Source organism: Streptomyces sp. BV286, from assembly GCF_019090165.1.
Taxonomy (GTDB): Bacteria; Actinomycetota; Actinomycetes; order Streptomycetales; family Streptomycetaceae; genus Streptomyces.
Genome location: NZ_JAHRIB010000023.1, coordinates 113222 through 160746 on the forward strand (window position 1 = coordinate 113222; position 47525 = coordinate 160746).

Annotated in this window: 45 protein-coding genes and 1 pseudogene (1 of these 46 cut by a window edge); 23 read left to right on the forward strand and 23 right to left on the reverse strand. The window is 71.5% G+C overall.

The features are described from left to right. The 8 genes from KUF83_RS02505 to KUF83_RS02540 form a co-directional block, all read left to right on the forward strand. Window positions 1-996 carry the 3' portion of an amidohydrolase gene (locus KUF83_RS02505; RefSeq protein ID WP_217452877.1) on the forward strand. 225 nt of this gene lie to the left of the window's left edge, so the window shows 996 of its 1221 coding nt (coding positions 226-1221); its start codon lies off the left edge, out of view; it ends in the stop codon at window positions 994-996. Window positions 997-1233: 237 nt separating this feature from the next. Beyond that, the gene (locus KUF83_RS02510) at window positions 1234-2313 is read left to right on the forward strand and encodes a BMP family protein (RefSeq protein ID WP_217452830.1); all 1080 of its coding nucleotides are present in this window, start codon (window positions 1234-1236) and stop codon (window positions 2311-2313) included. A gap of 225 nt (window positions 2314-2538) precedes the next feature. Beyond that, a complete protein-coding gene (locus tag KUF83_RS02515) occupies window positions 2539-3588 on the forward strand; it encodes a BMP family protein (RefSeq protein ID WP_217452831.1) in 1050 nt (349 codons plus the stop codon). Between the two features lie 252 nt (window positions 3589-3840). Beyond that, on the forward strand, window positions 3841-5448 hold the full coding sequence (locus tag KUF83_RS02520) for an ABC transporter ATP-binding protein (protein WP_308402891.1): 1608 nt from the start codon (window positions 3841-3843) through the stop codon (window positions 5446-5448). Further along, a complete protein-coding gene (locus tag KUF83_RS02525) occupies window positions 5445-6566 on the forward strand; it encodes an ABC transporter permease (RefSeq protein ID WP_217452832.1) in 1122 nt (373 codons plus the stop codon). The genes KUF83_RS02520 and KUF83_RS02525 overlap by 4 nt, the downstream gene beginning before the upstream one ends. Beyond that, window positions 6563-7825 (forward strand): ABC transporter permease, encoded by a 1263-nt coding sequence (locus tag KUF83_RS02530; protein WP_217452833.1) that lies wholly within the window; start codon window positions 6563-6565, stop codon window positions 7823-7825. The genes KUF83_RS02525 and KUF83_RS02530 overlap by 4 nt, the downstream gene beginning before the upstream one ends. Continuing rightward, complete coding sequence (locus KUF83_RS02535) at window positions 7822-8235, forward strand: cytidine deaminase (protein ID WP_217452834.1); 414 nt, start codon at window positions 7822-7824, stop codon at window positions 8233-8235. The genes KUF83_RS02530 and KUF83_RS02535 overlap by 4 nt, the downstream gene beginning before the upstream one ends. Window positions 8236-8316: 81 nt before the next feature. Further along, complete coding sequence (locus KUF83_RS02540; RefSeq protein ID WP_217452879.1) at window positions 8317-9600, forward strand: thymidine phosphorylase; 1284 nt, start codon at window positions 8317-8319, stop codon at window positions 9598-9600. A gap of 90 nt (window positions 9601-9690) precedes the next feature. Here the strand turns inward: KUF83_RS02540 and KUF83_RS02545 are convergent, their stop codons facing one another. Then, window positions 9691-10611, reverse strand: a complete 921-nt coding sequence (locus KUF83_RS02545; protein WP_217452835.1) for an AEC family transporter — start codon at window positions 10609-10611, stop codon at window positions 9691-9693. A 171-nt stretch (window positions 10612-10782) separates the two neighbouring features. On the opposite strand from KUF83_RS02545, the gene KUF83_RS02550 reads away from it, so the two are divergent. Beyond that, the gene (locus KUF83_RS02550; RefSeq protein WP_217452836.1) at window positions 10783-11169 is read left to right on the forward strand and encodes an STAS domain-containing protein; all 387 of its coding nucleotides are present in this window, start codon (window positions 10783-10785) and stop codon (window positions 11167-11169) included. Here KUF83_RS02550 and KUF83_RS02555 read toward each other — a convergent pair. Both KUF83_RS02555 and KUF83_RS02560 read right to left on the reverse strand, forming a co-directional pair. Continuing rightward, entirely contained in the window at window positions 11062-12069 is a 1008-nt protein-coding gene (locus tag KUF83_RS02555; RefSeq protein ID WP_217452837.1) for a sigma-70 family RNA polymerase sigma factor, read from the reverse strand. The genes KUF83_RS02550 and KUF83_RS02555 overlap by 108 nt on opposite strands. A gap of 174 nt (window positions 12070-12243) precedes the next feature. Beyond that, window positions 12244-13533 (reverse strand): MFS transporter, encoded by a 1290-nt coding sequence (locus tag KUF83_RS02560; RefSeq protein WP_217452838.1) that lies wholly within the window; start codon window positions 13531-13533, stop codon window positions 12244-12246. Window positions 13534-13595: 62 nt separating this feature from the next. Here KUF83_RS02560 and KUF83_RS02565 point away from each other — a divergent pair, with 62 nt between their 5' ends. Further along, entirely contained in the window at window positions 13596-14558 is a 963-nt protein-coding gene (locus tag KUF83_RS02565; protein WP_217452839.1) for a LysR family transcriptional regulator, read from the forward strand. 94 nt (window positions 14559-14652) lie between these two features. On the opposite strand, the gene KUF83_RS02570 is transcribed toward KUF83_RS02565, so the two are convergent. Then, entirely contained in the window at window positions 14653-15414 is a 762-nt protein-coding gene (locus tag KUF83_RS02570) for an alpha/beta hydrolase (protein WP_217452840.1), read from the reverse strand. 113 nt (window positions 15415-15527) lie between these two features. On the opposite strand from KUF83_RS02570, the gene KUF83_RS02575 reads away from it, so the two are divergent. Together KUF83_RS02575 and KUF83_RS02580 are read left to right on the forward strand one after the other, a co-directional pair. After that, entirely contained in the window at window positions 15528-16694 is a 1167-nt protein-coding gene (locus KUF83_RS02575; RefSeq protein WP_217452841.1) for an adenosine deaminase, read from the forward strand. 125 nt (window positions 16695-16819) lie between these two features. Beyond that, window positions 16820-17173: an ATP-binding protein gene (locus KUF83_RS02580; protein ID WP_217452842.1), complete on the forward strand. Its 354-nt coding sequence runs from the start codon at window positions 16820-16822 to the stop codon at window positions 17171-17173. 81 nt (window positions 17174-17254) lie between these two features. On the opposite strand, the gene KUF83_RS02585 is transcribed toward KUF83_RS02580, so the two are convergent. From KUF83_RS02585 to afsQ1, 5 genes are all read right to left on the reverse strand, one after another. Beyond that, window positions 17255-17458: a PspC domain-containing protein gene (locus KUF83_RS02585; RefSeq protein ID WP_217452843.1), complete on the reverse strand. Its 204-nt coding sequence runs from the start codon at window positions 17456-17458 to the stop codon at window positions 17255-17257. Between the two features lie 100 nt (window positions 17459-17558). Next, the gene (locus KUF83_RS02590; protein WP_217452844.1) at window positions 17559-18125 is read right to left on the reverse strand and encodes a VanZ family protein; all 567 of its coding nucleotides are present in this window, start codon (window positions 18123-18125) and stop codon (window positions 17559-17561) included. Window positions 18126-18239: 114 nt separating this feature from the next. After that, window positions 18240-18932 carry a hypothetical protein gene (locus tag KUF83_RS02595; protein ID WP_254643257.1) on the reverse strand — a complete coding sequence of 231 codons (693 nt, stop codon included), beginning with the start codon at window positions 18930-18932 and terminating at the stop codon, window positions 18240-18242. Further along, on the reverse strand, window positions 18932-20524 hold the full coding sequence (locus tag KUF83_RS02600) for a HAMP domain-containing sensor histidine kinase (RefSeq protein WP_308402892.1): 1593 nt from the start codon (window positions 20522-20524) through the stop codon (window positions 18932-18934). The genes KUF83_RS02595 and KUF83_RS02600 overlap by 1 nt, the downstream gene beginning before the upstream one ends. Beyond that, window positions 20521-21198 carry a two-component system response regulator AfsQ1 gene (gene afsQ1, locus KUF83_RS02605; protein ID WP_217452845.1) on the reverse strand — a complete coding sequence of 226 codons (678 nt, stop codon included), beginning with the start codon at window positions 21196-21198 and terminating at the stop codon, window positions 20521-20523. The genes KUF83_RS02600 and afsQ1 overlap by 4 nt, the downstream gene beginning before the upstream one ends. Window positions 21199-21471: 273 nt before the next feature. Here afsQ1 and KUF83_RS02610 point away from each other — a divergent pair, with 273 nt between their 5' ends. After that, entirely contained in the window at window positions 21472-22233 is a 762-nt protein-coding gene (locus KUF83_RS02610) for a SigE family RNA polymerase sigma factor (protein ID WP_217452846.1), read from the forward strand. Between the two features lie 299 nt (window positions 22234-22532). Here KUF83_RS02610 and KUF83_RS02615 read toward each other — a convergent pair whose 3' ends face one another. Then, window positions 22533-23228, reverse strand: coding sequence for a uridine kinase (locus tag KUF83_RS02615; RefSeq protein ID WP_308402893.1), 696 nt, complete (start codon window positions 23226-23228; stop codon window positions 22533-22535). Between the two features lie 127 nt (window positions 23229-23355). Here KUF83_RS02615 and KUF83_RS02620 point away from each other — a divergent pair, with 127 nt between their 5' ends. Continuing rightward, complete coding sequence (locus KUF83_RS02620) at window positions 23356-23757, forward strand: hypothetical protein (RefSeq protein ID WP_217452847.1); 402 nt, start codon at window positions 23356-23358, stop codon at window positions 23755-23757. A gap of 209 nt (window positions 23758-23966) precedes the next feature. On the opposite strand, the gene KUF83_RS02625 is transcribed toward KUF83_RS02620, so the two are convergent. The 3 genes from KUF83_RS02625 to deoC are packed head-to-tail and all read right to left on the reverse strand — an operon-like array spanning window position 23967 to window position 27308. Continuing rightward, window positions 23967-24884 carry an aldehyde dehydrogenase family protein gene (locus KUF83_RS02625; RefSeq protein WP_217452848.1) on the reverse strand — a complete coding sequence of 306 codons (918 nt, stop codon included), beginning with the start codon at window positions 24882-24884 and terminating at the stop codon, window positions 23967-23969. Next, window positions 24877-26313 carry an aldehyde dehydrogenase family protein gene (locus tag KUF83_RS02630; protein WP_217452849.1) on the reverse strand — a complete coding sequence of 479 codons (1437 nt, stop codon included), beginning with the start codon at window positions 26311-26313 and terminating at the stop codon, window positions 24877-24879. The genes KUF83_RS02625 and KUF83_RS02630 overlap by 8 nt, the downstream gene beginning before the upstream one ends. Window positions 26314-26318: 5 nt before the next feature. After that, on the reverse strand, window positions 26319-27308 hold the full coding sequence (gene deoC, locus KUF83_RS02635) for a deoxyribose-phosphate aldolase (protein ID WP_217452850.1): 990 nt from the start codon (window positions 27306-27308) through the stop codon (window positions 26319-26321). A 186-nt stretch (window positions 27309-27494) separates the two neighbouring features. On the opposite strand from deoC, the gene KUF83_RS02640 reads away from it, so the two are divergent. The 3 genes from KUF83_RS02640 to KUF83_RS02650 all read left to right on the forward strand — a co-directional run bounded on the left by KUF83_RS02640 (window position 27495) and on the right by KUF83_RS02650 (window position 31054). Further along, a complete protein-coding gene (locus KUF83_RS02640) occupies window positions 27495-28148 on the forward strand; it encodes a PH domain-containing protein (protein ID WP_217452851.1) in 654 nt (217 codons plus the stop codon). 225 nt (window positions 28149-28373) lie between these two features. After that, the gene (locus KUF83_RS02645; RefSeq protein ID WP_217452852.1) at window positions 28374-30047 is read left to right on the forward strand and encodes a hypothetical protein; all 1674 of its coding nucleotides are present in this window, start codon (window positions 28374-28376) and stop codon (window positions 30045-30047) included. A gap of 155 nt (window positions 30048-30202) precedes the next feature. Next, entirely contained in the window at window positions 30203-31054 is an 852-nt protein-coding gene (locus KUF83_RS02650) for a hypothetical protein (RefSeq protein ID WP_217452853.1), read from the forward strand. 103 nt (window positions 31055-31157) lie between these two features. Here KUF83_RS02650 and KUF83_RS02655 read toward each other — a convergent pair whose 3' ends face one another. The 3 genes from KUF83_RS02655 to KUF83_RS02665 form a co-directional block, all read right to left on the reverse strand. Then, on the reverse strand, window positions 31158-32792 hold the full coding sequence (locus tag KUF83_RS02655; RefSeq protein WP_217452854.1) for a phospho-sugar mutase: 1635 nt from the start codon (window positions 32790-32792) through the stop codon (window positions 31158-31160). A gap of 150 nt (window positions 32793-32942) precedes the next feature. Next, a complete protein-coding gene (locus KUF83_RS02660) occupies window positions 32943-33767 on the reverse strand; it encodes a purine-nucleoside phosphorylase (protein WP_217452855.1) in 825 nt (274 codons plus the stop codon). Window positions 33768-33910: 143 nt separating this feature from the next. Next, complete coding sequence (locus KUF83_RS02665; RefSeq protein ID WP_217452856.1) at window positions 33911-34348, reverse strand: gamma-glutamylcyclotransferase; 438 nt, start codon at window positions 34346-34348, stop codon at window positions 33911-33913. A 118-nt stretch (window positions 34349-34466) separates the two neighbouring features. Here KUF83_RS02665 and KUF83_RS02670 point away from each other — a divergent pair, with 118 nt between their 5' ends. Beyond that, window positions 34467-35927 carry an NAD(P)H-quinone dehydrogenase gene (locus KUF83_RS02670; RefSeq protein ID WP_217452857.1) on the forward strand — a complete coding sequence of 487 codons (1461 nt, stop codon included), beginning with the start codon at window positions 34467-34469 and terminating at the stop codon, window positions 35925-35927. Window positions 35928-36114: 187 nt separating this feature from the next. Then, window positions 36115-37077: a DeoR/GlpR family DNA-binding transcription regulator gene (locus KUF83_RS02675; RefSeq protein ID WP_217452858.1), complete on the forward strand. Its 963-nt coding sequence runs from the start codon at window positions 36115-36117 to the stop codon at window positions 37075-37077. An 86-nt stretch (window positions 37078-37163) separates the two neighbouring features. Here KUF83_RS02675 and KUF83_RS02680 read toward each other — a convergent pair whose 3' ends face one another. Both KUF83_RS02680 and KUF83_RS02685 read right to left on the reverse strand, forming a co-directional pair. Then, on the reverse strand, window positions 37164-37736 hold the full coding sequence (locus tag KUF83_RS02680) for a TetR/AcrR family transcriptional regulator (RefSeq protein WP_254643262.1): 573 nt from the start codon (window positions 37734-37736) through the stop codon (window positions 37164-37166). A 224-nt stretch (window positions 37737-37960) separates the two neighbouring features. After that, window positions 37961-39733, reverse strand: coding sequence for a biotin carboxylase N-terminal domain-containing protein (locus tag KUF83_RS02685; RefSeq protein ID WP_217452859.1), 1773 nt, complete (start codon window positions 39731-39733; stop codon window positions 37961-37963). Window positions 39734-40101: 368 nt separating this feature from the next. Between KUF83_RS02685 and KUF83_RS02690 the strand changes: the two genes are divergently transcribed. Further along, window positions 40102-40593, forward strand: coding sequence for a hypothetical protein (locus KUF83_RS02690; protein ID WP_217452860.1), 492 nt, complete (start codon window positions 40102-40104; stop codon window positions 40591-40593). A 13-nt stretch (window positions 40594-40606) separates the two neighbouring features. On the opposite strand, the gene KUF83_RS02695 is transcribed toward KUF83_RS02690, so the two are convergent. Together KUF83_RS02695 and mmpB are read right to left on the reverse strand one after the other, a co-directional pair. Next, window positions 40607-41227 carry a nucleoside triphosphate pyrophosphatase gene (locus KUF83_RS02695; RefSeq protein WP_217452861.1) on the reverse strand — a complete coding sequence of 207 codons (621 nt, stop codon included), beginning with the start codon at window positions 41225-41227 and terminating at the stop codon, window positions 40607-40609. A gap of 95 nt (window positions 41228-41322) precedes the next feature. Beyond that, window positions 41323-41451 carry a morphogenic membrane protein MmpB gene (gene mmpB, locus KUF83_RS42515; RefSeq protein ID WP_269252688.1) on the reverse strand — a complete coding sequence of 43 codons (129 nt, stop codon included), beginning with the start codon at window positions 41449-41451 and terminating at the stop codon, window positions 41323-41325. 151 nt (window positions 41452-41602) lie between these two features. On the opposite strand from mmpB, the gene KUF83_RS02700 reads away from it, so the two are divergent. Beyond that, a complete protein-coding gene (locus KUF83_RS02700; protein WP_217452862.1) occupies window positions 41603-42754 on the forward strand; it encodes an SGNH/GDSL hydrolase family protein in 1152 nt (383 codons plus the stop codon). On the opposite strand, the gene KUF83_RS02705 is transcribed toward KUF83_RS02700, so the two are convergent. Further along, entirely contained in the window at window positions 42751-42957 is a 207-nt protein-coding gene (locus KUF83_RS02705; protein WP_217452863.1) for an acyl-CoA carboxylase epsilon subunit, read from the reverse strand. The two genes, KUF83_RS02700 and KUF83_RS02705, sit on opposite strands and share 4 nt — an antisense overlap. A 26-nt stretch (window positions 42958-42983) precedes the next feature. Continuing rightward, window positions 42984-44582 (reverse strand): acyl-CoA carboxylase subunit beta, encoded by a 1599-nt coding sequence (locus KUF83_RS02710; RefSeq protein WP_217452864.1) that lies wholly within the window; start codon window positions 44580-44582, stop codon window positions 42984-42986. A 165-nt stretch (window positions 44583-44747) separates the two neighbouring features. Between KUF83_RS02710 and KUF83_RS02715 the strand changes: the two genes are divergently transcribed. Both KUF83_RS02715 and KUF83_RS02720 read left to right on the forward strand, forming a co-directional pair. Continuing rightward, a complete protein-coding gene (locus KUF83_RS02715) occupies window positions 44748-45641 on the forward strand; it encodes a biotin--[acetyl-CoA-carboxylase] ligase (RefSeq protein ID WP_217452865.1) in 894 nt (297 codons plus the stop codon). Window positions 45642-46172: 531 nt separating this feature from the next. After that, a complete protein-coding gene (locus KUF83_RS02720) occupies window positions 46173-47285 on the forward strand; it encodes an adenylate/guanylate cyclase domain-containing protein (protein ID WP_217452884.1) in 1113 nt (370 codons plus the stop codon). Window positions 47286-47311: 26 nt separating this feature from the next. Here the strand turns inward: KUF83_RS02720 and KUF83_RS02725 are convergent. Continuing rightward, window positions 47312-47525 (reverse strand): annotated as a pseudogene (locus KUF83_RS02725) (hypothetical protein); the annotation flags it as partial.

Below are 47525 nucleotides of genomic sequence, written 5' to 3' on the forward strand. Positions count from 1 at the left end.
GGCGTGCCGGACCCCGCGCTCCCGATGCTCGCGCTGCGTGCCGACATCGACGGGCTGCCCATCCCGGACATGAAGACCGAGTGCGCGTACCGGTCGACCGTGCCCGACCGGGCCCACGCCTGCGGACACGACGTGCACACGACCGTCGTACTGGGCGCCGGCCTCGTCCTCGCGGACCTCCATGCGAAGGGCCTGCTCCCGAGGGCCGTACGGCTGATCTTCCAGCCCGCGGAGGAAGTGCTTCCCGGCGGCGCCCCCGACGTCATCAAGTGCGGCGGACTGGACGGCGTCGAGCGGATCGTCGGCGTCCACTGCGACCCGAGGGTCGACGCCGGTCGCGTCGGCCTCCGCCACGGGGCCATCACGTCCGCCTGCGACCGGCTGGAGGTCTCGCTGGACGGCCCCGGCGGGCACACCGCGCGGCCGCACCTCACCACCGACCTGGTCACCGCGGTCGCCCGGGTCGCCACCGACGTGCCGGCGGTCGTCGCCCGGCGGGTCGACGCGCGGGCAGGGCTCTCCGTGACCTGGGGACGCATCGAGTCGGGCCACGCCTGCAACGTGATCCCGCAGCACGCCGAGCTCTCCGGCACCGTGCGGTGCCTGGACCTCGCGTCCTGGCACGCCGCCCCCGACCTGGTGCACGCGGCCATCGACGAGATCGCCACCCTCCACCGGGCCAAGTCCGTGATCAACTACGTGCGCGGGGTGCCGCCGGTCGTCAACGACCCGGACACGACCGACCTCCTGCGCGACGCGATGACCGCCCGGCGCGGCGACCGGTCCGTGGAGGGCACCGAGCAGAGCCTCGGCGGCGAGGACTTCTCCTGGTACCTGGAGCACGTGCCCGGCGCCATGGCCCGTCTCGGGGTGCGCGCGCCGGGCGAGCGGACCGTCAGGGACCTGCACCAGGGCGATTTCGACGTCGACGAGTCGGCCATCGCGGTCGGCGTCGAGATGTTCACCGCCGCCGCCCTCCTGCAGGCGCGGAGCTGACGCGCGGCCACGGACGGTGACGAGAGGCCGATCGACGAGGGGTGCCCCGATGGGTACCCCTTCGTCCTCCTGTGTCACTCGTACGTAACGCACGACGGGCGTTCGTAACGGGCCGTCGGCACGAATCGATAACGGCAGTGAGGAATGGCGTTCCCCTGGACGTCTACGCGCGTTACTGTGCGCCGCAGTCAGCGTCGGCAACGGCGCCGTTGGGGAATGTGTAAGGGGTGCTCTCTCATGCGTCGGATTTCTCGGAGAAACAGGCTTTCACAAGCCGCTGTCGCCGTCGCGGTCGTCGTCGTCGCGGCCGCCGGTTGCGGCGAGACCAGCAACGAATCGTCGGGCAGTGACACCGAATCCGGCTCAGGCTCGGGCTACAAGGGCAAGGGCATCGGTCTGGCCTACGACATCGGAGGCCGCGGCGACCAGTCGTTCAACGACGCCGCCTACTCCGGGTTCGAGAAGGCCCAGAAGGAATTCAAGATCGGCGGCAACGACATCGAGCCGAGCGACGGCGAGTCGGACGCCGACAAGGTGCAGCGCCTGACCCAGATGGCGAAGACCGGCTACAACCCCATCATCGGCGTCGGCTACATCTACGCCCCCGCGGTCAAGGAAGTCTCCGCCAAGTACCCGGACATCACCTTCGCCGTCATCGACGACGCCCAGGTGCAGGCGAAGAACGTCGCCGACATGGTGTTCGCCGAGGAGCAGGCCTCCTACCTCGCCGGTGTCGCCGCGGCCAAGACCAGCAAGAAGAACCACGTCGGCTTCATCGGCGGCGTGGACATCCCGCTGATCCACAAGTTCGAGGCGGGCTTCGTCCAGGGCGCCCAGTCGGTCGACCCGAAGATCAAGATCGAGAAGCGGTACCTCACCGAGAAGCCCGAGGACGGCGGATTCGCCAACCCGAGCATGGGCAAGGAGGCCGCCAGCGGCCAGATCGAGTCCGGCGCCGACGTGATCTACCACGCCGCCGGTCTGTCGGGCCAGGGCGTCATCCAGGAGGCCGCGGCCGAGAAGGTCTGGGCGATCGGCGTCGACTCCGACCAGTACAAGCAGAAGCCCCTCGCCGCCTCCAAGGAATGGATCCTGGGCTCCGCCCTCAAGGACGTCGGTGGCGCCGTCTACGAGGTCACCAAGTCGGTCGTCGACGGGAAGCCGCTCTCGGGCGAGCACCGCGGTGACCTGAAGTCCGGCGGTGTGGGCTTCGCCGACTCCAACCCGAAGTACAAGGCCATGACCGAGGTCGTCGCGGCCGTCGACAAGGCCAAGGAAGACATCATCAGCGGCAAGGTCACCGTCAAGACCGAGTGACCGCCCGACACCTACTGGCCGGTTGACCCGTCGGTAGGCACCTTCGCAGGTCGTACGCCCCTTGCCTCCAGCAAGGGGCGTTCGACGTTCCGTAGTCTGTGCGGCATCTGCGGCCACAGCTCGATAACGGACCGGACAGAAGGGGTTTTCCGTCAGGTCTACGCGCGTTACGCTGCGGCGGAACCAGCGCCTGGTATGGGCGCTTGCACAAAGGAGTCACGTTCCATGCGCCGGGTGTCCCGAATCGCTGTCGCGGGCGTTGCGACCGCTACCCTCACCGCCGCCCTCGCTGCTTGCGGCGGCACGTCCAACGACGCCGCGGACAGCGGCGACGGCAAGAGCAAGGGCATCGCCCTCGCGTACGACGTCGGCGGCAAGGGCGACCAGTCCTTCAACGACGCCGCGACCGCCGGCATGGACAAGGCCGCCGCGGAGTTCAAGTACGGCTCCAAGGCCGTCGAGCCGACCGACGGCGAGTCGGACGCCGACAAGGTGCAGCGCCTGGAGACGCTCGCCAAGGCCGGCTACAACCCGGTGATCGGCGTCGGCTACGCCTACGCGCCGGCCGTCGCCGAGGTCGCCGACAAGTTCCCGAAGACGACCTTCGGCATCGTCGACGACGAGACGATCAACAAGAAGAACGTGGCGGACATGGTCTTCCACGAGGAGCAGGCCTCCTACCTCGCGGGTGTCACCGCGGCCCTCACGACCAAGTCGAAGACCGTCGGCTTCGTCGGCGGCGTGGACATCCCGCTGATCCACAAGTTCGAGGCGGGCTTCAAGCAGGGCGTCGCGGACACGAACCCGAAGGTCAAGGTCGTCTCGCAGTTCCTGACCGAGAAGGCCGAGGACGGCGGCTTCGCCAGCCCCGACAAGGGCAAGACCGCCGCCGAGGGCCAGATCGAGGACGGCGCCGACGTGGTTTACCACGCCGCGGGCCTGTCCGGTCAGGGCGTCATCGAGGCCGCCTCCGCCGCGAAGGTGTGGGCGATCGGCGTCGACTCCGACCAGTACAGCCAGGACGCCCTGAAGGCGTACAAGCAGTACATCCTCACCTCGGCCACCAAGGACGTCGCGGGCGCGGTCTACAACCTCGCCAAGTCGGTCCAGGACGGCAAGCCCGAGACCGGTGTCGTGCGTGCCTCCCTCAAGACCGGCGGCGTGGGCCTGGCGGACTCGAACCCCGAGTTCAAGGACAACGCGAAGCTGCAGGAGGCCCTGAAGAAGGCCACCGAAGGCATCAACGACGGCACGATCAAGGTCAAGACCTCGTAGTGACCGTGGTCAATCAGGCGCTGTAATGGCACCGTTACGGTCGCGGAAACGGGGTGCGGGAAGGATGGCCTTCCCGCGCCCCGTTCGCGCGGCGGATGATCCGGGTGTACCCGAAAATCGGGGACATGCCTGGAACACTCGACTCCGCAGTAGTTGTTGAAGCAGGGGCGCTACGCGCGTAGATGGCCCCTTTTCCAAGGAGAGTGCGCCATCGACGCGTCCAGCAGCCCTCCGCTCGCCGCCAGTTCGACCGTGTCGGTCGAGCTGGCGGGGATCACGAAGCGATTTCCCGGTGTCGTCGCCAACCACGACATCCACCTGTCCGTCCGCAAGGGCACCGTGCACGCCCTCGTCGGGGAGAACGGCGCCGGCAAGTCGACCCTGATGAAGATCCTCTACGGCATGCAGAAGCCGGACGAGGGCACCATCGCGGTCGACGGCGAGCAGGTGAGCTTCTCCAGCCCCGCCGACGCCATCGTGCGCGGCATCGGCATGGTCCACCAGCACTTCATGCTGGCCGACTACCTCACCGTCCTGGAGAACGTCGTCCTGGGCAGCGAGAAGCTCTACGGCATCGGCGGCGGCGCCCGCGACAAGATCAAGGAGATCTCCGAGCGGTACGGCCTCGGGGTGCGCCCGGACGCCCTCGTCGAGGACCTCGGGGTCGCCGACCGCCAGCGCGTGGAGATCCTCAAGGTCCTCTACCGCGGCGCCCGCATCCTGATCCTGGACGAGCCGACCGCCGTCCTCGTGCCGCAGGAGGTCGACGCGCTCTTCGACAACCTCCGCGAGCTCAAGGCCGAGGGCCTGTCCGTCATCTTCATCTCCCACAAGCTGGGCGAGGTCCTGTCGGTCGCCGACGAGATCACCGTCATCCGGCGGGGCACGACGGTCGGCACGGCGATTCCCGCCGAGACCACCTCGCGCCAGCTCGCCGAGATGATGGTCGGCAGCGAACTGCCCACGCCGGAGACCGCCGAGTCGACGGTCACCGACAAGCCGGTGATCGAGGTCGAGAGCCTCACCGTCCACGCCGGCGGCGGCGCCTCACTCGGCGACCTCGGCGAGCCGGCCGGCCCCGGGCTCACCGACGCGGCCGCCGGCGGCGACGTGAAGCGCGTCCTCGACGACGTCACCTTCACCATCCACGCCGGTGAGGTCATGGGCATCGCCGGTGTCGAGGGCAACGGCCAGACCGAACTGGTCGACGCGCTGATCGGCCTCAAGGACGCCGACTCCGGCACCATCCGCTTCATCGGCGAGGAGATCACCTCCTGGCCCACCCGCAAGCGCCGCGAGCAGGGCGTCGGCTACATCCCCGAGGACCGCCACCGCCACGGCCTGCTCCTCGAGGCCCCGCTGTGGGAGAACCGCATCCTGGGCCACGTCACCGAGAAGCCCAACAGCAAGGGCTTCTGGCTGGACATCAAGGGCGCCCAGGACGACACCCGCCGCATCGTCGAGGAGTACGACGTCCGTACGCCCGGCATCGACGTCACCGCCGCCTCCCTGTCCGGCGGCAACCAGCAGAAGCTGATCGTCGGCCGCGAGATGAGCCACAAGCCGCGCTTCCTGATCGCCGCCCACCCCACCCGCGGTGTGGACGTCGGCGCGCAGGCCGCGATCTGGGACCAGATCCGCGAAGCCCGCCGCGAGGGCCTGGCCGTGCTGCTGATCTCCGCCGACCTGGACGAGCTGATCGGCCTCTCCGACACCCTCCGGGTGATCTACAACGGCAGGCTGGTCGCGGACGCCGACCCGGCGACCATCACTCCGGAGGAGCTGGGTTCGGCCATGACCGGCGCCGCCTCCGGCCACCTGGAGCACGTAGAGGAAGTCCCGGAGGACGACGCCCGATGAAGAAGTTCGACAAGGAGCGGGTGCTCCTCGCGGTGGCCGGACCGGTCATCGCGCTCGTCGCAGCCGTGGTGCTGACGTCGTTCGTGCTGCTCGCCTCGGGCAAGAGCCCGATCGAGCCGTACACGCTGATGTTCGAGCAGGCCGGATTCGCCGACGTCCAGGTCCTGATCATCAACCAGGCGGGGGTCTACTACCTCGCCGCGCTCGCGGTCGCCGTCGGCTTCCGCATGAACCTCTTCAACATCGGCGTCGACGGCCAGTACCGCCTCGCCGCCATGATGACCGCCGTCGTCGGCGCGCACGTCTCGCTGCCCGCCGCCCTGCAGATCCCGTTCCTGATGCTGGTGGCCATGCTCACCGGCGCCTTCTGGGCGGGCATCGCGGGCGTCCTCAAGGTGACCCGCGGAGTGAGCGAGGTCGTCGCGACGATCATGCTCAACGCGATCGCCACCAGCCTCATCGGCTACCTCACCCTCACCTCGGTCTGGGGCGTGCCGCTCGGCAACAACCAGACCACCGGTGTGATGAAGGAGTCCGGCTGGTTCCCCGGCTTCGACATGGGCGACGCGGGCGAGATCTACGGCTTCACCCTGATCGCCGTGCTCGCCGGCATTCTGTACTGGCTGGTCCTCAACCGCACCCGGTTCGGCTTCGACCTGCGCGCCACCGGCGCCTCCGAGACCGCGGCCGCCGCCTCCGGTGTGGACGCCAAGCGCATGGTCCTCACCGCGATGCTGATCTCCGGCGGCATGGCCGGCCTCGCGGGCCTGCCGATCCTCCTCGGCGACGCCCACACGTACAGCCTGTCCTTCCCGACGGGCCTCGGCTTCACCGGCATCACCATCGCGCTCCTCGGCCGCAACAACCCGGTCGGCATCGCCTTCGCCGCCCTGCTGGTCGCCTTCCTCGACAAGGCCTCGCCCGCTCTCGACTACGCGACCCCGGTGGCGTACGACAAGGAGATCGCGGTGATCATGCAGGGTCTCATCGTGATCGCGGTCGTCGTCTCCTACGAGGCCGTACGCGTCTGGGGCCTGCGCCGCCAGCAGCGGCGGGTCGGTGCGGAACTGGCCGCCGCCTCCAACGACAACTCCAAGAAGGAGGTGGCTGCCCGATGAGCACCTCGACCGTCGCCAAGGCGCAGGCGCCGAAGCCCGCCCGGGGCCGCCGCCGTATCTCGTTCCCGGTCCTGCTCCTGCTCATCGCGGGGCTGCTGGTCCTGGTCTCCGCCGTCCGGCTCATCACCGACGCGAACGGCATCACCTCGACCGGCCAGATGTCCACCGCCCTGCGCCTGGCCGTGCCGATCGGCCTCGCCGGTCTCGGCGGTCTGTGGGCCGAGCGTGCGGGCGTCGTCAACATCGGCCTCGAAGGCATGATGATCCTCGGCACCTGGTTCGGTGCCTGGGCCGGCTTCCAGTGGGGCCCGTGGACCGGTGTCGCCTTCGGCATCATCGGCGGCGCGCTCGGCGGCCTGCTGCACGCGGTCGTCACCGTCACCTTCAACGTCAACCACATCGTCTCCGGTGTGGCCATCAACATCCTGGCCCTCGGCGTCACCCGCTACCTGTCGACCTTCGCCTTCGAGGGCGAGGAGGGCGGCACGTCGAAGCAGTCACCGCCGGTCGACTCGCTCGGCACCTTCGACATCCCGGGCGTCTCGGACTGGCTCCAGACCCTCAACGGCAAGCACTGGTTCCTGGTCTCCGACCTCGCCGGTCTCGTCGGCGGTGTCTTCACCGGCCTGTCGCCGCTCACCGTGGTCGCCGTCGCGCTCGTCCCCGTCACCTGGTGGGTGCTGTGGCGCACCTCCTTCGGTCTTCGCCTGCGCTCCTGCGGCGAGAACCCGGTGGCGGCCGAGTCGCTCGGCGTCAATGTCTACAAGTACAAGTACCTGGCCGTGATCATCTCCGGCGGCTTCGCCGGTCTCGGCGGTGCCTTCCTGTCGCTGGTCGCCTCCAACATCTACCTGGAGGGCCAGACCGGCGGCCGCGGCTACATCGGTCTCGCCGCGATGATCTTCGGCAACTGGATGCCCGGCGGACTCGCCCTCGGTGCCGGCCTGTTCGGCTACACCGACAGCCTCAAGCTGCGCGGCGGCGGCACCAACGTCCACGCGCTGCTCCTCCTCCTGGCGCTGCTGCTGATCATCGGCGCGGCCTACTTCGTATGGAAGAAGCGGTACGTCCAGGCGGCGATCACCACGCTCGTCGGCGTGCTGGTCTTCCTCTGGTACACCAGCACCAACGAGGTCCCGAACCAGGTCGTCACCGCCACGCCGTACGTCGTCACGCTGCTCGTCCTCGCGCTCTCCGCGCAGCGCCTGCGGATGCCGAAGGCGGACGGCATGCCGTACCGGCGGGGGCAAGGAAAGTGACGTCGGGCGGGGCCGGGCCCGCGGCCGTCGACTGGGAGGCCCTGCGGGAGGTGGCCCGCGAGGCCATGTCCCGCGCGTACGCCCCCTACTCGGGCTACCCGGTCGGTGTCGCGGCCCTGGCCGACGACGGCCGGGTGCTCTCCGGATGCAACGTGGAGAACGCCTCGTACGGGCTCGGGCTGTGCGCCGAGTGCGGTCTGGTCTCGCAGCTGCAGAACACCGGGGGCGGCCGGCTCACGCACTTCACGTGCGTGGACGGCCGCGGCGAGATCCTGGTGCCCTGCGGCCGCTGCCGCCAGCTGCTGTACGAGTTCGGGGGACCCGAACTGCTCCTGGAGACCCCGGCCGGGATCGTGCCGCTCTCCGAGATGCTCCCGCAGGCCTTCGGGCCGGAGCACCTCACCCAGTAATTCATGTGCGGCCCACCGGCGTCCCGGAGCCCCTGTGGCTCCGGAACGCCGGGAGGGCCGCTGCACTTCGGAAGGGAAGCCATAGTCATGGACGCCATCTCCGTCATCCGCACCAAGCGGGACCGCGGCGAGTTCAGCGACGAGCAGATCGACTGGGTCATCGACGCGTACACGCGCGGTGAGGTCGCCGACTACCAGATGGCCGCCCTCAACATGGCGATCCTGCTCAACGGCATGAACCGCCGTGAGATCTCCACCTGGACGGCCGCGATGATCGCCTCCGGCGAGCGCATGGACTTCTCGTCCCTGTCCCGCCCGACGGCCGACAAGCACTCGACGGGCGGCGTCGGCGACAAGATCACGCTCCCGCTGGCACCGCTCGTGGCGGCCTGCGGCGCGGCCGTCCCGCAGCTCTCCGGCCGGGGCCTCGGCCACACCGGCGGCACCCTCGACAAGCTGGAGTCGATCCCCGGCTGGCGCGCGCTCCTGTCGAACGAGGAGATGCTCTCCGTACTGGACGGGGTCGGCGCGGTGATCTGCGCGGCGGGCGACGGTCTGGCCCCGGCGGACAAGAAGCTGTACGCGCTGCGGGACGTGACCGGCACGGTGGAGGCGATCCCGCTGATCGCCTCGTCCATCATGTCGAAGAAGATCGCGGAGGGCACGGGCTCGCTCGTCCTGGACGTGAAGGTGGGCACCGGCGCCTTCATGAAGACGATCGAGGACGCGCGCGAACTGGCCTCCACGATGGTCGGGCTCGGCACGGACCACGGCGTGCGGACGGTGGCCCTGCTCACGGACATGTCGACCCCGCTCGGCCTGACCGCCGGCAACGCCCTCGAAGTCCGCGAGTCGGTCGAGGTCCTGGCGGGCGGCGGCCCGGCCGACGTCGTCGAGCTGACCCTCGCGCTGGCCCGCGAGATGCTCGACGCGGCGGGCGTCAAGGACGCCGACCCGGCGAAGGCGCTGGCCGACGGCTCGGCGATGGACGCCTGGCGCCGCATGATCTCCGCCCAGGGCGGCGACCCGGACGCGCCGCTCCCCACCTCCCGCGAACAGCACGTGGTCAGGGCCTCCGCCACGGGCGTCCTGACCCGCCTCGACGCGTACGACATCGGTGTCGCCGCCTGGCGCCTCGGCGCCGGCCGCGCCCGCAAGGAGGACCCGGTCCAGGCCGCCGCGGGCGTCGAACTCCACGCCAAGCCGGGCGACACGGTGACCGAGGGCCAGCCCCTGCTCACCCTCCACACGGACACCCCGGAGCGCTTCGAGTACGCCCTTGAGGCCGTCGAGGGCTCGTACGACGTGGCGGCGCCCGGCACGGCCTTCACGGCCGCACCGGTCGTGCTGGAACGAATCGCCTGACCTGCGGTCTTCTCCTGCGCGTGAACGGGATCGGTGGACGGCCACCGGTCCCGTTCGGCGTGCTGCGACTGAGGTGCGCGGGCGGTCCGCTCACCCCAGCAACGCCGCGACCACCACCAGGACCGGCACCGCCAGCATCGTCGACAGCAGGATCGACTCGCGGGCCAGTACCTCCCCGACCCGGTAGCGCGAGGCGTACGTGTAGAGGTTCTGCGCGGCCGGCAGGGCCGACGTGACGACCACGTCCAGCAGGGGCGCGCCCCGCAGGCCGAAGACACCCGCCGCCAGGGACCACGCGGCCAGCGGCTGGCCGACCGACTTCAGGGCGACGGAGAGCAGCACCGGGGCCCGGTCGGCGCCGCGGCCCGGCATCGTGCTGCCGCACAGCGAGATGCCGAAGGCGAGGAGCACCGCGGGCACCGACATGTTCCCGATCAGGGTCAGCGGGTCCATGACCGGCCCCGGCACGGTCAGACCGGTCGCCGAGACGGCCACCCCGGAGAGGGAGCCGATGCCGACCGGGTTGCGGACGGGAGTGGTCACCCGCCGCCAGAGGGAGGCCTTCTCGCCCGAGCCCGACAGGTCGAGGACCGTCAGGGCGACCGGCGTCATCACGATCTGCTGGAACAGCAGGACCGGTGCCACGAGCGAGGCGTCACCGAGGACGTACACGGCGATGGGGATACCGAGATTGCCGGCGTTGACATAGCTGGAGCACAGGGCGCCGATCGTCGTGCGGCCCACTCCCCAGCGGCGCACCGCACCGACCGCGACGAAGACGCCGGCCACCGCGAACGTGCTGATCGCCGTCACCAGCAGCCGGTTCGACAGGATCACCGACAGATCGGCCTGCGCGAGGGTGGTGAAGAGCAGCGCGGGCGTGGCGACATGGAACGCGAGCTTGGTCAGTACCTCCCTGCCGTTGTCGCCCAGATAGCCCCTGCGTCCGATCAGGTACCCGACGCCGATGACGACGGCGATGACCGCGAAGCCGTTCAGCACCCCCTGCACGGCACCTCCCGCGGTCCCCTGGGGTGCCCGGCGAGGAGCAGGCGGCGGTCCGGTATTCGACGTGCGGCGGGCGCTGGTTCGTGGGGCATACACCTAACCCTCCGGGGTAGGACATGCCCTGGTCAATGTGACCTTCCGCGACGGGGCTTCGCGCTCAGCCACGGATCGGCGATGAGTTCCGCGCCGCCGCCCGGTCTACCGCACGTGGACGCCATGACACCCGCCGTACTCGTACTGCCCGGCCCCGTCACCCGAGACGAGGTGCCGAGGCTGTGCGAGGACGTGCGCGCACGCCTGCGGGGCAGCGGAGCCGACGTCGTGGTCTGCGATGTCGCCGGTCTCGGACCACCGGGTCTGACCACCGTCGACGCGCTGGCCAGGATGCAGCTCGCCGCCCGTCGAGCCGGGGGGCGGATCAGACTGCGCGATCCGGACCCCGCCCTGCGTGCGCTACTCGGCCTGGTGGGGATTCCCTTCGAGGTCGAGGGGCAGCCCGAACAGCGGGAACCACCGCTTCGTGTCGAGGAAGCAGTGGAACCCGGTGATCCGCCCCTCTGACGTCTCCAGGACCTGCACGGCCCACGCCGTGTAGCCGCCCGTGTCCGGGTCCGGCTTGTACTGGGCGAAGCCCGGCAGGCCGTTCACCGCGACCGGGACCAGGTGGGAGTTCGCGCAGGGCGCGCCGAGCGTCGTCATGAAGCCCGTGATGTCCTCGGGGCCGGTCAGCCACAGGTCGAACGGCGGCATCGTCATCACGGCGTCCTCGTGCAGCAGGGCCGTCAGCGCCGTCATGTCGTACCCCTCGAAGGCCGCCACATAGCGCTCCAGGAGCTTCTGCTGCGCCTCGTCGAGCGGGTCGGAGGTGGCGGCCCGGGCCGCGGCGCCGTCGCTCTCGGCGAGCGTCGCACGGGCCCGCTGGAGCGCGCTGTTCACCGAGGCGACCGTGGTGCCGAGCAGCTCGGCCACCTCGCTCGCCTTCCACGCGAGGACCTCGCGCAGGATGAGCACGGCCCGCTGCTTGGGCGGCAGCTGCTGCAGGGCGGCCATGAAGGCCAGACGCACCGACTCCTTGGCCACGGCGGCCTCGGCCGGGTCGCCGACCGTCGGCAGTACGCGGGCGTCCGGCATCGGCTCCAGCCAGGTGTTGTCCGGGCGCGGGGTCAGGGCCGCCTGCGCGAGAGGGGTCGAGTCCGTCAGGTCCACGGGCCGTGCCCGCTTGTTCCCCGCCGTCAGCATGTCCAGGCAGACGTTCGTCGCGATCCGGTACAGCCACGAACGCATCGAGGAGCGGCCCTCGAACTTGTCGTAGCTGCGCCAGGCGCGCACCAGCGTGTCCTGGACCGCGTCCTCGGCCTCGAAGGACGAGCCGAGCATCCGGTAGCAGTACCCCGTCAGCTCGACCCGGTGCTTCTCCAGCCGGACGTCGAGGTCTTCCACCGTCGCCGTGCCGTCACTCATAGCCAACCCACCCCTGCGGCCTGTCCGTCAGTCGGCACCGCCCCATTGCGACGCCGGCACTTCGGAAGCTACCGCAGCCCACTGACAATGGCCCCCCGAGCCGCAAAAGGTGCAGGTCAGGACAGTAACTGTCCTGACCTGCACCCGTATGTTCGCGAACCGGTCCCCGGTTCGTCAGTGGTGGACGGCCACCAGGCGCCGCTGCGCCCGGGCCGCGTGCGACCCGACCACCGTGATCGCCACGACCCCGATCACGGCGAGCAGGCCGAGTGCCACCGTCCCCGCCCAGCCACCGGAGTGGAAGGCGACCGCGCCGAGCGTGCCGCCCGCACTGGAGCCCAGGTAGTAGGCGGACTGGTACAGCGCCGAGGCCTGCGCGCGCCCCTCCTTGGCGGTGTGGCTGACCGAGGAGGACGCGACCGCGTGGCCCGCGAAGAAGCCCGCGGTGATCAGGACCAGGCCGAGCAGCACCATCGGCAGGGAGTCCGCCAGCGAGAGCAGCAGGCCCGAGGTCGTCGTGCCGCCCGCCAGGTACAGCGCACCGCGCCGGCCGAGACGGCCCACCAGCTTCCCGGCCGTCGACGCCGAGACCGTACCGACCAGGTAGACGAGGAAGATCGAGCCGATGAGGCCCTGCGGCAGCGAGAACGGCGCTTCGGTGAGGCGGTAGCCGATCACCGTGTAGACGGCGCCGAACACCGTCATGAACAGCGCGCCGATCGCGTACAGCCTGCGCAGCAGCGGGTTCGCGAGGTGGCCGCGGACGGTGCGGGCGAGCACCGCCGGCCGCAGCGAGCCGGCCGTGAAGTGCTTCGGCGCCGGGAGCAGCAGCCGGAAGGCCACCGCGCAGCCCACCGCGATCAGGCCGATGGTCCCGACGGCGACCCGCCAGCCCCATTCCTGCGCGACCCAGCCGGTGATGACGCGGCCGCTCATCCCGCCGACGCTGTTGCCCGCGACGAACAGGCCGATGGCGGTGATCAGTGCCTTCGGACGGACCTCCTCCGCCAGGTAGGCCGTCGCCGAGGCCGGCAGCCCGGCCAGCGCCGCGCCCTGGACGGCCCGCAGCGCGATCAGCCAGCCGACCGAGGGGGCGAAGGGCACCAGCAGCCCCACGGTCACGGCGATCGCCAGGGACGCCGTCATCAACGTACGCCGCCCGAACCGCTCGGAGAGCGCGCTCAGCGGCAGGACGAACAGGGCCAGTGCGCCGGTCGCCGCCGACACCGTCCAGCTCGCCGTGCTCGCCGTCACCCCGAAGTCGCCGGAGATCAGAGGGAGAAGGGCCTGCGTGGAGTAGAGGAGCGCGAAGGTCGCGACACCGGCGAGGAAGAGCGCGAAGCTCATCCGGCGGTAGCCGGGTCCGCCCGGGGTCAGCCGGGTGTCGACGGGAACGACTTCGGTGGGAAGGGCGGCGGAGGAGGCGGCCACGGTGGTGGACGCCCCGGTACTGGCGGAAGGCATGCCTCGAACCTAGGAGTCTCTCCTTCATCCGTCCAATGCATGGAATTGCCATAATCGTTCCTGTGATGCATCAGCAGAGGTCAGAGGGTCGCCTGTCATCGTCCGGTGACACAGAAGACAGTGCGGGCATGTCGAAGCTGCTCGCCCCGCGTCTGGCGTACTTCGCCGGGGTCGCCCGCATGGAGCACGTCACGCGGGCCGCGCAGGAGATGGGGGTACCGCAGTCGACGCTGTCCCGGGCGATGGTCCGTCTCGAACAGGACCTGGGCGTGGACCTCTTCGCCCGCCGTGGCCGCACGGTGTCGCTGACCCCCGCCGGCCGTACCTTCCTCGCTTCCGTCGAGCGGGCCCTCGCGGAGATCGAGCGGGCCGCCGACGAGGTGCGGGCCGACGCGGACCCGGCCACCGGCAAGGTCGCGTTCGGCTTCCTGCACACCATGGGCTCCGAGACGGTCCCCGCCCTGATCCGCGCCTTCCGTGCCGATCACCCGCGGGTCCGCTTCAGTCTCGTCCAGAACTACGGCGAGGCGATGATCGAGCGCCTGCGTTCCGGCGAACTCGACCTCTGCCTCACGTCCCCGGTCCCGGACGCGCCCGACCTGGTGGGCCGCCGCCTGGACGAGCAGAAGCTGCGCCTGGTGGTCCCCGCCGACCATCGCCTCGCCTCCCGCCGCCGGGTCCGCCTCGCGGAGGCCGCCGACGAGACGTTCGTGACGCTGGAACCCGGCTACGGCATGCGCCGCATCACGGACGACCTCTGTCAGGAGGCGGGCTTCAAGCCGAGGATCGCCTTCGAGGGCGAGGAGGCGGAGACCCTGCGCGGCCTGGTGGCGGCGGGCCTGGGAGTCGCCCTCCTGCCACCACCGGCGGTGGCCCGCCCGGGAGTTGTGGAACTGACGGTGACGGCACCCCGGGCGGCCAGGGAGATCGGCGTGGCCTGGCTGGACGGCCACCCGGACACACCCCCGGTGGCAGCCTTCAAAAAGTTCCTCCTCTCCAAGAGAGGCAATCTGCTCCCCGACTGAATACCGCGCCCCCACCAGGGGCGCGGGGAACGGCGCGCCAAGCCCCCACCGGGCCGGCAGACAACGACAATCCCCGCCCCGTCAGGGGCACGCCTCAGTGGCGAAGGGACCGCCCGAAGCCGGAGGCGAGCGGCATCCGCAACCCCAACGGCGGCGGAGCCGCGAGCGCGTCCTCGACGGGCCGGGCGAAGGCCCGCCCGAACAGCGTCCCCATCACGAAGTCCTCAGCGAGCGCGTGCACCTCGTCCCGGAACGCGTGCAGCGCGTGCCCGTCCGAGTGCACCTCGAACCGGCAGATGTCCCGGTTCGCCTTCTTCGCCCGGGCGGCGAGCCGGAACGACAACTCGGGATCGGTCCGCGCGTCATTGGTGCCGTGCACGATCAGCACCCGCCGCCCCGCCAGCTGCTTCACCGGTTCGGGAGGCGCCGCCACGTCCTCCTCGGGCAGCCAAGGGGCCATCGCCAGCACCGAGTTGACGGCCGTGTGGCCTCCCGCGTGCACGGCGGCCCGCCCGCCCATGCCCACCCCGGCGAGACACACCGGCACGTCCCCGTACCGCCGCACGACCTCGTCCGCGGCCCACGTGGCGTCCCGCGCCAGATGGGCCTCCGTGCCGTTCCAGCCCCGAAACCGGTAGTGCACCACGTGCACCACCAGCCCCTCGTCCCGCCCCACCCGGCTGAGCCGGCGCCCCAACGCCCGTACGGACGCGGCCGCCAGCATCGGTGAGGGCCTGCGGGCCGAGGTCTCCTCGCCGCCCGGCAGCAGCAGCACCACGCCGCTCACCGCCGTCGGCTCCGTACCGAGTGCCCGCCCCAGCCGTGCCGCGCGAACCGGCGTCGCTTGCTGTGCCATGACAGAACAGTGTCAGAAGCGATGGTGTACGCCATCCGTCCACACGGTCACCGTTACATATCGACGGATCCGCACAAGGCGAGATCTACGCGCGTAGGCGTTAGAGTGCGGAAATGACGAGCCAGACCAAGAACACCCCGAGCTCGGAGCAGATCCGCCGGGCGCCGAAGGTCCTGCTGCACGATCACCTCGACGGCGGTCTGCGCCCCGGGACGATCGTCGACCTCGCCCGTGCCGTGGGCTACTCCGGCCTCCCGGAGACGGATCCCGACAAGCTCGGCATCTGGTTCCGCGAGGCCGCCGACTCCGGTTCCCTGGAGCGGTACTTGGAGACCTTCGCGCACACCTGCGCCGTCATGCAGACCCGTGAGGCACTGGTCCGCGTCGCCGCCGAGTGCGCCGAGGACCTCGCCGAGGACGGCGTCGTCTACGCCGAGGTGCGGTACGCGCCCGAGCAGCACCTCGAAGCCGGGCTGACCCTCGAAGAGGTCGTCGAGGCCGTCAACGAGGGCTTCCGGGAGGGCGAGCGGCGGGCCCGCGAGAACGGGCACCGGATCCGTGTCGGCGCCCTCCTGACGGCCATGCGGCACGCGGCCCGCGCCCTGGAGATCGCCGAACTCGCCAACCGCTACCGCGGCCCCGGCTCCCGCAGCGGAGTCGTCGGCTTCGACATCGCGGGCGCCGAGGCGGGCTTCCCGCCCACCCGTCACCTGGACGCCTTCGAGTATCTGAAGCGGGAGAACAACCACTTCACGATCCACGCGGGCGAGGCCTTCGGGCTCCCGTCCATCTGGCAGGCCCTCCAGTGGTGCGGTGCCGACCGGCTGGGCCACGGCGTCCGCATCATCGACGACATCCAGGTCCGCGACGACGGCTCCGTGGAACTGGGCCGCCTCGCCTCGTACGTGCGCGACAAGCGGATCCCCCTGGAGCTGTGCCCCAGTTCCAACCTCCAGACGGGCGCCGCCGACTCGTACGCCGAGCACCCCATCGGGCTGCTGCGACGGCTGCACTTCCGGGCCACCGTGAACACCGACAACCGCCTGATGTCCGGCACCAGCATGAGCCGGGAATTCGAGCACCTTGTCGACGCTTTCGGTTATTCGCTCGACGACATGCAGTGGTTCACAGTCAATGCGATGAAATCAGCATTCATTCCTTTCGATGAACGACTGGCCATGATCAGTGACGTCATCAAGCCCGGCTATGCCGAGCTGAAGTCCGAATGGTTGTTCCAGCAGACCGTCTCCACCAGCGGTTCTGTGGGCGGAGAGGGCTGAATTCGAAGCGCGGGAAGCGGCCGGGTGATGACGACCCGGCCGCTTTTCGATGTTTGCGGGGCGAGCTCGCACGTGATTACCGTTTCGGACCGCTCGAATCCCCGTCACAGCATGCAAGGACGAAGATGAAGCAGTCTGCTGCCAAGACCCTCGGTGTCGCCGCTCTCGGTGCCGCCTTCGCCGCCGCCGGCGCCGGCGCCGCCAACGCGGCCCCGGCGGTCCCGGACGCCGTCCCGGCGCTCGGCACCGTCACCAGCGCGCTGCCGGTGGACGGGGTCACCAAGACCCTGCCCGGCGCGGGCGAGTCGCTCGCCCAGGGGCAGAACGCGCTCGGCAGTGGCGTCGCCGCCGCCCAGCCGGCCGTCGCGAACCTCCTCGCCGAGGGTCCCGCCGCGCCGGTCGCCGGTCTGCTCGGCGGTCTGCCGGTCCAGGGTCTGCCCACGCACGGTCTGCCGGTGAACGGGATTCCGCTGGGCTGAGCGGGCTCCCGCACCGTCCTCGTACGCGCCGATGGGGCGCACCCCCGGTCGGGTGCGCCCCATCGGCGTCCGTGCGTGTGGTCACCAGGCCGGACGGGCCGCCTTGCCCTCGGAGGGGAAGAGGATCCACAGCGCTATGTAGAGCAGGAACTGCGGGCCCGGCAGCAGGCAGGACACCAGGAAGACGACCCGCATCGTGGTCGCGGAGGTGCCGAAGCGCCGAGCCAGCGCGGCGCACACTCCGCCGATCATGCGGCCGTCGGTGGGGCGGGCAAGGCGGTTCATTGCGGCTCCTTCGTGAGCGTCGTCGGGTGGGCCGGGGCTTCCTGTGCGGTCGCCTCGTCTGACATCCAACGTACTGACACGAAGGGGGCAAAGCGTCGCTCTACGGGGCGATACCGACCCTGGGAATCGTCGGGGTCAGACCCTGAGCCGCCTCCTCCGCCGCGGCCCTCAGACGCAGCGCGGCGGCCCGGTTGCGTGTCGCGGCCCGGCGGCGCAGCACGGCCCGGGCGGCGGGCACCACGGCGAGGTGGGCCAGCGCCACACCCACGGTGTTCAGCAGCAGCGAGTCGACGTCCACGACCTGGCCCGGCACCCCGGTCTGCAGGAGTTCGATGGCCATCGACAGCAGTGCTCCGGCGGCGACCGTGCGCAGCAGGGACAGCAGCGGGGAGACGACGAGTCTGCCGCCCGCCATGGGCAGCAGCACCCCGAGCGGGGCGAGCAGCAGCAGGCCCTTGCCGATGGCGCGGGCGGCCGCCTCGGGGCCCATGGTCAGATCGGCCCTGATGCTGGCGAAAGGACGCAGGTTCGCCGCGCTCACCCAGGGCACGTCCAGGGGCCGCAGCGTGAACCAGGCAACAAGCGCGAGGTGTGCGACGAGGAGGAGACCTCCCGTCACACGGACGCGGTTCACGGCGGTGCCGCCGTTCGAGCCTTGACGCTGCACGAACCCCAAGACGCGACCACCGGCAGGATCGGTTCCGTGTGACGGCGGCGCTTGGTCCGCACGTGTGAGGCGTGCGCCACAGACGGGACCCCCGCCGGGGCCCCGCCGGGGCCCTCAGGCCCCGTCGGCCTCCGTCGACGGCGGGGTCTGTGAGCCCGGGCGGTCGCGCACGTCCTGCGTGCACTCGTAGCGGCGCGGGGCGTCCGTGCCGGGGCCGCCCAGGGTCACCGCGCTGTCGTCGGAGGCGGCCTCCGAGTCGCTGAAGGTGCAGATGATCTGCGCCAGGGCGTACGACGTCAGGTCCGCGGGCGCCGTGCTCAGACGCAGGGCGTCCGCCGGGTCGGCACGCTCCGGGCCACCCACCGACAGGCCCTTCGGCACGCCCGTCGAGTAGTTCGCCTGCCGTTCGGCGTCCGACGGACGGGCGGACAGCTCGTCGAGCAGGGCCTGCGCGGCGCGCACCCGGTCCGTCTCGGCGGGCCCGGCCTCGATGCGTACGGTCCGGTCGACCGGCGCGAGCTGGGAGGAGCAGAGGAGGAAGACCTGGACGAGGATGCCGCGCGAGGACTGCGTGCCGTCGTCGGGGCCGGTCAGCGCGCACGGCACCCGGGAGGGCGCGGGCCCGAAGTCGGTCGGCACCTCCGTGGCGCGTATCCCGCACCCGGCCAAGGCCACGGCGAGCAGCGGCACGGCGAGCGCCAGCCGGGCCCCGCGCGGCGTCCGGCGCACGGCCCGCGCCGGACGGGCCGCCCCCGTCGTGCGGACGGCACGCGCCGCGCGTATGCCCCATGCGTCGCGTACGGACATCACACGCCCCCCTCGGTGCGGCCGGCGTCGATGCCGGCCCGGTCCTCGTCGTCCGCCCCCGGGTTCTCCGGGTCCTTCGGCTCGGACGAGTCGAGCGGCAGGCGCAGGGTGAAGACGGCGCCGCCCTTCGGCGAGTTCGCGGCGGTGATCTCACCCCCGTGGATGTGGGCGTTCTCCAGCGCGATGGACAGGCCGAGGCCGCTGCCCTCGGAGCGGGGCCGGGATGCGCTCGCCTTGTAGAAGCGGTCGAAGACGTGCGGCAGGACGTCCTCCGGGATGCCGGGGCCGTGGTCCTGGACCTCGATGACCAGGTCGGCGCCCTCCTCCCGTACGCACACGCGCACCGGGGAACCGCCGTGCTTGAGGGCGTTGCCGATGAGGTTCGCCAGGATGACGTCCAGGCGGCGCGGGTCGATGTGCGCCATGATGCCGCGCGGGGCGTCCAGTTCCACCGCGTCCAGCCAGGCGCGCGCGTCGATGCACGCGGTGATCTGGTCGGCGATGTCGACGGTGTCGGAGACGAGCCGGGCGGTGCCCGCGTCGAAGCGGGTGACCTCCATCAGGTTCTCCACCAGGTTGTTCAGCCGCCGGGTCTCGCTGACGACGAGCCGCACCGCGGGCTCGATCATGGGGTCGACACTGCCGGTCTCGGCGTCGAGCTCCTCCTCCAGCACCTCGGTCACGGCGGTGATCGCGGTCAGCGGGGTCCGCAGCTCGTGCGACATGTCCGCCACGAACCGCCGGGACGCCTCGTCGCGGGAGCTCATGTCCGCGACCCGTTTCTCCAGTGCCTCCGCCGTACGGTTGAACGTCCGTGCCAGGTCGGCCAGTTCGTCCGTGCCCGACACCCGCAGCCGGGTGTCGAGTTTGCCCTCGCCGAGCCGCCGGGCGGCGGTGCCGAGGCGGTGCACCGGCTTCAGGACGGTCGTCGCCGCGGCCTGCGCCAGCAGCGCCGAGCCGATCAGCGCGAGCCCGGTCGCGATCCCCAGCGACCAGGCGAGCGAGTTGAGGTCCTTGGCCTCCGGCTCCAGCGACTTGAGCATGTACCCGGTCGGCCCGCCGCCGATCACCTTCGCGCCGCCCACCAGATACGGCTTGTCGCCCTGCACGGTCCGCTGCCAGTACAGGTGGTACGCGTACTTGTTGTTCGAGGAGAGCTCCTGCTCCTTGTTCACCGCCTTCTGCAGGGACTCTGGTACGTCCTCCAGCGTGAAGGTGTCCAGGTCGGAGTTCCCGCGCACGGTCTCGCCGTTCTCGTCCTCGGCGATCAGCAGGACACTGAAACGCTGGCTGCTGTTCGCCATCTGCCCGGCGGCGCGCTGCAGTTCCTCCTGCGTGGGATGCGGCCGCAGCGTGCTGGCGCGGGTCTGCATCGCCTGCTGGAAGTCACCGAGCACCGCGTCCTGCGTACGGGTGAGGACGGCCTCGCGGTTGAGCCAGTACGCGATCCCGGACGCCGACACGGCGGCGGTCAGCGCGACGAGCCCGAACACCACGACCAGGCGCAGCCGAAGACTGGTGAAGCGCAGCCCCGCCATGACCGTCCGGCGGGCCGCCGCCCAGCCGCGGAGCTTGTCCTGCGGTTTGGTCACTGAGGATTGTCCAGCCGGTAGCCGACGCCGCGCACGGTACGGATCAGCGTCGGCGAGGACGGCACGTCCTCCACCTTCGCGCGCAGCCGCTGCACACACGCGTCGACGAGCCGCGAGTCGCCGAGGTAGTCGTGCTCCCACACCAGCCGCAGCAGCTGCTGGCGGGACAGTGCCTGCCCCGGCCGGCGGCTCAGCTCCAGCAGCAGCCGCAGCTCGGTGGGCGTCAGCTGCAGGTCCTCGCCGTTCTTCGTCACGGTCATCGCGGCACGGTCGATGACCAGCGAACCGAACGTCGCCGCGTCGTTCGCCTCGCGCTCGCCGCGCCGCAGCACGGCCCGGATGCGGGCGTCGAGCACCCGCCCCTGCACGGGTTTCACGACATAGTCGTCGGCGCCGGACTCCAGTCCGACCACGACGTCGATGTCGTCGCTGCGCGCGGTCAGCAGGATGATGGGCAGTTGGTCCGTCCGGCGGATGCGCCGGCACACCTCGAATCCGTCGATGCCCGGCAGCATCACGTCGAGGACGATCAGATCGGGCCGTTGCTCGCGCAGCAGCTTCAGACCGTCCTCGCCGGTGGCAGCGGTGGCCACCCGGTGTCCCTGGCGCGTCAGCGAGAGCTCCAGGGCCGTCCGGATGGCGTCGTCGTCCTCGATCAGCAACAGGGAAGGCACGGACGTCATTCTGTCCCATGACATGGGCGGGAATCGACTGTTGGAGCGCTCCCACACATGTCCCGCGTACGAGTGCGTGGCGCGTGTGCCGTGAGTAGCCGTACGACGCTTCTCTGTGATCGGTCTGTGAGGTGCCTGGGACGAGCCCCTGTGACAGGCCTGTGACAGTCGGCGGACACGGTCATGAAGTGGCCCCGGCAAGCTTCTCGTCACAAGCAAGGAAGCACCACAGCGAAGTACCGAACACCGGAACTCCACGACGGGGGGCGCGAGATGAACACGCTGCACAGCACCAGTACTGGCGCAGTTGTCACGCGGCTCCACGACGTCACGAGGAGCACGGAGAAGTCCGGTGCCGTGAGCGGGCGGGGGTGCGCTCGCGGCACCGGGCGTCAGCACACCGGGTCGTACATGACGGTGGTTGACGCACATGCGGGGGGAAGCGGTACGGGGGTTGCCCACGGGGGAACGGGGGCAGCGTACGGGGAGGTCACGGGGGAGCGTCGCTCGGTGTCGGAGGCGGAGTTCACCGCCTACGTCCAGGAGCGCCGCGCCTCCCTGTACGCAACCGCCTACCACCTGACCGGCGACCGCTTCGAGGCCGAGGACCTGCTGCAGAGCGCACTGTTCTCGACGTACCGGGCGTGGGACCGGATCAGCGACAAGGCCGCGGTCGGGGGCTACCTCCGCCGCACGATGACCAATCTGCACATCAGCGCGTGGCGCCGCCGCAAGCTGAACGAGTACCCGACCGAGGAGCTGCCGGAGACGGCCGGCGACACGGACGCGATGCGCGGCACGGAGCTGCGCGCGGTCCTGTGGCAGGCGCTCGCCCGGCTGCCGGAACTCCAGCGCACCATGCTGGTCCTCCGTTACTACGAGGGCCGCACGGACCCGGAGATCGCGGCGATCCTCGACATCAGTGTCGGCACGGTGAAGTCCAGCATCTGGCGGTCGCTCCGCCGGCTGCGCGAGGACGACGTCCTCAGCTTCGGCCGTGACGAGGAGGAGTCCTTCGGCGAGCTAGTCGCCTGAAGGCTGGGGGGATGTCCGTCACTCCGGGGGGAGGCGGCGGACAGCACGGGGGAAGTCCGTCACTTCGGGGGAGGTGCCGGACAGCACGGGGGAGGCCCGCCACTTCGGGGGAGGCGGCGGGCAGTACGGGGGGGAGCACCACCGGGGGGAACCACCGGGGCCGGGGGGCCGCGGGGGAAGCACACGGGGGAGCACCAGGAGAAGCGGGACCGCAGGGGCCGGGGGGCCCGTACGGTCCCGCTTCTCTGTGCGTCCGGGGGCGGTTCGGCTTCGCGGGCCCGGCCGCGCGGCGTTTCCGGCTAGGAGTGCGGGGCGGTGACGTCGTGCGGCTTTGCGGCGGGGCGCGGCGGACTCCCGGGCACCCGGACGTCACCGATGACCTCCCGCGTGGAGCGCGACGCGTCGGCGAGCCGCTCCAGCGCCTCGTCCCGATCGCAGGCGTGGGCGCCGAGTGCGGTCTGCCGGGCCACGATCGACCGCTCGTCCCGCATCAGCCGCCAGCCCCGCCGCAGCAGGAACGGCACGGACTTGCGGCCCTCGCGCAGATCCCGCAGGAACCGGCGGCGGAACGTGGTCACCGCTCCCCGGCTGAGGCACAGCGCGTCGGCGAGGACCCCGGCCTCCCGGCACCGCTCCACGATCTCCGCCGCGAAGATGCCCTCGGCGATGAAGACCGGCGCCCCCGTGAAGTCGACGTCCTCCGAGCCGGTCCGCGCGCTCAGGGAGATGTCGTACACCGGAACGCTCGTACGCCCTGTCGCGCACAGCTGCGAGAGCGCGGCGAGGGCCCCGTCCGCGTCCCACGACAGCGGGTGGTCCCAGTCGATGTCCGAACTGCCCGCCACCTGCGGCAGTGTGGGGTCGTCGCCCTCTTTGTAGAAGTCGTCGAGCCGCAGCACCGGAAGGCCGGAGCGGGCCGCGAGGAGGGACTTGCCGGAGCCGGAGGGGCCGCACAGCAGCACGACGCGGGCGCGTATCGGGAGAGGGGAACTCACGAGACACCAGTGTGCGGCATCCGAGGCTCCGGGCCGACCCCGCGGGTCGCCTTTGGAGTGCGCGTCACACCTCAACTACCCTTCGTGTCGTCCTGATTACTTTGCGCATCAGAAGGTGGCAGCAGCGATGGCACGACACTCGGCCTCCCAGAACCCGACCGCCCGGCGCGCGTTGCTGGCCCTCACGACCGCGGGCATCGCGGTGGGCGCGGGTGCGGCCTCGGCGGTCGCGGACACCGACCCGGTCCTGGACGTGGTCCGCACCCGGCCCACCTCCATGGGCAACATCGACCCGCAGGCCGGTCTCCAGGCGCTGACCGGGACCGTCGGATACGTGACCGGGCCGGTCGCGGGGCTGAAGCCCAACCCGCTGGCGGGCACGGGCGTCGATCCGCTCGACAACGGACTCGCCACCCAGGTGGCCGACTTCCCGCCGCTGGCGACGACCATGCTGACGGCGCCGGTCGCGCAGGCGCAGTCGCTTGGCAGTGTTCCCGTGCTGGGACCGGCGACGGGACTGCTGCGCTGAACCGCGGTCCTCACGCGACACGCAAGAGAGAGCCGCGCTTCCCCCGGACGGAGGGGAAGCGCGGCTCTCCCGTCGGACGGGACCCCTGGAACACAGGTCGGGATCCCTGGCCTCGGCCGCGGCCCGACAGGGCGCCTACGGCCCGGTGAGCCCGGCGGGTCACGTACGACGCCGTGACCCGGCCGGTCTCCTGCTGCGGGCCGGCGGGCTCAGTACGAGGAGCCGGACGCGCCCAGCGCACCCGTCGGGTGCCAGACCGTCTTCGTCTCCAGGAAGGCCGTGAGGCGCTCGATGCCCGGCGCGCCGAAGTAATCCACAGGCTGTGGACGGACGACCCGCTTGAGGTTGTCCGCGGCCGCGATCTCCAGTTCCTTCGCGAGTGCCTCGTCGGCGCCGGCCAGGTCGATCGCGTTGACGTCCTGGTGCGCGGCCAGCGGGGCCGCGATCTCCGCCGTACCGCCGGACAGGATGTTGACCACGCCACCGGGGAGGTCCGAGGTCGCCAGCACCTCGCCCAGCGACAGGGCGGGGAGCGGGGACCTCTCGCTCGCGATCACGACCGCCGTGTTACCGGTCGCGATCACCGGGGCGATCACCGAGACCAGCCCCAGGAAGGACGACTCCTGGGGAGCCAGGACCGTCACCACGCCCGTCGGCTCGGGGGTCGAGAGGTTGAAGAACGGGCCCGCCACCGGGTTCCCGCCGCCGACCACCTGGCCGATCTTGTCGGTCCAGCCCGCGTACCAGACCCAGCGGTCGATCGCCGCCTCGACCTGCTCGGCGGCCTTCGCCTTCGACAGGCCCTCGGCGCCCGCGACCTCGTGGACGAACTGGCTCCTGCGGCCCTCCAGCATCTCCGCGACGCGGTAGAGGATCTGACCGCGGTTGTACGCGGTCGCGCCGGACCAGCCGCCGAACGCCTTGCGGGCGGCGACGACCGCGTCACGGGCGTCCTTGCGGCTCGCGCGCGGCGCGTTGGCCAGCCACGTGCCCTTCGAGTCGGTCACCTCGTACACCCGGCCGCTCTCGGAACGCGGGAACTTCCCGCCGACGTACAGCTTGTAGGTCTTGAAGACACTCAGGCGCTGCCGCTCTGCCTTCTCGGTGTTCTTCGGCTTCTCAGACATCGAGGTACGCCTCCAGGCCGTGACGGCCGCCCTCGCGGCCGTAGCCCGACTCCTTGTAGCCGCCGAACGGCGAGGTCGGGTCGAACTTGTTGAACGTGTTGGACCAGACGACACCCGCGCGCAGCTTGTTCGCGACCGCCAGGATCCGGGAACCCTTCTCGGTCCAGATGCCCGCCGACAGGCCGTACTGGCTGTTGTTGGCCTTCGCGACCGCCTCGTCCGGCGTCCGGAAGGTCAGGACGGACAGCACCGGGCCGAAGATCTCGTCGCGGGCGACGGTGTGCGCCTGGGTGACGTTCGTGAAGAGCGTCGGGGCGAACCAGTATCCGGAGGACGGCAGTTCGCAGGACGGGGACCAGCGCTCGGCGCCCTCGGCCTCGCCGCGCTCGACGAGTGTGGTGATGCGTGAGAGCTGCTCGGCCGAGTTGATCGCGCCGATGTCGGTGTTCTTGTCGAGCGGGTCGCCCAGGCGCAGGGTCGAGAGCCTGCGCTTGAGGGAGTCCAGCAGCTCGTCCTGGATCGACTCCTGGACCAGGAGGCGGGAGCCTGCGCAGCAGACCTGGCCCTGGTTGAAGAAGATGCCCGTGACGATGCCCTCGACGGCCTGGTCGATGGGCGCGTCGTCGAAGACGATGTTCGCGCCCTTGCCGCCGAGTTCGAGCGTGACCTTCTTCCGCGTGCCGGCCACCTGGCGTGCGATGGCCTTGCCGACCGCGGTCGAACCGGTGAAGGCCACCTTGTTCACGTCGGGGTGCTCGACGAGGGCCGCGCCCGCGTCCCCGTATCCGGGAAGGATGTTGACGACGCCCCTGGGCAGGCCCGCCTGGCGGCAGATGTCCGCGAAGAACAGCGCCGACAGGGGAGTGGTCTCCGCGGGCTTCAGGACGACCGTGTTGCCCGTCGCGAGCGCCGGGGCGATCTTCCACGCCAGCATCAGGAGCGGGAAGTTCCAGGGGATGACCTGGCCCGCGACGCCGAGGGGCGCGGGGTTCGTGCCGAAGCCCGCGTGGTCGAGCTTGTCGGCCCAGCCCGCGTAGTAGAAGAAGTGCGCGGCCACCAGGGGGAGGTCCGCGTCGCGCGTCTCCTTGATGGGCTTCCCGTTGTCCAGGGTCTCCAGGACGGCCAGTTCGCGGCTGCGCTCCTGGATGATCCGGGCGATGCGGAAGAGGTACTTGGCGCGCTCGGAGCCGGGCAGCGCGGACCACTTCCCGAAGGCCGTGCGGGCGGCCTTCACCGCACGGTCGACGTCCTCGGCGCCCGCCTGGGCGACCTCGGAGAGGACCTCCTCGGTGGACGGCGAGACGGTCTTGAAGACCCTGCCGTCCGCCGCCTCCACGAACTCGCCGTCGATGAACAGGCCGTAGGAAGGGGCGATGTCGACGACCGACCGCGACTCGGGAGCCGGTGCGTACTCAAATACGGAAGCCATGGTGATCAGTCCACCGTCACGTAGTCGGGGCCGGAGTAGCGGCCGGTGGCCAGCTTCTGACGCTGCATCAGCAGGTCGTTCAGGAGCGAGGACGCGCCGAAGCGGAACCAGTGGTTGTCCAGCCAGTCCTCGCCCGCGGTCTCCTTGACCAGGACCAGGAACTTGACGGCGTCCTTCGTGGTGCGGATGCCGCCGGCCGGCTTCACGCCGACCTGGACGCCGGTCTGCGCGCGGAAGTCGCGGACGGCCTCCAGCATGAGCAGGGTGTTCGCGGGCGTGGCGTTGACCGCGACCTTGCCCGTCGACGTCTTGATGAAGTCCGCGCCCGCCAGCATGCCGAGCCAGCTCGCACGCCGGATGTTGTCGTACGTCGACAGCTCGCCGGTCTCGAAGATGACCTTCAGGCGGGCGGCGCCCGAGGCCTCCTTCACGGCGACGATCTCGTCGTACACCTTCGCGTAGTGGCCCGCGAGGAACGCCCCGCGGTCGATGACCATGTCGATCTCGTCGGCGCCCGCGGCGACCGCGTCCCGCACGTCGGCGAGCTTCACGTCGAGCGCGGCGCGGCCGGCCGGGAAGGCGGTCGCGACGGAGGCGACCTTCACGCCGGAACCGGCGACGGCCTCCTTCGCGGTGGTCACCATGTCGGGGTAGACGCAGACGGCGGCGGTGGTCGGGGCCGTGCGGTCCGTGGGGTCCGGGTGGACGGCCTTGACGCCGAGCGCCCGGACCTTGCCCGGGGTGTCCGCGCCTTCCAGCGTCGTCAGGTCGACCATCGAGATGGCGAGGTCGATGGCGTACGCCTTGGCGGTCGTCTTGATCGAACGGGTGCCGAGCGAGGCGGCGCGCGCCTCCAGGCCGACCGTGTCGACGCCGGGCAGCCCGTGGAGGAAGCGGCGCAGCGTGCTGTCCGACGCGGCCACGTCCGTGAGTGCGTGAGCGCTGGGTGTACCTCCCGCGCGTTCAGCGGCGGCGGAGGTTGCAGTGGTGGGCATGGTCACCAGACGAGCATATCTACGCGCGTAGCGGCTGTACAGCCCCGGTGCTCGTCCCGCTGTCCCGCCTTTCCGCCCCGCCTTTCCGCCCCTCCTTCCTCCCGGCGGCGGCCCGCAGCCCGGCGTACGACCCCTGCGGGGCACCGCCCACGAGCGCGTCCGACGGCGTCGGGCAGAATCGGCACCATGACGACCCCGGACCACCAGCCACCCGCACCGGAAACACCGGAACCCCAGTTCAAGGACCGGGTCTACCGGTCGCCCTCCGGCGTCGCGGGCGGTGTGCTGCTGCTCGCGATCGCGGGCTGGCTCGGCATCGACGCGCTGGTCACGGGCGAGGGCCGGGCGCCGTGGCTGGCGCTGGCCACGCTGCTCCTGCTCGTCCCGCTGGTCGCCGCCTTCACGCTGCGCCCGGCCGTGTACGCGAACGAACAGCGGCTGCGCATCCGTAACCCCTTCCGGGTGATCGTCATGCCCTGGGGGACGGTCGAGGCGTTCAGGTCCGGCTACTCGAACGAGGTGCTCGACACGGCCGGCACCAAGTACCAGGTGTGGGCCGTGCCGGTCTCCCTGCGCGCCCGCAAGAGGGCGGCCCGCAAGGAGGCCAGGGGTGACGCGGCGGCCACCCGCGGCGGACGGCCCCGCCACCCCTCACCCGCGCACGACGGGCCCGTACGCGCCCAGAGCGACCAGACCATGCACGAGCTGCGCGAGCTGATGGACGCCCGCGGCAAGGATCCGCGGGCCCAGGGAGAGGTGTCGGTGCGGTGGGCCTACGAGGTCGTGGGACCCGCCGCGGCCGGAGCCGTGCTGCTGGCGATCCTGCTGGCCGTGGGCTGACCCCGGGCCCCGCTCCGCACCACCGGGAAACGCGCGCCGGCGGCGGGACGTCCCGGGGATCGACGCGCCGGGCTTGAGGCGATGGGCACGTTCGGCCGTACGAGAGGGTGGCACCTCCGTCGGGGCAGGGGCGTCCGCCGGTCGGGGCGGCGCGTTTCGGTCGCTACTGTCACCAGTGCCGCGCCGGTGCCGCCACCGGCGTTCCCACGCGATCCAGGAGTGCATGTGTCGTACGACGAGCCGCTGCGGCTGCCCGCGGCAGCGATACCCGACGACTGCCGGGACTGGACGTCCGGGCGGGCGGCGGGCTGGTCGGCCGCGCTCCCGCCGCGCTGGACGTTCCTGCGGGTGCGCAGGTCGATCGCCGGCGCCGTGACCACCCTCGCGTTCTGCGCGGGCGCCTGGGCCGCGATGCTCGGCGGACTGTGGCCGTTCGTCGCGGCGGGCTTCGCGGTGTACGTCCTGTGGGTGCTCGCGCGGCCCGAACTGGTCTGGGCCGGAGCGCCCGCGCTGCTCCTCGCGCTCGCGCTGGAGGCACCGTCGCAGCCGTGGGTCGTGACCGCCGTCGTGGCGTTCGTCGTGGTGGTCTCCTGGGCCGTCGTCGCCGTACGCCTGCGGGCCCGCGGCGCACAGATCGACCAGGCGCTGGACGCCGCCGAAGACGGCACGGCGCGGACTCCTGACGCGGACGCGAAGGTGCTGCGCGGCCGCTTCCTGCTCCCGCTCGGCGTCGTCGTGCTCGCGCTCGGAGTGCTCACCGGCGCCACCGCCGGGCTGTGGGGCACGGGCGACGACCGCCGGGTCTCCTGGGTCCTGGCCTTCTACCTGGCAGGGCTCGGCGTGACCGCCATCGCCTCGGCGTGGCTCGGCCGCCGCCGGGCCGTCGCGCTGCGGCGAACCCCCGCACCCGTCCTGCGCGTCCTCGTACGCGACGACGCGCAGGGCACCACGGAGGTGTACGCGTCGGACGACCTCGCGGCGCTCCGGCCGCTGTTCACCGTGGACCTGACGTCGTACGACGGTGACGAGGAGGAGGACGACGACGCCGCCGACGGCGACGACGGACCGGACGCCGCCGGCGAGGAGGCCGACGAGGAACTGGAGCGGCTCCTCGACGCGGCCGACGACGACACCCCCGGCCCGGTCCGCGAGGCCGTCCTCTACGGCGCCCCCTTCGACGGCGCCGAGGTCGTGGTCCTCAGCGCCGACGAGGACCCCGACCAGCCGCCGCTGGCGGAGTGGTCGGCGGGAGGGGTCCGGCCCCTGTCGCCGGGCGCCGGCGCCCGGCGCATCGCCAAGGAGAAGGCCCGCGAGGAGCAGAGCCGCCAACTGGCCGAGCAGGCGAGGGAGTCGGTCGTGGACCGCGTCCCCGCCCCGGTGCGCCGCTGGCGTGCGGGCTGGCTGGACTGGGTGGCCGCCGCGCTGCTCGTGCAGTGGGGCGGCTGGCTCGCCTGGTCCGGCATCACCGGGTCGGAGCTGTCGCTCTGGAAGCTGGCCCTCGTCGTCGCGCTCGGCCTCTACGGGGCCGTCCGCGTCCCCGTGAAGCTCGCCTGGCGCATCACGGCGGACCGCTCGGGCCTGTGGGTCACCGGACTGGGCGGCCCCCGGCACGTGCCCTGGGACGACATCCGCTCCGTCCGCCGCCGGTCCTTCGAGCTGAAGCTCCGCTGGCGGGACGACGACTGGTCGGTCGCGGCGCCGCGCTGGGCCTGGTTCGAGCGACGCCAGGGCCTGGTCCACCCGTACGACGCGATGGCGGCCGAGCTGTCGGCCATGCGCACGGACCCCGCGCTGCGGCCCACCGGCGAGAGCACCGTCCCCGAACGCGGCCGCCCGCTCTGGCCGCTGGCCGTGGTGCTGGCCCTGGTGTGGGCGGCGTTGCTGGTCGTGCTGGGCTGACGGGCCCCGGTCCGGGCGCGTTCCCGGGTCACGAGCGGTCTGCCGGCATCGGTCGGCGGGCCGCCGCGGAAGTCGCTCATGCGCGGCGGGCAACCCGAGAGGGGACCGGCGGCGACCAGGAGGTGAAATCCCGTCCCCCACCAAGGGAGTTCACCGTGCACAGACTCTTGGCGCGTCTGGCCACCCTGCTCGCCGCCCTGATCGCCCTGGTCGTCGCCCCCACCACGACGGCGTCCCCGGCGCAGGCCGCCGAGGAGTGGAACCCGCCCGCGAACCTGGTACAGCCGCTGGGCGAGGTGTGGAACCACGTCTCGTCGACCTACCCGAACCTCTACGGCTTCCGCAACTACGGCTGGGACCAGGTCATGGCCAACCGGGGAAGCGTCAACTACTGCGTGCGCTGGGAGTCCGACGCCCCGGTCAGCGCGGCCCTGCGCGACCGGGTCCACACCGCGCTGAAGAAGCAGTTCGGCAAGTGGATGTCCGCCATGGTCGAGAACGGCAAGGGCCACAACGCCTGGCCGTACACCGACGTGCCGGTCAACATCGTCGGCTGGGCGGTGAAGAACCGCTCCACACTCCAGTGGACCGACAACTCCGTCGACATCTACGCCGGAAACCTCGACGGCGCAGGCGCCCCGCAGTGCGCACCCGACTGCGGCCGCTTCTTCCACCAGGACGGCAACTACTCCCGCTGTCCGGGCGGCGCGGCCCGCCACTACGACCAGTCCCTCTGGCTCACCAAGGGCTTCCAGGGCGGCGCGGGCGGCGACTGGGGCCAGCGCGTCGGCCAGGAGTACTTCACGAACGCCCTGGCGCAGGAGAACATCCACATCTACCTGCACGAGGTCGGCCACACCTTCGGGCTGGACGACTTCTACGACTGGTCCCCGACCGGCCAGTGCTGCTTCCTCATGAAGGCGGGCAGCGCCGCCCAGATCACCGAGTTCGACAAGTGGATGTTCCGGGACTTCTGGCGCCACCTGAAGAGCCGGTACGGCCTCTGACGGCCGTCCCCCGGCAGGCGGCCGGGGACCGTCCCGGACCGGAGGTACCGGCGGGTGTCCGCGGCGGCGGACACCCGTCGGGCCCCTCGGGTGACGCCGGCCGTCAGATGCCCGCCGCCGCCGACAGGTCCCGCTTGACCGCCGCCAGCAGCTCCGCCGCCTTCGCGCGCGCCGCCGGAAGGCCCTCGTGGGTGCTCACCGGCACCACGACCTCCAGGTAGCACTTCAGCTTCGGCTCCGTACCGCTGGGGCGGACGATGACGCGGGCGCCGTCCAGCGTGTAGCGCAGCCCGTCCGTGGGCGGCAGCCTGTCCGTCCCGAGGGTGAGGTCCTCGGAGCGGGTGACGGGCAGACCCGCGAGCCGCGTCGGGGGCTGTTCGCGCAGGCGGCGCATCGCGTCCGTGATCAGCGACAGGTCGTCCACCCGGACCGCGAGCTGGTCGGTGGCGTGCAGACCGTGCTCCACGGCGAGGTCGTCCAGGAGGTCGAGGAGCGAGCGGCCGTCCGCCTTGAGCTCGGAGGCCAGCTCCGTGATCAGGAGGGCCGCCGTGATGCCGTCCTTGTCCCGTACGCCCTCGGGGTCGACGCAGTAGCCCAGCGCCTCCTCGTAGCCGTACCGCAGGCCCTCCACCCGGGCGATCCACTTGAAGCCCGTCAGGGTCTCCTCGTACGGCAGACCCGCCTTCCCGGCGATCCGGCCGAGGAGGGACGACGAGACGATCGACTCCGCGAAGGTGCCCCGCACGCCCCGGCGGACCAGGTGCGCCGCGAGGAGGGCGCCCACCTCGTCGCCGCGCAGCATGCGCCAGTCCCCGGCGCCGTCCTTGACGGCCGCGGCGCAGCGGTCCGCGTCGGGGTCGTTCGCGATGATCAGGTCGGGGTCGGTCTCGCGGGCCTTCGCGAAGGCCAGGTCCATCGCGCCCGGCTCCTCCGGGTTCGGGAACGCGACCGTGGGGAAGTCCGGGTCCGGCTCGGCCTGCTCGGCCACGAGGACCGGCGCGGGGAAACCGGCCCGCGCGAACGCCGCGAGCAGGGTCTCCTTGCCGACGCCGTGCATCGCCGTGTAGACGGTGCGTGCGATCCGGGGCGAGCCGGGGGCCAGCACCTCGTCCGTGCGGGCCAGGTAGGCGTTCAGGACGCCGTCGTCGAGGGTCTCCCAGCCGGAGTCCGGGCGCGGGACGTCGGCGAGGCGCGCCACCGCGGCGATCTCGGCGGCGATCCCGGCGTCCGCCGGGGGGACGATCTGGGACCCGTCGCCGAGGTAGACCTTGTAGCCGTTGTCGCGCGGGGGGTTGTGGCTGGCCGTCACCTCGACGCCCGCCACCGCGCCCAGATGCCGTATGGCGTACGCGAGGACGGGGGTCGGGAGGGGCCGGGGGAGTACGGCGGCGCGCAGGCCGGCGCCCGTCATGACCGCGGCGGTGTCGCGCGCGAAGTCGGCGGACTTGTGGCGGGCGTCGTAGCCGATGACGACCAGGCCGCCCGTCTGTCCCTTCGCCTTCAGGTACGCGGCGAGACCGGCGGCGGCGCGGATGACGACCGAGCGGTTCATGCGCATCGGGCCGGCGCCCAGTTCGCCGCGCAGGCCCGCCGTGCCGAACTGGAGGGTGCCGCTGAAGCGTGCGGTGAGCTCCGCGGTGTCCTCGGCGTCGATGAGCTTGGCGAGTTCCTCACGGGTGTCCGCGTCGGGGTCCTCGGCGAGCCATGCCTCGGCCTGCGCGATGAGTTCGTCCTGCACGAGGGTCGACCTCTTTTCGTTCGTCGTACGTGTGGGTGTACCCCGAGCCCGGAATTCTTCGCCCCCGCCGCTCCTGCCCTTCCGTCCCCGGGGGCTGCCGGAGCCCTCGGGGAAGTGACGGGAAGGGGCAGGAGCGGCGGGGGCGGAACGCTACAGCCGGTCCAGGACCTGGTTGAGGAGCGCTCCCATGTGCGTCGCCGAGTCGCGACCCGCCTGGAGCACCTCCTCGTGGTTGAGCGGCTCGCCGGTCATACCGGCGGCGAGGTTGGTCACGAGGGAGATCCCGAGCACCTCCGCGCCGGCCTCGCGCGCGGCGATGGCCTCGAGGGTGGTCGACATCCCGACCAGGTCCGCCCCGATGGCCCGGGCCATGCGGATCTCGGCCGGCGTCTCGTAGTGCGGCCCGGGGAACTGCGCGTACACGCCCTCTTCGAGCGTCGCGTCGATCTCCTTGCACAGGGCGCGCAGCCGCGGCGAGTACAGGTCCGTCAGGTCGACGAAGTTCGCGCCGACGATCGGGGACGCGGCCGTCAGGTTGATGTGGTCGCTGATCAGGACGGGCTGCCCGGGGCGCATGCCCTCGCGCAGACCACCGCAGCCGTTGGTCAGCACGATGGTCTTGCAGCCGGCGGCCACGGCCGTACGGACGCCGTGCGCGACGGCGGCGACCCCGCGGCCCTCGTAGTAGTGGGTGCGGCCCAGGAACACGAGGGCGCGCTTGTCACCGATCTGGTACGAGCGGACCTTGCCGCCGTGACCCTCGACCGCCGGCGGCGGGAAACCCGGCAGCTCGGTGACCGGGAACTCGGCCGCGGGGTCGCCGAGGGCATCCACGGCCGGCGCCCAGCCCGAGCCCATCACGAGGGCGACGTCGTGGGTCTCGGCGCCCGAGAGTTCCCGCAGGCGCACGGCGGCGGCGTCGGCGGCGGAGTAGGGGTCGCCCTGGATGTCGTCCGGAAGAAGAGATGCGTTCACGCGCATGAGGGTAGCCGCTCAGGGCCTACGCGCGTAGATGTTGATGGTCACGGGTTTGCGATCGTTGTCTTGTTGTTTCCGCCGAACGTCCCCGCAGGTCGTCGGCGGACGCCGGAACGGGCGCCGACAGCGCGCCGCGCGGGTCAGCAGGGGCGCTTGCGCAGCTCCATCACGTAGTCGTGCGGGGCTCCCGCCGATTCCGCCGCGTCCGCGATCTCGCCGAGGTAGCGGGCCGAGGGGAGCCCTCCCTCGTAACCGTTGAGGACGTACACCCACGCGGGCTCCTCGCCCTCCAGGGTGTGGATCCGTACGCGCATCCGCCGGTAGATGTCGAGGCCGACACCCTCCCAGCGGTCCATGGACTCCTCGTCCGGGGGAGCGATGTCGTACAGGGTGACGAAGACCTGCGAGCGCGGGGCCTCGACGATCGTCACCAGCGCGCCCTCCCAGCCCATGTGCTCGCCGCCGAACGTCAGCCGCCAGCCGTTGAGCCACCCCGTGGCGCGCAGCGGCGAGTGGGGTGCGCGGCGCGTCATGAGCCGCGGGTCGAGATTGCCGGCGTACGCGGCGTAGAGCGACATGGGACCGAGGGTACGGCAGCCGACGCATGTGACTCTCCCGTAACCGGAGCCCCGGTCCACGCGCCCGCGACACCCCGGGAGAGCCCCCGGGCTGAAGCACCTTGAGGCGTGCGGGACAATGGAGTACGTGACTCGGATCGTGATCATTGGCGGCGGACCCGGCGGATACGAGGCGGCCCTGGTGGCAGCCCAGCTCGGCGCGGAGGTGACCGTCGTCGACTGCGACGGCCTGGGCGGGGCGTCGGTGCTCACCGACTGCGTCCCGTCGAAGACCCTGATCGCGACGGCCGAGGTGATGACCACCTTCGACTCGTCGTACGAGGAGCTGGGGATCATCGTCGCCGACGACACCCCCCACGTCGACACGCCCGCGCGCGTCGTCGGGGTCGACCTCGGCAAGGTCAACCGCCGGGTGAAGCGCCTCGCGCTCGCCCAGTCCCACGACATCACGGCCTCCGTGACGCGTGCCGGGGCCCGGGTGCTGCGGGGCCGCGGGCGGCTCGACGGGCAGCAGGCCATGGACGGCTCGCGCAAGGTCGTCGTGCGGGCCGCCGACGGGAGCGAGGAGACGCTCGTCGCCGACGCCGTGCTCATCGCCACCGGCGGACACCCCCGCGAGCTGGCCGACGCGCAGCCGGACGGCGAGCGCATCCTGAACTGGACCCAGGTCTACGACCTGGACGAGCTGCCCGACGAGCTCATCGTGGTCGGCTCCGGTGTCACCGGCGCCGAGTTCGCCGGTGCCTACCAGGCGCTCGGCTCGCGGGTCACGCTCGTCTCCAGCCGCGACCGCGTCCTGCCGGGCGAGGACCCGGACGCGGCGGCCGTGCTGGAGGACGTGTTCCGGCGGCGCGGCATGAACGTCATGGCCCGCTCGCGCGCCGCGTCCGCCAAGCGGGTCGGCGACCGTGTCGAGGTGACGCTCGCCGACGGCCGCGTCATCACCGGCTCGCACTGCCTGATGGCCGTCGGCGCCATCCCGAACAGCCACGGGATGGGCCTGGAGGAGGCCGGGGTCAAGGTCCGGGAGTCCGGGCACATCTGGACCGACAAGGTCTCCAGGACCACGGCCCCCGGCGTGTACGCCGCCGGTGACGTCACCGGGATCTTCGCGCTGGCCTCCGTGGCCGCCATGCAGGGCCGTATCGCGATGTACCACTTCCTCGGCGACGCGGTCGCCCCGCTCAACCTGAAGACGGTGTCGTCGAACGTCTTCACCGACCCCGAGATCGCCACCGTCGGCTACTCGCAGGCCGACGTCGACGGCGGGGTCATCGACGCCCGGGTCGTGAAGCTGCCCCTGCTGCGCAACCCGCGCGCCAAGATGCAGGGCATCCGGGACGGCTTCGTGAAGATCTTCTGCCGCCCGGGCACCGGGATCGTCGTCGGCGGTGTGGTCGTTGCGCCGCGCGCCTCGGAACTCATCCACCCGATCTCCCTCGCGGTCGACAACAACCTGACCGTCGAACAGATCGCGAACGCCTTCACCGTGTATCCGTCGCTCTCGGGCTCCATCGCCGAGGTGGCGCGGCAGCTGCACACGAGGAAGTCCGCGGGCGAAGGCGAGGGCGAGGGCTGAGGCGAAGGCGGTTCCCCGCTGGTCACGGGGAGTCGCCGGCCGCCGGTCACGGGGAGTTGCCGACCATTCGCGCGGCATACGCGTCGTGATTAGGCGTATACCACTTCCCGCCCTGCCATGCGAACAACTTCTGTTATTCGGCGCAAACTGCTGAAAGCAGACGGTCGTTGGGGTTACTGTCAGTTTCGTGTTCGCTGCAGAACGTCGCCAATTGATCCTCGAAATGGTGCGAGCAAATGGAGCCGTGTCGCTCCGTGAGCTCGCCCGCGTCGTCCAGACCTCCGAAGTGACCGTACGGCGGGACGTGCGCGCACTGGAGGCAGAAGGACTCCTCGACCGCCGACACGGCGGTGCGGTATTGCCGGGCGGGTTCACGCGGGAGTCCGGCTTTCCGCAGAAATCTCATCTCGCGACCGCCGAGAAGACGGCCATCGCCGATCTCGCCGCAAGTCTCGTCGAAGAGGGCGAGGCCATTGTGGTGGGGGCGGGAACCACCACCCAGGAGCTGGCCCGCCGGCTCGCGCGTGTCCCCGGACTGACCGTCGTCACCAACTCCCTGCTGGTGGCCCAGGCGTTGGCCCATGCCAACCGCGTGGAGGTCGTGATGACCGGCGGCACCCTGCGCGGTTCCAACTACGCCCTGGTCGGCAGCGGGGCCGAGCAGTCCCTCCAGGGGCTGCGGGTCTCCCGGGCCTTCCTGTCGGGGAGCGGACTGACCGCCGAGCGCGGCCTGTCCACCTCCAACATGCTGTCGGCGTCCGTCGACCGCGCACTCGTCCAGGCGGCCGCCGAGGTCGTGGTCCTCGCCGACCACACCAAGCTCGGCACCGACACGATGTTCCAGACCGTGCCGACCGACGTGATCACCCGGCTGGTCACCGACGAGCCGCCCGCCCACGACGACCGCGCGGCCACCGAACTGCAGGCCCTGGCCGATCAGGGCGTACAGATCGCGGTGGCCGGAGCCGGCGGTTCGGGCGGCGATACGGTCCCGGCGGGGCGCCAGCCGCCACGCCGGGACGTGCCGCTGCCGGGCCCCCGACGCGGCCAGGCACCCGGCGGAGGGCCGCAGTTGCGCAGTGCCGCGGCGGTTCTGGGGGATCAGCCCCAGAGCGAGCGGGCACGGGTCGCCGACCTGCGCCGACGCTGACAGAGCGGCGCCGCTGCCGACGGACGGCGGTCCAGTCCGTACGTCGGAAGGCGCCACGGCGGTTCGTAGGTGCGCCGTGCGGGGCGTCAGGCCTTGAGGCCCCGCAGCGTCAGTGTCAGCAGGCGGTCGGCCAAATCCGGGTCGTCCGGGGTCTCTTCGGCGGCCAGCGCGATCGCGTTGGTCAGCTGGAGCAGATCGCCGATGGACACACCGGGGCGTACCGCGCCTGCGCGCTGGGCGCGCGCGAGGAGGGCACTGCCCGCCTCACGCATCGGGCCGCTGCACCGCGCGAGCGCCGAGGCGTCGTCGTGCGAGGCCGACATGAGCGCGCGCGACAGCCCGCGATACTCACCCGCATGAGTGATGACGGCGCGCAGCCACGTCACGAGCGCCGTGCATGGTTGCGGGTCGTCGAGCAGTTCGCGTGAGCGGTCCAGCAGATCGCTCACCGCGTCCGCGAAGACCGCGCTCAGCAGTGCGTGCCGGTTCGGGAAGTGGCGGTACAGCGTGCCGATGCCCACGCCCGCGCGTTTTGCCACGTCCTCCAGGGAGGCGTCGGCGCCGTGTTCGGCGAACGTGGTCCGCGCCTCGGCCACCAGCCGCTCGTGGTTGCGCCGGGCGTCGGCGCGCATGCGTGTGCCTGCCGGCGGGGTGGCCATGTGTTCGAGGTGTCCTCTCCTGTGTCCGTCGGGCGGGGTCGTAGTGGGCGGAAGCCCGATTCGTCTGCCCGACGACAGCCGTCCGGGCGCTGCGGGCCGGAGGTGGCTGGTCGCGCAGTTCCCCGCGCCCCTTCGGGACACGGCACCCTTCCGGGTGCGTTAACCCGAAGCGCCCGACGGACAGGTTGGTCCTGTTCGTCGGGCGCTTCGGGATGCGGTGTGCGTCAGTCCTTGATCTCGCAGATCACGGCGCCGGACGTGAGGGAGGCGCCCACCTCGGCGGCGAGGGCCTTGATGGTCCCCGACCGGTGGGCGTTGAGGGGCTGTTCCATCTTCATGGCCTCCAGGACGACGATCAGGTCGCCCTCCTTGACCTCCTGGCCCTCCTCCACGGCCACCTTGACGATGGTGCCCTGCATCGGCGAGGCGAGCGTGTCACCGGAGGCGGCCGGGCCGGACTTCTTGGCGGAGCGGCGCTTGGGCCTGGCACCCGCCGCGAGCCCCGTACGGGCCAGGGACATGCCCAGCGAGGACGGCAGGGAGACCTCGAGGCGCTTGCCGCCGACCTCGACGACGACCGTCTCACGGCCCGGCTCGTCCTCCAGCTCCGTGTCCGCGGGAGCGGTGAAGGCAGGGATCTCGTTGACGAACTCGGTCTCGATCCAGCGGGTGTGGACCGTGAACGGATCGGCCGAGCCGGTCAGTTCGGGCGCGAACGCGGGGTCGGCGACCACGGCACGGTGGAACGGGATGGCGGTCGCCATGCCCTCCACGGTGAACTCCTCCAGCGCGCGGGCGGCCCGTCGCAGGGCCTCCTCGCGGGTGCGGCCGGTGACGATCAGCTTGGCGAGCAGGGAGTCCCAGGCCGGGCCGATGACGCTGCCGGTCTCCACGCCCGCGTCCAGGCGCACGCCCGGGCCGGACGGCGGGGCGAAGTTGGTCACCGTGCCGGGCGCGGGCAGGAAGCCCCGGCCCGGGTCCTCGCCGTTGATGCGGAACTCGAAGGAGTGGCCGCGCAGCGGCGGGTCGTCGTAGCCCAGTTCCTCGCCGTCGGCGATACGGAACATCTCGCGGACCAGGTCGATCCCGGCGACCTCCTCGGTGACCGGGTGCTCGACCTGCAGACGCGTGTTGACCTCCAGGAAGGAGATCGTGCCGTCGACGCCGACCAGGAACTCGACGGTGCCCGCGCCGACGTAACCGGCCTCCTTGAGGATCGCCTTGGAGGAGGCGTACAGCTCGGCGACCTGGGCGTCGGAGAGGAACGGCGCCGGGGCCTCCTCGACCAGCTTCTGGTGGCGGCGCTGGAGCGAGCAGTCACGGGTCGAGACGACCACCACGTTGCCGTGGGAGTCGGCCAGGCACTGCGTCTCCACATGGCGGGGCTTGTCGAGGTAGCGCTCCACGAAGCACTCGCCGCGGCCGAAGGCGGCGACGGCCTCGCGCACCGCGGAGTCGAACAGCTCGGGCACCTCTTCGAGCGTGCGGGCGACCTTCAGGCCGCGGCCGCCACCGCCGAAGGCCGCCTTGATCGCGATGGGCAGGCCGTGCTCACGGGCGAAGGCGACGACCTCCTCGGCACCGGCCACCGGGTCCGGCGTACCCGCGACGAGCGGCGCGCCGGCGCGCTGGGCGATGTGCCGGGCCGCCACCTTGTCACCGAGGTCACGGATCGCCTGCGGGGGCGGGCCGATCCAGACCAGCCCGGCGTCCAGGACGGCCTGGGCGAAGTCGGCGTTCTCGGAGAGGAAGCCGTATCCGGGGTGGATCGCGTCCGCCCCCGAGTCCTTGGCGGCCTGGAGCACCTTGGTGATGTCGAGGTAACTGCTCGCGGGGGTGTCACCGCCCAGCGCGAACGCCTCGTCCGCGGCCCGCACATGCAGTGCGTCCCGGTCCGGTTCGGCGTACACCGCCACGCTCGCGATACCGGCGTCTCGGCACGCCCGGGCGACACGAACAGCGATTTCGCCTCGGTTGGCGATCAACACCTTGCGCACGTTGGCTCCCTCTCCTTGAAACAAGCCGAGTTTAGGGACAGCCGACACGTCGTTTCGACCCGTCCCCGATGGTGAGCTTGCCCACACGGAGCGTGATACAAGGCCTGCTCTCCCGCGAAATCCCTTGTCGCACCTCGGTACGCAGGGGGCTTCCCAAGAACCCTAGTCCTCCGATGTGGTCAAGGTCTCTGTGAGAGGGTGCCGCGCGCCACTCCGTTTCTTTGTGGAGTCCCTACGAATGGCCCAACGATTCTTTGCCCTCCGCAGATCCCTTGTCCCCAGGTTTACCCGTTAGTAGCGTGCACGCTGTCTCGAACTCCAGGTAACAAGGCCCTGCTCGGGCAGTACTCGAAAGTGGGTGGGGGCCGGTGGTCCGCAGACCGGTGGCGTGGGTGACCGCGATCGTGCTCTTCGTGGAGGCGGTCGGCATCGGGCTGGTCAACTGGTTCATGGGGGTCGTCGTCGACCGGCAGGACATGTCGCTGGCGGGGCTCGACCCGGACGTGATGTCCACGTCCTCGAAGGTCGCCGGCCTGCTCTTCGGCCTCTACTTCGCGCTCTGCGGCTTCACCGCGCTGCGCGTCGGCCTGCGCGACCGCGCTCCCGCCGGCCTCGGCCGCATCCTGCTGATCAGCGCGGCGGTGGTGCACGCCCTGCTCGGGGCGTTCACGGTCGGCCTGGTGGGCTGGGGCGCGTTCGCCTTCATGATGGTGGTGCTCGGACTGATCGTGCTCATCTTCATGACGTACGACCGCCGTGAGGCCGCGGTGGCCGACGCGAAGCCGGACGGCGGCCCTGCGGACGGGGACGGCGGCGGGGCGCCCGTCGTGCCCTCGCCCGCGGCGCCCTCGGCCACCTGACCGCCCCCACGCGTCACTTCTCGCGCGGCGTCCACAACTGTGTGATGCCGAGGCCCAGTTCGGCCAGCAGGCGGCGTACCAGCGGCAACGAGAGCCCGATGACGTTGCCGTGGTCGCCGTCGATGCCGTCGACGAACGGGGCCGAGCGGCCGTCGAGCGTGAACGCCCCGGCGACGTGCAGCGGCTCGCCCGAGGCGACGTACGCGGCGATCTCGGCGTCGGTCGGCTCGCCGAAGCGGACGACGGTGGACGCGACCCCCGACGTGTGACGCCCGGCCGCCGTGTCCCACACGCAGTGGCCGGTCTGCAGGATGCCCGCCCGGCCGCGCATCGTCTTCCAGCGCGCGGTCGCCTCCTCGGCGTCGGCCGGCTTGCCGTACGCCACGCCGTCCAGTTCGAGCACCGAGTCGCAGCCGATCACCAGCGCCCCGGCGGCCTCGGGCCGGGCCGCCACCACGGACGCCTTCGCCTCGGCGAGGGCGAGAGCCAGCTCGGCGGGGGTCGGGGCGGTCACGGCGTCCTCGTCGAAGCCGCTGACGATGACCTCGGGGGCGAGGCCGGCCTGCCGCAGCAGCGCGAGGCGGGCGGGGGACTGGGAGGCGAGGACGAGCCGGCGGCGTGGCTGATCAGTCATGCGGTCAGCGTATCGGCGGGGCCGGGACGGCTCGCATCAGCCCGAAGTCACGGCGACCCGACGTCACGGTGGCCCGACCTCACATCGGGCCGGGCTCACATCAGGCCGAGGATGATCATCGCGAACACCACGGTCACTGCGATGAGGACGCCGAGCCGCCGCAACATGTCCTGCATGTCGCGCAGCTCCTTCGGCGGCTCGTTCTCCGGGTCGGACCACAGCATGTCTCCGATCGTGACTCCGGTGGGCCCCGGGAGGCCTGAGTACGCGTACTCATCTTGACCTAAAGGGTCCGTGGTTCCGTTAGGTGTCGATCCTTGCTACCGTTCCCTCCATCATTAAAGGAACCCTGGTCCCATTAGAGAGGGAAGTGCCGTGTTCACCACCGCTTGGACCGCCTCTCCGCAGCTGCCCAGTACCGGCTTCACCCCCAACTGGTCGCAGGAGGGCTTCTGGCGGCACTCCCTGCGCCAGGTCGTCCGCCTCGGCGCGGGTGGCGACCGCGTCCGCATCCGCCTCTCGAACGCGTACGGGACCTCACCGCTCCGGGTCGCGGGCGCGACGGTCGCCCGCACGGCCCGCGGAGCCGCCGTGCGACCGGACTCGGTGCGGCGGATCACCTTCGCCGGATCCCCGTCCGCCGAGGTCCCGGCGCGCGGGACGCTCACCACGGACGCGGCCGAACTCGCCCTGGAAGCGGGCGAATCAGTGACCGTCACCCTCCACCTGGACGCCGTCACCGGGCCCGCGACCTTCCACGCGCAGGCCTTCACGACCAGTTACCGGGGCGCGGGGGACCTCCTGGCGGACACCGGGGGCGAGGGCTTCGGCGAGGCCACCGAGTCCTGGTACTTCCTGTCGGGCGTGGACGTCTCGGCGGGGCGCACGGACGGGGTGGTGCTCCTCGGTGACTCGATCACCGACGGGTTCGGGTCCACACCGGGCGCGGACCGCCGCTGGTCGGACGCCCTCGCCGAGCGCACCGGGCGGCCCGTCCTCAACGCCGGCATCGGCGGGAACCTGCTCCTCAACGACTCGGCCTGGTACGGGGAGAAGGGGATTCACCGCCTGGAGAGGGACGTGTTCGCCCATGCGGGCGTCGACACGCTGGTCGTGCTGCTCGGGCTCAACGACATCGGCTTCAGCGAGACGGACGAACAGCCCACCTACCGGCCCGCGCCGCGCGTCGAGGTGGGCGAACTCATCGCCGGGCACCGGGAGTTGATACGACAGGCGCGGGCTCGGGGGGTGCGGGCCGTGGGCGCGACCCTGCTGCCCTTCGGCGGGTCCGACCACTGGGGGGAGCGGGCCGCGAAGGTGAGCCACGAGCTCAACGAGTGGATCCGCCGCTCGGGGGAGTACGACGACGTGGCCGACCTCCACCGTGCGCTGGCCGGCCCCGACGGCTCGGACGCGCTGTGCGGCGCGTACGACTTCGGCGACCACCTGCACCCGAACGACGCCGGGTACGCGGTGATGGCCGAAGTCGTCGCCGCGGTTCTCCGACCGCGGGCCGCGTGCTCCTAGCGGGGCCAGTAGGTGTGGGCCCACGTCCTCGGACCCGGTGCCGGCAGGCGGCTCTGGGCCAGCCGGGACGGGTCGGACCACGCGTCCCTTTCCTGGTCAGCGCCGGCCGGGGCCGTAGCCGCCGCCGCGGCACGGGCCCGGACCACCGCCAGCGCGGCCGCCAGCTCCTCCGGAGTCGGGTTGCCCCGTATGACCTTGATCATGACCGCTCCCGCTCTCGACAGGCGTTCTACAGGGGGATGTTGCCGTGCTTCTTCGGCGGCAGGGACTCCCGCTTGTTGGCCAGTGCCCGCAGGCCGCGTACGACGTGGGAGCGGGTGTCGGACGGCAGGATCACACCGTCGATGTACCCGCGCTCGGCGGCCGTGTACGGATTGAGGAGCGTGTCCTCGTACTCCTGGATCAGGCGGGCCCGGGTGGCCTCCTGCTCCTCGGCGGGCGTCGCGGCGATGGTCCGGCGGTGCAGGATGTTCACCGCGCCCTGTGCGCCCATCACGGCGATCTGGGCGGTCGGCCAGGCGAGGTTGAGGTCCGCGCCCAGGTGCTTGGAGCCCATGACGTCGTACGCGCCGCCGAAGGCCTTGCGGGTGATGACCGTGATCAGCGGGACCGTGGCCTCCGCGTACGCGTAGATCAGCTTGGCGCCGCGGCGGATGATCCCGGTGTGCTCCTGGTCGACACCCGGCAGGAAGCCCGGCACGTCCACGAAGGTGAGGACCGGGACGTTGAAGGCGTCGCAGGTGCGCACGAAGCGCGCGGCCTTCTCGGAGGCGTCGATGTTCAGGCAGCCGGCGAACTGCGTCGGCTGGTTGGCGACGACGCCCACCGGGCGGCCCTCGATCCGTCCGAAGCCCGTGAGGATGTTCGGCGCGAACAGCGGCTGCGTCTCGAAGAACTCGGCGTCGTCCATGACGTGTTCGATGACCGTGTGCATGTCGTACGGCTGGTTCGCGCTGTCCGGGATCAGCGTGTCGAGCTCGCGGTCCTCGTCGGTGAGCGCGAGGTCCGCCTCCTCGGGGAAGGCGGGCGGCTCACTGAGGTTGTTCGACGGGAGGTACGACAGCAGCGACTTGACGTACTCGATCGCGTCCTTCTCGTCGCCCGCCATGTGGTGGGCCACGCCCGAGACCGCGTTGTGCGTGCGCGCGCCGCCCAGCTCCTCGAAGCCGACGTCCTCGCCGGTGACCGTCTTGATGACGTCCGGGCCGGTGATGAACATGTGCGAGGTCTGGTCGACCATCACCGTGAAGTCGGTGATGGCGGGGGAGTAGACGGCGCCGCCCGCGCACGGCCCGACGACCAGACTGATCTGGGGGATCACACCCGAGGCGTGGGTGTTGCGGCGGAAGATCTCGCCGTACATGCCGAGCGCCGAGACGCCCTCCTGGATACGGGCGCCGCCCGAGTCGTTGATGCCGATCACCGGACAGCCGGTCTTCAGCGCGAAGTCCATCACCTTCATGATCTTCTGTCCGAAGACCTCGCCGAGGGCACCGCCGAAGACCGTGAAGTCCTGCGAGAACACGGCGACCGGGCGGCCGTCCACCGTGCCGTAGCCGGTCACGACCCCGTCCCCGTACGGGCGGTTGTTCTCCAGGCCGAAGTCCGTCGAGCGGTGCTGCGCGAACTCGTCGAACTCGACGAAGGACCCCTCGTCCATCAGCAGCTCGATCCGCTCACGAGCCGTCAACTTGCCCTTGGCGTGCTGCTTTTCGACGGCACGCGCCGAGCCGGCGTGCGTCGCCTCGTCGATGCGGCGCCGCAGATCCGCGAGCTTGCCCGCGGTGGTGTGGATGTCGATCTCGTGCTGCTGTTCCGGCTCGGACATCGGGATGCGGCTCCCTGCCTGCTCAGTGGGGACGTGAGGGTGAGGTGCTCGAAGAGCTGATGCTGAAGGGGTGGTGCTCAGAAGGGGGGATGGCTACTCATCCGTAGCGTAGTGGCGTGCCTACCGTTCGGCAGTGCGGCGTTTACCACACCTAGGGTGGGTTGCATGACGCCGCGAGATGACTCAGACGCGAACAGCAATCGGTGGTCCGACCTGGACCGTCCGCCGCTCAATGCCGTGGCGCTGCGCCGCGCGCTCGTACGCAACGGCGGGCACGACGGGCTCTGGTGCGATGTCGACGTGGTGCAGCGCACCGGCTCCACCAACTCCGACCTCGTCGCTCTCGCCGCCGAGGGAAAGGCGGAGGAGGGCGCGGTCCTCGTCGCCGAGGAGCAGGACGCCGGGCGCGGCCGCCTCGACCGCCGGTGGTCGGCCCCCGCCCGCTCGGGTCTCTTCTTCTCCGTCCTGCTGAAGCCCACCGGGGTCCCCGTGGAGCGGTGGGGCTGGCTGCCGCTGCTCACCGGGGTCGCGGTCGCGGCGGGCCTCTCGCGGGCGGCGGGCGTGGAAACGGCCCTCAAGTGGCCGAACGACCTGCTGGTGACGGTGGGCGGCACGGAACGCAAGGTGGGCGGCATCCTCGCCGAGCGCGCGGCGCCCGACGCGGTCGTCGTCGGCATCGGCATCAACGTCACGCTCCGCGAGGACGAGCTGCCCGTGCCGGGTGCCGGTTCGCTCGCCCTCGCCGGAGCGGTCACCACGGACCGGGACACGATCCTGCGGGCCGTCCTCCGATCGCTCGAACAGTGGTTCGAGAAGTGGCGGCGGGCGGAGGGCGACCCCGCCGCGTCGGGGCTCCAGGAGGCGTACGCGGCGGGATGCTCGACGCTCGGGCGGACGGTGCGGGCCGAGCTGCCCGGCGGTGACTCGATCACCGGGGAGGCGGTGGCCCTGGACCGCGACGGCCGGCTCGTGCTGGCCACGGCGGAGGGCGTGCAGCAGCCCGTGGGCGCCGGGGACATCGTGCACCTGCGTCCGGCGGGATCCCCGGAGAACGAGTGACGGACGGGACGAACGGGGTACGCGGGGTGTCCCGTGCCCGTTCGTGCCGGTGATGAGCAGGGGACGCGCACGGGCCGTACGACAGGGAGTGGGCCGCCGGACGTACGGGTGCGGAGTGGTCCACGAGCCGTCCGGCCTCGGCACTCGGGAGTGAGCCACAGCACACCTGCCGTAGAGTTGAGGCCGGTCGATACCTGACCGCGGCAGATCGGAAGGGCAACAGGCGTGACCGTCGACGACAGCGGTTCCGGCATGGGTGACCCCGCCTCCGACAGCGAGTCGGGGAGTTCCGCCGGGTCTGCCGCCGACACGGCGGCCGCACGGGTCGACCGCGCCGAGGCGCACGCGCGCGTGGAGGAACAGAACCCAGTGAACGCGCAGGACGGCCGGACCGGGGCGATCGACCGGACGGACACCGCTGACCGGACGGCGAGGGCCCGCCGCTCCGAGGGGCCGGACCCGGCCGAGGCGGCCCACCGGGCGGAGGCGGTGAACCGGACGGGAGCGGCCGACCGGGCCGAGGCGGCCGGTCTGGCGGAGCCGCGCGGCCGGACGGATTCGCAGGACGGCCGGGCGGAGCAGCCCGGCGACGAGCCCGACGAGGACCCGCTCGCCCTGAGGCTCGAACAGCTCATCCTCGGTGCCGAGCGGCGCTACACCCCCTTCCAGGCGGCCCGCAGCGCGGGTGTCTCCATGGAACTGGCGTCCCGTTTCTGGCGGGCCATGGGCTTCGCCGACATCGGCCAGGCCAAGGCGCTCACCGAGGCGGACGTCCTGGCCCTGCGGCGGCTGGCCGGTCTGGTCGAGGCCGGGCTGCTCAGCGAGGCGATGGCCGTCCAGGTGGCCCGTTCCACCGGCCAGACCACCGCCCGGCTGGCCGAATGGCAGATCGACTCCTTCCTGGAGGGCCTCACGGAGCCCCCGGAACCGGGCATGACGCGCACCGAGGTCACGTATCCGCTGGTCGAGCTGCTGCTGCCCGAGCTGGAGGAGTTCCTCGTCTACGTCTGGCGGCGCCAGCTCGCCGCCGCGACCGGCCGGGTCGTGCAGGCCGCGGACGACGAGGAGATGGTGGACCGTCGGCTGGCCGTCGGTTTCGCGGACCTCGTCGGCTTCACGCGCCTGACGCGGCGCATGGAGGAGGAGGAACTCGGCGAGCTCGTCGAGGCCTTCGAGACCACCGCCGCCGACCTGGTCGCCGCGCACGGGGGCCGGCTCATCAAGACGCTGGGCGACGAGGTGCTGTACGCGGCCGACGACGCGGGTGTCGCCGCCGAGATCGCCCTGCGCCTGATCGAGACCATGGCCAACGACGAGACGATGCCCGAACTGCGCGTGGGCATCGCCTTCGGCACGGTGACCACCCGCATGGGCGACGTCTTCGGTACCACCGTGAACCTCGCTTCCCGGCTGACCTCGATAGCTCCCAAGGACGCCGTCCTGGTCGACGGGGCCTTCGCGGAGGAGCTCATCCGGACGGGCGACGCACCCGCCTCCGAGGCAGTGGCCCTGGAGGAGGCCGTCACCGCGGAGAAGGAGGGCGAGGAGCCGCCGACGTACCGCTTCGGCATCCAGCCGATGTGGCAGCGGGCGGTCCGCGGCCTGGGCGTCGTCGAACCGTGGCTGATGAGCCGCAGGAGCTAGCCGAGTCCCGGCGGGTCCGCCCCGGGTCAGCGGGCGGCGGGCCCGTCGAGACACAGGCCCACGATCGGTACGCAGATGCCGCCCGGTGAGGAGCCGTTGGGCGGGCTCGCGGGCGCCGTGGTCTGTGCGGGTGCCGACGGCCCTGCCGCGGGCGGCCGGGGTGCCGGCTGCTGGGCCGCTTCGGCGGGGGGCTCGGTGACGGCCGGCCGGGCGCCCTGGACGGGCCGCGCCGCTGTGGGC

Excerpts from the sequence above, each read along its gene's own strand:
- KUF83_RS02510 (WP_217452830.1), top strand. The coding sequence starts at position 1,234 with ATGCGTCGGATTTCTCGGAGAAACAGGCTTTCACAAGCCGCTGTCGCC.
- KUF83_RS02515 (WP_217452831.1), top strand. The coding sequence starts at position 2,539 with ATGCGCCGGGTGTCCCGAATCGCTGTCGCGGGCGTTGCGACCGCTACC.
- KUF83_RS02525 (WP_217452832.1), top strand. The coding sequence starts at position 5,445 with ATGAAGAAGTTCGACAAGGAGCGGGTGCTCCTCGCGGTGGCCGGACCG.
- KUF83_RS02530 (WP_217452833.1), top strand. The coding sequence starts at position 6,563 with ATGAGCACCTCGACCGTCGCCAAGGCGCAGGCGCCGAAGCCCGCCCGG.
- KUF83_RS02550 (WP_217452836.1), top strand. The coding sequence starts at position 10,783 with ATGAGTTCCGCGCCGCCGCCCGGTCTACCGCACGTGGACGCCATGACA.
- KUF83_RS02555 (WP_217452837.1), bottom strand. The coding sequence starts at position 12,069 with ATGAGTGACGGCACGGCGACGGTGGAAGACCTCGACGTCCGGCTGGAG.
- KUF83_RS02560 (WP_217452838.1), bottom strand. The coding sequence starts at position 13,533 with ATGCCTTCCGCCAGTACCGGGGCGTCCACCACCGTGGCCGCCTCCTCC.
- KUF83_RS02570 (WP_217452840.1), bottom strand. The coding sequence starts at position 15,414 with ATGGCACAGCAAGCGACGCCGGTTCGCGCGGCACGGCTGGGGCGGGCA.
- KUF83_RS02575 (WP_217452841.1), top strand. The coding sequence starts at position 15,528 with ATGACGAGCCAGACCAAGAACACCCCGAGCTCGGAGCAGATCCGCCGG.
- KUF83_RS02580 (WP_217452842.1), top strand. The coding sequence starts at position 16,820 with ATGAAGCAGTCTGCTGCCAAGACCCTCGGTGTCGCCGCTCTCGGTGCC.
- KUF83_RS02585 (WP_217452843.1), bottom strand. The coding sequence starts at position 17,458 with ATGAACCGCCTTGCCCGCCCCACCGACGGCCGCATGATCGGCGGAGTG.
- KUF83_RS02595 (WP_254643257.1), bottom strand. The coding sequence starts at position 18,932 with ATGTCCGTACGCGACGCATGGGGCATACGCGCGGCGCGTGCCGTCCGC.
- KUF83_RS02610 (WP_217452846.1), top strand. The coding sequence starts at position 21,472 with ATGAACACGCTGCACAGCACCAGTACTGGCGCAGTTGTCACGCGGCTC.
- KUF83_RS02620 (WP_217452847.1), top strand. The coding sequence starts at position 23,356 with ATGGCACGACACTCGGCCTCCCAGAACCCGACCGCCCGGCGCGCGTTG.
- KUF83_RS02625 (WP_217452848.1), bottom strand. The coding sequence starts at position 24,884 with ATGTCTGAGAAGCCGAAGAACACCGAGAAGGCAGAGCGGCAGCGCCTG.
- KUF83_RS02630 (WP_217452849.1), bottom strand. The coding sequence starts at position 26,313 with ATGGCTTCCGTATTTGAGTACGCACCGGCTCCCGAGTCGCGGTCGGTC.
- deoC (WP_217452850.1), bottom strand. The coding sequence starts at position 27,308 with ATGCCCACCACTGCAACCTCCGCCGCCGCTGAACGCGCGGGAGGTACA.
- KUF83_RS02640 (WP_217452851.1), top strand. The coding sequence starts at position 27,495 with ATGACGACCCCGGACCACCAGCCACCCGCACCGGAAACACCGGAACCC.
- KUF83_RS02665 (WP_217452856.1), bottom strand. The coding sequence starts at position 34,348 with ATGTCGCTCTACGCCGCGTACGCCGGCAATCTCGACCCGCGGCTCATG.
- KUF83_RS02670 (WP_217452857.1), top strand. The coding sequence starts at position 34,467 with ATGGAGTACGTGACTCGGATCGTGATCATTGGCGGCGGACCCGGCGGA.
- KUF83_RS02680 (WP_254643262.1), bottom strand. The coding sequence starts at position 37,736 with ATGGCCACCCCGCCGGCAGGCACACGCATGCGCGCCGACGCCCGGCGC.
- KUF83_RS02695 (WP_217452861.1), bottom strand. The coding sequence starts at position 41,227 with ATGACTGATCAGCCACGCCGCCGGCTCGTCCTCGCCTCCCAGTCCCCC.
- mmpB (WP_269252688.1), bottom strand. The coding sequence starts at position 41,451 with ATGCTGTGGTCCGACCCGGAGAACGAGCCGCCGAAGGAGCTGCGCGAC.
- KUF83_RS02705 (WP_217452863.1), bottom strand. The coding sequence starts at position 42,957 with ATGATCAAGGTCATACGGGGCAACCCGACTCCGGAGGAGCTGGCGGCC.
- KUF83_RS02710 (WP_217452864.1), bottom strand. The coding sequence starts at position 44,582 with ATGTCCGAGCCGGAACAGCAGCACGAGATCGACATCCACACCACCGCG.
- KUF83_RS02715 (WP_217452865.1), top strand. The coding sequence starts at position 44,748 with ATGACGCCGCGAGATGACTCAGACGCGAACAGCAATCGGTGGTCCGAC.